We start from the raw sequence: 42,151 nt of genomic DNA on the forward strand, positions 1-42,151 counted from the left end.
CGATAACTTCCACGGGTATTTCATCCCCCGCAATATGTGGCGGCCATCCGGCAATGACTAATTTGCACACAATAGTTTCTTTATGTGCATATACTCTTTTATGGTTGTGGTTTCCCTCTATCATAATTCACTTCCTTTTTTATTTAGTAGTTTTCACGTAAGTTATAGAACCGTTCCACATCGTCTAATAAATAGGTTTTATAGCCGCTAATGTAACGGTCCATTGGGCGCAAACCCTTTCTTTTGTAGGTAGTAGTAAGCACTACCAGCGAACATTGAAAAAGCCGCGCTACCGCCTGACGTTTCAAAAAAACATTTCCGGCAAGGTCTTTGATAACGTCCGCGGGCTTAAACATTTTTACGTCCAGTTTCTTATAAATCGGTTTTTCGTGTTCCATATATACCTACAAATCTTTGCGCCCAGTCCCCCTTTTTAGGGGTAATATGCTAAAATAAAAACGTACGGTACTCCTAGTAAAAGTCCCCGTACGTTTTTGGCTTATATTGCAACAGGTCGCTTATTCCCTGCTGCATTGCAAATTTTTCAACTACGAATTGTTATAAGCGAATTTGTTTATAAGCCAAAGTCCCGTTTATCGGGGTAGATAAGTTTAGCAATGCTAAACAATATCATAGTATATGCTTATTAAACATAATAAATGATGTTTTGTCAAGCATTATTTTGAAAAAATAGGTGTTTTATGACGAGAAAAAAAAGCGAAGACATAGCAAATAAAATTAGAATTTTTATGCTAAAGAATGGAATTTCGCAACGTGATTTAGCAAAAAAAATGAAAGTAGCTCCGCAGACAGTTAGTCGGTTTTTGACTGGCGAAAATTCATTTCGCACTGACACATTAGAAAAAATAAGCGAGGCATTAAATGTGCCCGCAAATTATTTTTTTAGCGAAGTACACGGCTCTGCTATCGGGTCAAACGCGCAAGTCAATTCTTCTGCTGATATACAGAAAGATATTAAATTACTTTCTACACAAGTGGAATTATTAACAACAAAAATGCTGATTATTGAGCAAGAAATAAAAGCTCTTAAAAAGGGGAAAGAGTTATGAGAATAGTTGTTGTTTGTTTATTTATTCTTATTGCAATGGCAAGTTGTCAAAAAATATATGAAGCTAATTTATTAAAAAAACAAGAAATTGAAAAATCTATTGAAAAAGAAGTTTGGGATAATATATTGGAAGTTAACAAAACAACCCAAGATTACAATACGTCCACCACGCCGGAAGAAATGGAAAAAGATATGCGTAAAGTGGTAGATGGTATTGTTAAAACAATGGCACAAGAAATGTTAGCACGGGCAAAGAAAATTCACGTGCCTACGCCAATGCTTCAAGACACTTCTTTTTTGTATTCTAAAGTTAAACTAAATGCTGCTATCAAACAGCAAGATACGGATATTAAGCAGTATAAAAAAGAAATAAATTTAACTATTGATGATATTATAAACGGAAGTAAAGAAGCTATGCTTACTGATTGTGCTAAAAAATATCCAAAAAGCGAATGCGAAAAATTCAAAAAACCTATAGAAGACAGCTTGGCTGGCGCGAAAAATAAGCTAACGGCCAGCATACCATTTTACGTGGACTACATAGAAGAAGAATTAAATGCAATGCGCTTTATTTCTAATCATTATAATAGTTTTACAACGTCGGGCCAGTTCCCGCATTTTACCGATGCTGCCTTGCAAAAGCAATTTATGGCCAAAATACAAGAGGTAGATAGAAAAGGCCGGGCGGTAGCGGACTTACGCAATAATGCCTGGCAGGATGCACACAATAAAGTAAGCAAGATTTAGAGAGTTTTATGCCACCCATAAACAAAATATCCGGCTTCAAAAGAAAAGGCCGCAACGGGCAGCGCTACCGCAAACAAATAAATGGCCGCGTGTATGAAAAGTATTTTACTGGCAATAAAGACCAGCGCGAACAAGCATATAAAAAATGGGTAAAGCAACTGCAAGAAAAACGCGCATCTCGCGCGGAAGACCATTCTATTACATACACGGAATTTAAGGAAAAGTTTTTATCCTATCTGCGGTTAGCAGTAGATAAAGGGACAGGCAAGCCACGTTTCAAAGACCGCACTATAGAAGAATACGAATACTGCTTAATCAATTTTGACAAAGTTATGAAACCTCATTATATGGGGGATATGGAATACTTTACGTTGGCGGAATACCGCCGCCGCATCCGTGCAGTGGCTGACGAAGAAGACGCAAATTACTACGGCGTAAATAAAAAAATGGGTTGTATTATCCGTGCGTTTAAGTGGGGAATGACGGAGGGATATGTCCCCGTTATAAATACGGCCCCGCTGGAAAAGAAATTAGACACGGGAAAAATCGTAGTACATACCATGACCCCGCGGGAAGTGTCTTTACTGCTTAAATATAGCCCGTTAAAATGGCGTGTAGCCATTAAGATAGGTTACTATACGGGCGTGCGCCCGGAAGAAATGATAAACCTACTTAAAAGTAAAATTAATTTTCAAACAGGCGTTACTAAAATATACGAACACGACGCTGATCCGAAGCGAGGCATAACGGCATGGGCGCCAAAACGGAATAAACGTCGCTTGGTATTACTGCCGCCGGACGTATTAGAAGATATTAAAAAATTACAGCCGGAAACATATATAATTTTGCGGGATAACGGTATTCCGTATAACGACACAAATTTTTCAAATTCATTTAAGGCCAACCTCAAACACGTAAATAAAGAAATACTGCGCCACGAACAAGACACGGCGCCAGTGCGCTGCACATATAAAACACTACGTAAGTCAAACATCACCACGCTTATGGATATGGGCCTGGATGAAAAAGACGCTTCGCTTGGGCTTGGGCACGCAGATAAAAAAACCAGTGAAAAGCATTATATCAATGCACTAACCTTGGCAAAACAAAAAGAGCGTGAGCAGTTAGCGCAACTAAAAAAAGTAAAAGGATATATTTTGAAGTTACCGCAAACACTGCAAAAATAGTGTCCCCAGTTCAGGTAAAAACAGTGTCCCCAGTTTGTGTCCCCTGTTTTTGGGAATTAAATACCTTAATTTAAGTTACTACCCATTACTACAAATTAGCAGGTTTTACGACGAAAAACAAAATAAAAATCCCCGCTTTCGGCGGGGATTATATGTTTAGACGGATACGGAGAGGGAGAGATTCGAACTCTCGATACGGTTTCCCGTATGCAGTCTTTCCAGGACTGTGCCTTAAACCACTCGGCCACCTCTCCAAAAAATTCGTCGGAAAGTATATATATTATAGCAAATTCTGTGAAATTTTGAAAAATAGCCACTAAAAAATTATTTCTACTCGTATATTTTTTCCAATGAAAGGCATTGAAAAAATGTAGAATTAGAGTAAACTTATAAAAGGGATGGTGTGGGGAATATAGTACGTACCTATGACCATAGAAACGGGGAGGACACATGCCAAAAAACTTGATCATCTATTATTCGCGCAGAGGGGAAAATTACTTTGGCGGCGAAATCCGTGTCATTGAAAAGGGAAATACGGAACAAGTGGCACAATTTATTCAAGCGGCGGTGGGGGGAGATTTATTTGAAGTGGAAACCGTCAAGCCGTATCCGCCGGCTTATAAGGCATGTATTGAGCAAGCCAAACACGAACTATGCGATGAGGCCCGCCCTGCCCTTAAAAAATATATATCTGATATTTCCGAGTATGACAATATCTTTATTTGCGGACCCTGTTGGTGGGGGAGATTCCCGATGGCCGTTTTCAGTCTGTTGGAAAAATTAGATTTTACCGGCAAGAAAGTAATGGGACTTATGACACATGAAGGTAGCGGACTGGGAAATACGGAGCGGGATTTAAAGAAATTTTGCCCCGGGGCGACTTTCGGACAGGCGCTGGCGGTACATGGTTCTTATGTAAAGAACAGCCAAGAAATGGTTACTGCGTGGGCAAAAGAACAAATCGGTTAATTTTTAATGCACTTGCCCAAGTGTGTTATAAAAAGTAGAGTAGAAGAAATAGCTAACGTGTGCGGATTCATAATTTATATAAATAAGGAGAAAGTATGAAAAAATTCCCCGGTCTTAAAACCGGGGAATTTTTTGCGTGAACTGCTTACAAATTTTGCTCTGCTAAATACTTTTCCAAAATGGCGGCGGCACTTTTTACTTTATCTGCACAGGGTCGTGCGTGATAATAGGCCTGCGTGCGCGGTTGAGGCGCGGGTTGATTGGCACAAGAAAGCCCCAATAATTCACGGCAAATGATAGAGCCGTTTTCTTCTTTGAAACGATTGCATAGCTCTTTTATATGTGCGTAAAACGCTGTTTTGGCCGCGTGGTCGGTAGGATCCTTGGGAGCGTGTTTTAAGGAAAATACCATACACATCGCACTCACCGCACCGCATACTTCGCGCTGACCCCCTAGTCCGCCACCAAAACAGGCGGCTGCGGCTAAGGCCTGCTCTCGACTGAGGCCGACTTCGTCAGCGTACGCGCATAATACGGCCTGCGCGCAATTATGTCCGGACAAAAATAATTCTTTTGCTTGTTCTGCTTTGCTCATGTTCAATAGTATAGCATTTGTGCAGGCATGAGGCCTACATGCAAAAAACGTCGAACAGAAAACTGAGGGAAAATTTCCTAGCAATTAGTGGCTTTGTTGGGCTTGTTGTACCAGCGTGAGAATAAAATCCAAATTTTTTTTAGATAAGTATATGGTGATGTTTATATCTTTTTTAGAGTGCATCCAACTTAACCAGTTGTTGTTCAAATTGTTAGGTTGTACGGGGCCTACTATTAGCGAGTGGCTGAGTGCAAAATCGGATCTAGTAAATGAATAGGAGAAATAATCCAAGCACAAAGCTTTCCCCATCGTGCTTACAATCAATTTATCATAGTATACATCTAACTTTAATGTGTTTTTACATCTTATAGAGCCGATGTTTCCACCTAAAAAACGGAGTTTTTTCAAGGGATTGGGGAAAAGCCGTCGGAGTTCTTTGTAGTCATTGGGTAGAAAACAGGAAACGCTTGCTCTGAGTATATACCAAATTAATACAAAAGAACTGCAGAAAATTAAAAACATCAAAACACTGACAACATACATAGATGTAATTTCTCCTTATTGCAGATTGTAGCATTTTACTCTTCAAGGTTTGTCTTATTTAGTTTTAATCAAAAGTTTACTACGGGGAGGTTAAAACAATGTGGTACAATACCAAACAGGAGGAATTATGGAACAAAACTGTACAAATTGTGTCAATTTTAGAAAAGTAGTGATTATCGGATGCGGATTTGTGGGGTCAGCTTCAGCATTTAGTTTAATGCAAAGCGGCTTGTTTAGAGAAATGGTATTAATAGATGCAGATCCTGCCAAAGCGGAAGGGGAAGCTTTGGATATCAGTCACGGGGTGGCCTTTGCCAAACCGATGAAAATTTATGCCGGTACATACGATGATGTTAAAAATGCTTCGGTGGTGATTATTACTGCCGGTGCGGCGCAAAAACCCGGTGAAACGCGCTTGGATTTAGTTAAGAAAAATATCGCAATTTATAAATCCATTATTCCGCAAATCAAACAACGTGATTTCAAAGGTATTTTGCTCATAGTGTCTAATCCGGTAGATATTTTGACGACGGTAGCGGTTAAACTTAGCGGACTGGCGGAGAATCGTGTGATTGGTTCGGGTACCGTGCTGGATACCGCACGACTCAAATATGAAATCGGGCGACATCTAAACGTGGACAGCCGCAGTGTGCATGCTTTTATTATCGGTGAACACGGTGACAGCGAAATAGCCGCCTTTAGCAGTGCTAATGTATCGGGTATTAAGTTGGACGATTTCTGCGAAATGCGCGGGCACTTTGAACATGCCAAAGCCAGTGCAGAAATTGCCGATCGTGTGAAAAACAGCGCGTATGAGATTATTGCCAAAAAGAAGGCGACCTATTACGGCATAGCGGCGGCAGTAAAGCGTATTTGCGAAGCAATTGTACGTAACGAACGTTCTATTTTACCGGTATCTTCTATGATACACGACGTGTACGGCATTGACGGACTGGCACTGAGTATGCCGGCTATCGTGGGTTCGGAGGGAGTAGAAACGCTTGTGCCGCTCAAACTTAACGAGGACGAAACCAAACGGTTGCAGGCTTCGGCTAAAGTGCTCCAAGACATTTTAGCGCAAAATGAAATATAGATAGGAAAAAATAAGGGCGGCTACTGAGCCGCCCTATCAGATTATTTTTCCCAGAAATCAAATTGTTCGTAATTTTCTGGTAGGCCTACAGAAGAACAAGAAACTGTACCTTCAAAACAGGCACAAGTAGTTAATTTCCCTTTTCTATAATCGTAACCACACTCTATGTTGTAATGATCTTTGTAATCTATCTCTAATGGTCCACCACTAAACCAGATTTTCCAATCACCTAAAGAAGCGACTTCTTGTCCTCCTTCTCCGTATTCTGTATCAAATTTTGTTTGATCTCCAAAGGTACGATATAATACAGTGTTGGAAACTTCAGAAGCGTTTTCTACTTCTGCCTTGCAATTATTGGCTTGCTCTATGTAACAAAGGGAATATTCTTCCATTAATCTTTTGACAGCCGGCTTAATTTGGGCGCGGCGGCTTTTGGCTACCGCTTTTTCATATTGCGGAAGTGCAATGGCAGACAAAATGCCGATGATTAAAACAACTACTAATAATTCTATTAAGGTAAAACCTTTTTTCATAAAACACCTCGTTTTGGGGGTCAGCTTAGATAAAAAGGCCATAAAATAGCGGCGTATTACCTAAGCTATTCCACTAACCTGTGTAATAATCGCCGCCAGCCCGCCCCCGAAGGGGCGGACAGAAACGAGGCGACTATTTGGTGGAGTGGAATATGCCTTGTGCGTGAGCACCTAGCTATGCGTGGGCCGAACCCGCGCTTCCAACAAATAATCCTATTAAATAATCCAAATGTTCTTAACTTTCTTTTTTCTCCTTATTACTATAACTGTTTCCATTATAGCAAAGAAATAGTTTGTGTAGAAAATAGTATAAACGAAAAAATAGTTTGCCAATTCTTATCTAATAAAAGCCCTTACTGAGGAGTAAGGGCTTTTATGTGGAATGATTTATTTGTATTGCTTTTTGAGTGTTTTGTAGGCTTTGATAGCTTTTTCAAAACGTTGTTGTACTTCTGCTAATGTATATAAACCATCCTCATTGGGGGTCAGGCCTTGCAGGTGCAACGGAAATACTGCCGGCGGAGTGTCTAAAGATAGCATCGAGCGCTGACGTAACTGATCCGTTGTTTGATAGACTAGGTTAATCGATACATATTCTTTGCCGTCTTTTCCAAGCCATTTATTGAATAACACTTTAGAACCGATAGGGGTCGTTTTCTGTATGCTGTTAGGTACGGAATAGGGTTCTACTTCCAAGGCCGTCAGTACGCTGGCTAAATTGGAGTCGTGTCCGCACAAAAAGGTAAATTTGCGTTTGTTATTCTTTAACTCTTTGTGCATCACTTTCAGCAACGGGTGGGCCACATTAACCGCTATAGCCGGTGCCGTAAACAACACGTCTCCGTAGAAATCTTTAATGCGGGCAATCTGATCCCATTGCTTTTCAGTCAACGTACGGCCGAAAGCCGCAGTACGGGGATTGGGCTCTTCGTAGTATTGCAAGATGAGCGCATCGCTGGCTTTTTCGGCCAGTTTCAAAGAGCCGCGCATGGCGGGTTCTTTATGTAAGTTGAGTATGATTTCCGTATCATTGGTGCCAAAATGGGTAAGCTCATTATTTTTTACCATGTCGGATTTCGATAAATCCAACACTTTTTCCAACAGAGCCATCTCTTGGGCCACTTGTTCTCCGATGCCTTGCAAACCTTTTTCTCCGCCCATAGCGGCAATTTGTTGTAAGGCCAATGCGCGGAATTGATCGCTGACAAAAATTAAACGTGGCTCAAAAACAGGGTCCATGCGGCTGGGAGCATATTTGTGTTTGATGCGTACATTGGCCACCGGTAACATACCGCTGGAAAAATACTGCGCGGTGGCAATGGTGCGTTGCATGGAATTAGCATAAAAAAGTACTTCGCCGGAGCGAGGAATGTAATTTTCCGTGATCAGTCCTTGGCTGACTAACCATTTGCGGAAATACTGCCCCATGAGAGTTTCTAATTCTCCTCCGAGTAAGGAGAGTTCGCTGGGGCCGGAGGACCAGTTAAACCAACTGTGTGGTGTTAAACGCGCTAGCGCGGAACCATATCCCGATAGTGGGGATCGAATATTATGACGGCTGAGGACCAATACTTGTTTTAGCGTGTATTGATCTTGATGCTGTAATGGTTGCTGTGCGTAAGTAAATACACTGCCCAATAACAGGGAAACAACGACGGCTATAAAGCCTTTTTTTAGCATAATTACCTCCTGGGGAAATAACAACTTCTTTTATTTTAACACATATTTGTTGCCAATAGTGAAGAATGATGTCTGAGAATTAGGTTGTTTTGTATAATATATACAGGTGAATATGCCGGTTTTGAGCGGCATAGGGTACCATTTTGTGAAATATAAGGAATTAATATGAAAAAACATATAGCTTTATTAGCCGTATTGGCCCTTGCGTGGCCAGCCGCGGCCTTTGATCCGCTCGGCGCACATAAAATAAGCGCTCCGACAGGCTGCATAGATAAGGATGTAGCCACAGAGGAATTGACTTTAGATGATTTGATACAAATTGGCATTTGTACCAATCCGTCCTTAAGTGCTAGTTACATGGGGGTAAAAGCCTCGGAATCGGGATTGGGAGCCGCTCGTTCTGAATATTTGCCGTCTATTAATTTAACCGGTACGGGTAACATCACCGGCGAAAAAGTAGAGCATGGTCATTATATACAAGGAGAGCCATATAGCGGAAAAGCCGAAGCCTCTTGGTTGTTATTTGATTTCGGCGGTCGCGAAGCGCGGCAAAATAGCACTCGTTCTTATGTTGAGGCGGCCCGTTACGGGTATGATGCTTCCGTGCAACAAATGGTACTTTCCGTTCAGACCGCATACTTAAATTTATTAGCTGCGCAAGAAAGTTTGATCAGTGCCAAAGCCAGTTTGGAAACCTATAAACATTCTTATGAAGAAGCCGAAAAACGATATAAATTAGGGATGGTATCGTTGAGTGATAAACTGCAATCTAAAACCAGCTATGAACAATCTGTTTTGACGGTTGTCCTAGCCGAAAATAACATTAAACAGCAATCGGGTAATTTGGCTGTTTTGATTAATTTATCTCCAGATACTGTTATTCATTTGGCAAAACCGGTTTATAAAGACCAAATTATTGAAATTGAAAACGATAATGTAGAAGAACTTATGAAAATGGCCTTGCAGAATCGTCCGGAGCTGCGGGCACAAGAGCGCAAACAACAAGCTGCTAAATCGGATTTAACTACTTCCAAAACTAATTTACTACCGCGTATTAGTGCAAATGCCTCGGTGGAATATAATGACAACTGGAAACATAGCTTTCCTTATAATACGAACAATTCTGCCGGTCTTTTGGTGACGATGCCTTTGTTTGCGGGATTTTCTAATATGTATAAAATTCAACAAGCATCTTATGCTTATGAGCAACAACAACGCACCACGGATAATTTGAAATTGCAAGTCCAAAATGAAGTATGGCAAGCATATCAAAATTATAAAACAGCTATTCGTTCGTATGAAATCAGTCAAACGGTATTAGAAAGTGCTGAAGAAAACCACCGCGTGGCGTTCCGCTATTATGAACTGGGTAAAGAAGATATTATCAATTTACTTAACGCAGTGTCTCGGTTGGCGGATGCCCGTCAGACGAAAATTACTTCGTTTTACGCAGTATTATTAAGCAAAGCCAATTTATATAGGAGTATCGGAAAATAATTATGAAAAAAGAGACGATTATTACTTGTAGTAAATATGCCCTAGTGTTGCTATTGGGGGGAGTGTTAGGTTTTATCATAAAAGGTAAATTAGCCGGTGGCGGTCAAATGAATATGGGTGGTGCAGCGCCAGCTAGTGTGCTGACACAAACCATGAAAAAGCGCACCGTTGCATTGGGAAAAAATTTTATTGCTAAGGTGGAAGCAATTAACGCTTCGGATGTTATTCCACAAGTATCTGGATATATTGATAAGGTGCTGTTTGAGGAAGGATCTTTTGTAAAAGAAGGAGATGTTTTATTTGTCATCGACCAAGCCCGTTATAAAGCGGCTGTTACTGCTGCGGAAGCGGATTTAGAAAAGGCAAAAGCTACGGAGAAACAGCAAGCTAGCCATTTCAAACGGGAACAATCCTTGTATAAGGAAAAAATGCTTTCTCAGGCAGATTTGGAAGTGGCAGAAAGCAATTATACCAATGCCCAGGCCAATGTGAAGGCTGCTCAAGCCAGCTTGGATTTAGCGAGATTAAATTTAGAATATACGGAAGTCAAATCTCCCATCAGCGGATATATCGGTAAAGCCCTGATGACCAAGGGAAATTATACCAATGCCGCGGTCAGCAAATTAGCTCGTGTGATTCAAATGGATCCGGTGCGGGTAGTTTTCTCCATTACCGATAAAGAACGTTTATCCGGTATGGATCAATTGACCACGCATCAGCCGGACATCCAAGTGGCCTTGCCTAACGGGGAAACGATTGATTTACCATCGGCAAATGTATTTTCCGATAATGAAATTAATGCTCAAACGGCTACCATGGCTGTCTATGCACAAGCTGACAATGCCCAAAATAAACTTATTCCCGGTAACTATGTGAATGTAACAGTTAGTTTGGATAAGTTCCGTCCCATGATTTTAGTGCCGCAAACCTCTGTCTCGCAGGACGCGGTGGGGCAATATGTGATGACGGTAGATGATAATGATACTATTGTACAGAAATATATTGCTCTTGGGGATGTAGTCGGTACCAATTATGTAGTCGTTTCCGGCTTAGAAGACGGGGACAGGGTTGTTACCATTGGTCAACAAAAATTGCAAAACGGGCAGAAAGTGACAGTCAGCCAAGTGGAAGCTGAGTCCGATCAGAAGGAGTAAATAAAGTATGTTTTCGAATTTCTTCATCCGCAGACCTCGCTTTGCACTCGTTATTTCATTACTACTCTGTTTGGCGGGGGGGATTGCTATCAAATCCCTACCCATTGCCTTGTATCCGGAAATTACGCCACCACAAATTGTGGTCTTGGCTACTTATCCGGGCGCGAGTGCCGAAGTAATAGCTAAAACAGTAGGGATTCCACTGGAAGCACAAGTTAACGGGGTAGAAGATATGTTGTATATGAGTTCGGACTCTGCCGATGGCTCATATATGCTTTCTGTTACGTTCAAAACCGGTGTGGACCCGGATATCGCACAGGTGAAAGTGCAGAACCGCGTTTCTCAAGCCACTCCGCTGTTGCCTACAGAAGTAACTCGCCAAGGGATTCGCGTATTACGCCGCTCGTCCAACATTTTGGGACTAGTATCCTTTACCGATAAAAGCGGCCGGATGAGCGATTTGGAAATGAGTGATTACCTCAACAACAATGTGCAGAAAAATATTTCTCGTATAGACGGTGTTGGAGAGGCGCGTGTGTTCGGGGCTAATAAAAGTATGCGCGTGTGGCTAGACTCTGATAAAATGGCTGCACTAAACATTTCCATCGCAGACGTTAAAGCTGCCATTGCCAGCCAAAATTATCAGCCTTCTTTAGGTAAAATAGGTGCGCAGCCCAATGACGGAACAGTGCTTACGATTTATGCGTTACAAACCGATGGTCGCTTAAATGATCCGGAAGATTTCAAAAATATCATTATCCGCACGGATGATCAGGGCGGTATTGTGCGTTTGTCCGAAATTGCGCGCGTGGGAGAAGGGAAAGAAACCTATGGTTTGGGAGGTTCTTTTGACGGAATAATTTCCAACCCAATCATGATAAACCTATCTTCTGGAGCCAATGCTATTGAAACTATGGAATTAGTTAAAGCCGAGCTCAAACGTTTGTCGCAGTTTTTCCCGGAAGGGCTTACCTATGATTTTGCGTTTGACACTACTGATTTTATTAATGCCTCTATCGATGAAGTAGTGTTGACGCTGTTTATTACGTTCCTGTTGGTGGTCATTGTTTGTTATGTATTTTTACAAGACTGGCGCGCTACCTTAGTACCTGCGGCTACGATTCCGGTTTCTTTGCTCGGTACCTTTGCCGTGATGTTGGCACTGGGTTATTCCATTAACCTGTTCACCTTGTTTGCCTTGGTATTGGCTATCGGTCTAGTAGTGGATGATGCTATTTGTGTGGTGGAACGTGTCATTTATTTGATGAATAAAGAAAACCAACCGCCGATTGATGCCACCACGCAAGCCATGAGCGAATTGTCCGGTGCGCTAATCGCTACCACGCTGGTTATTTTGGCCATTTTTGTGCCAATCACGTTTATGGGCGGTATTACTGGGGAAATTTATAAACAATTTGCAATCACTATTTCCACAGCGGTATGTTTTTCTACCTTAAATGCCCTGTCCTTATCTCCGGCTATTTGTGCTACCATGCTACATAAAATTCCGGAAACAAAAATTACGGTGTTGCGTTGGTTCAATTTAGCCGTACAACGTGGTGCTAGAGGATACAAAAATATGGTTAGTTCCATTGCCCGAAAACTGGCAGTAATTGCGCTGTTGTTTGTGGCAATTGTAGCGGCGAATATATTGTTTATCAAGGTATCTCAAACCTCCTTTATTCCGTTGGAAGACCAGGGTATTATCATATTAGATATGCAGTTGCCGGAAGGTTCCACTTTTGCCCGTACAAAAGAATTAATGGATCGTTTGATTAAGCAAGTAAAAGAAACCGAAGGGGTGAAACATATTGCCACTGTGCTCGGTTATAGTTTAACGTCCGGCAGCGGAGAAAACGTGGGTATCGGATTTATATCGTTACAACCCTGGGGTACCCGCCCGACACCGGGATTGTGGGGAATGGTCAAGAAATTATTGGGTGGCAAACCCAAGGATTTATCACAAGGAGCAATAGCCCAGCGCCTGATGGGGCAATTGAGCCAAATTCCGGAAGCCAATGTGATGATTATGGAAATGCCTTCTATTCCGGGATTAGGTACTTCCAGCGGTTTGGCTTTGATGATACAGTCCTTAAATGATTTTGATTATCAAAAATTAGCTAATACCGCTAATGGAGTAGGCTATCAAATGATGATGGATCCGACGATGGCTATGGCCTATTCTACTTTCCGCGCCAATACACCTAACATTTACTTAGATGTGAACCGCGCCAAAGCCGAATCCATGAAAGTGCCGGTGTCTAGTGTGTTCTCCGTCTTGGAAAATTACTTGGGTTCCTCTTATGTAGGGGATGTGAACTTCGGCACGCAAGTAAACAAAGTTATTTTACAATCTGAAAGTAAATACCGCATGACGCCGGAAAATATTAACAAAATGTATGTGGTCAATGCCTATGGGGAACAAGTTCCGTTAATGGCATTGGTGGACTTAAAGTATATTTTGTCTCCGCGTCAAATTACGCGCTATAACCAGTATCCGGCTGCCAAGATCATGGCCAGCCCAAGTGCCGGTTCGAGCACCGGGGCGGCGATGGACCGTACGGAGCAAATTTTGCAAAACTTACCTCCGGGTTATGCTTATGAATGGACGGATGTGAGCTATCAGGAAAAGAAAAACCGCGGACAGCTGACTATATTGATTTTATTGGCGGTCTTGTTTGCCTATTTGTTCTTGGTAGCACAATACGAGAGTATGACCATTCCTATACCGGTGTTGATGTCTGTAATTGCGGCGGTATTTGGTGGATTATTGGGTTTGTGGATTACAGACTTGCCTTTGAGTATTTATGCACAACTTGGACTAGTATTGTTGGTTGGTTTGGCCGCCAAAAATGCGATTCTGATTGTGGAATTTGCCAAGGATGAACGTGCTCACGGAAGTAGTGTAGAAGATGCTGCCTTAAACGGACTTACACAGCGTTTCCGTCCGGTGCTGATGACCGCTTTCACTTTCATTTTGGGTATGTTGCCCATGGTTATGGCCACAGGAGCAGGTGCAGCCAGCCGCCGCGCGTTGGGGGTGCCTGTGTTTTACGGAATGCTTGTCGGTACATTAGCCGGATTGTTCTTAATTCCGTTGTTCTATATCCTGATCCAAACAGGGGTAGATAAATGGAAGAATCGCAAGAAACAGAAATCTGCTTAACGATACATCAAAAAGCCTCCCATTCGGGAGGCTTTTTTACCCGTAAATTCTCAAAGACAAATTTATCTGTTTATGGTATTAAAAAAATGTACTATACGAGGATCACATCGAATATCTCGCACCGTAATCGGTTTTTTAAAAGTAACTCCGCTCAAAGTGCGGCAACGACTTAAGGCCACATAGGTTTGACCGGTTGCAAATGCACCGCTGCCCATATCCACATAAATACCGTCAAAAGTTAATCCTTGACTCTTGTGTATGGTGATAGCCCACGCCAGTTTAAGCGGATATTGCTTAAAAAATCCCTTTACTTTCGGTTCGAGTTTTTGGGTAAGCGGATTGAATTCGTAGCGGATATCTTCCCACACGTGGGGTTCTACTTGGTAGATATTTCCTTTCAGTTCTACTTTGATAAAATCGGGTCCCAAATCATATATGGTACCAATGTCTCCATTGACCCAAAAAGAATCTTTTTGATTGGTCAGCATCATGATTTTGGCCCCGCGTTTTAAGTGCAGATTTTCTTCTGCGGGAACATTTTTTTTCTTAAATGTTTCGTCTATTACAGCCGGATAAATAAATTCTTCGCCTGTCAGTTGTGCCAAGTGTGCCCGGTTGCGCCACGCGGCCCCGGCATTGGTAGTGGAAAGGATGATGCTATGCTCCAAGTCAGAAGGCTCTTTTGAAGTGATACGGGTATTTAGAAAATGATCGAGTTCTGCTTGGGTAATGTGGTTTGAACGTATTTTGTTGAGTAGCAGTGCAAAATTTCGGTCGTCCTGTTGGCGGAAAATGCGGGTTAATTCAAATACTTCTAAATGGATGTTGCGTAAAACATGGGCATCAAAAAAATAGGGGCTTCGATATTGCGCCTGGAAATAATCAAAGAGGCCGTCTGCCGGAGATTCTTCTACGGGGGGTAATTGAAATAAATCCCCAAACAAAATAATCTGTTTGCCCCCAAATGGAACATCGCTATGTGTGGAAATACGCAAAATATAATCCATCGCATCGAGCAAATCAGCCCGAAGCATAGAAGCTTCATCAATGATGAGGGTATCGATAGCTTCTACTATGCGGCGCGGCAATTTCTTTAGATTATCCGTATCTAATAAATTGCTTGGTTTGAGATGAAAAAAGGAATGAACGGTCTGGCCTCGGACGTTTACTGCGGCAATACCGGTAGTAGCCAGTACGACGGCATTTTTGGGAGTGTGCTGAGCAAAATAACGCAGCAAGGTTGTTTTACCGGTACCGGCTTTTCCTGTAATAAAGACAAACGGAGCCCGTGTCACCGGCGCTTCCAGCAGTGCCAGGGCATCTTTCCACTCATCTGTAAATTCTATTTGTTTGTCCGGAAAAGATTCGTGCATGTAGTTATTATACTAATTCAAACAAAACAGCCGCCCTTGTTGGGCGGCTGTTTGATTAGAGAATTCATTAGAACAAATACGGTGCCAGCAGAAACGATAAAATCATCTCTACTGAATAACTGGTTACGTTGATGGCAAAACTAAGATTTAAGGCATCGCGGACAGTCAGGCGTTTTCGGTTACATAGCCATAAAAAGCCCGTTTCAAACAATAAGCACGCTATCCAAATTACCCACGGTTGTGGCATCCACGGTCCTAATACTCGCCAGGACAGCGGCAGGGTAAGCAAGTTAGCCGCCAGTACCGAATATAAAATGCGGTAGCTTTTGCGCGTGTAGTATAAATAGGCCCAAGCGGCCACCAACTCCAGCACAATAATAATAATGAAAGAGGTCCACGCATCGGCACGCAATAAATCATGGCTCATCGGTTCGCTAGGTGCTAATTCTACTTGTAAATCTTTATCTCGCACAATTACGTGAAAATTGCTACGTAGTCTTTGCGGAGTGGCAAATACATTACTGGTACGTTTTATTCCGTCGGAAAAATCTAATACCAGTTTTTGATAGGGGGCATATTCATAGGCGATAGAAAAACAATTATGGGCTTGGCAGTATAATCTTTGTAGTCCATACGTGCCCAATGGAGCACTTTGCAGACATTGATTATCCTGACATTGAATTTGCTCACTGGTTTGCGGCAAGACCGTCGGTTGGTTTTGCGGAGAGGAATAGATAAATGTAAAATCCATTTCCGGTTTAGGCGCTACGCCGGCCCACAAAGGAGCAAATACGACTAAACAACAGACAAAAATAAAAAGTTTTTTCATAGCTCAGTCCTCTATATTTGCTATTATAACATTATCTTACTTGGAAGGGGAATGTATGATTTTTACCAATACACAACTAAATCGATATGCAGACGTCATGGTGTGGGCGATGGAGAATGCCCGCCGCGGCGGTAAATTCAAAAAATATGATACGGTGTTAATCCGTTGCGAAGTGGGGGCTATGCCGTTAGCACAGGCCGTGTATAGTCGTCTACTAGAAAAACGCTATCATCCGATGGTGCGTTTTATTACGCCGGAAGGATTTCAACAGGCTTTTTATTCATTAGCCGATGCCAAACAACTGGCTTATATTGCACCGGGAGAAGAAGCGTTCCAAAACTCTCTAAACGGGATGATTGCTTTGCGTGCGCCCGAAGATTTGATGGCCCTTAAAAACGTAAATCCTGCCCGCATCGGTCAAGCTGCCGTGGCGCGTAAAAAATTGCGTGAAATTTTGGACCGCACCGAACAAGCCGGTCAATTTTCGTGGACATTGTGCAATTACCCGACGCAGGAATTAGCCGATAAAGCAGGGTTAAGTTTGAAAGAATATGCCGCTCAAATGGTCAAGGCATGTTTTTTGAACGAAAAAGATCCGGTGGCAAAATGGAAAGAGGTGATGAAACAAATTGAGCAAACCGGCAAATGGCTCAACAGTTTGAAGATAGACCGTTTGCACGTGCAAAGTGTGCATATGGATTTTGAGGTGCTGATGGGGGAAAAACGCAAATTTATCTCCGGAGGCGGCAACAATATCCCGTCTTTTGAAATTTTTACTTCACCGGACTGGCGCGGTACGCGCGGTGTGTATTTTGCAGATTTGTCCTCTTATCGTAGCGGTAATTATGTCAAAGGCGTTCGTCTGGAATTTAAGGAAGGGCGCGTGGTAAAAGCCACTGCCGAAAAAGGCCAAGATTTCTTACGCAAAATGTTAGCGATGGATCGCGGGGCGTCCCAAATCGGGGAGTTTTCACTCACGGACCGTCGGTTTTCTAAAATTGACAAATTCATGGCCGATATTTTGTTTGACGAAAATTTCGGCGGCAAACACGGTAATTGCCACGTGGCCGTCGGGTCCAGTTATGCCGATACCTTTGCCGGAGATGTGCGCAAACTGGACAAAAAACTCAAAGAAAAGTTGGGCTATAATGAATCTGCTTTGCATTGGGATTTGATTAATACGGAAGATAAAACCGTACACGCCACCGTCAAAGGCGGCAAAAAAATCCTAATTTACCAAAAAGGCCAGTTCTGTCTGTAAGAGTGAATATAGGATCTAAAAAAACCCCGCTCACAAGAGCGGGGTTTTGATTTATTAGCACTTCGGCGCTGAATTTGGGCACCAGGTACCTTCACAACATCCTCCATCGTACGTAACATCCCCATAAGCAGAGCCGCAAGTTCCATAAGCATTCGCGATACATTTGCTACCTTCTTTAAAGGTAGCTCCATGGCAGGAATAACCACCATCTCCAATACAGATACTTCCAGAAGAAAATGTGCCGGAGCAAGCATGCGCACTTTTAGCGGTACAAACAGATCCATTTGCAAAAGTTCCCGTACACGATTCATAACCTCCGGTACAAATAGCTGCATCAAAATTACCATTTTGACAGCTATAATATCCGTGTTCAATACCGGTAATACAACTGCTTCCCGGAGCAAATTCAGAATCATTACAACCTTTATCTCTTGTTGTCTGACAAAGTCCGTCAGTCTTTACGCTAACATGATTGCAATTATTCGCTCCATAATGCTCGTCTCCCAAACAGGTGCCGCCTTCTTCTATTACAAGTTTGTTCTCTTCTATCCCGCTTGTATGTTGATATCCACAAAATCCATTACTATACGGCATACCATTGGCTTTGCAACGGTCTTCTTCTGTTCTAAAACATTTGGTGTTCTTGTTGGACCAGGTGCGGCTGACATGATCACACGTGGCTTTGTCGATTTCTTGGTCTAGTAAATAGGCCGTATAGCCGTCTGCACTGGTTAAATCTTGGCCGTTTAGCAGTTTGCTACATAATCTTTTCGCGCGTTCATCCCCTGTTTTAGCTTCACAATGTAACTGCCCGGCAAACATTGGACTTTTGTCTAAATAACTAGCTAGACGCACATTGTCTAATTTACTGTTCGTAACCCGTATCACATTGGGGTCAGCCGTATTATTGGGCGTTACTAAGGCAAATGTTAAATCACTATTATTCATCGTAACATCTAAATTAGCCATATTATCCGTATACGCACCATTGGTCATTTTAACGGCTTCTTCGGCATCTTTAATGGCTTTGGCACCCGGTAACATGGTGCTCCAATGGCTTTTATCCACCGCCCCTTGATACATGGGTATAGCAATAGCCGATAAAATACCGATAATCAGTACGACCACTAGTAGTTCTATCAGCGTGAAGGCCTGTTTATTTTTTTGCATACGATTCTCCTTTTGTTTCTGTTTTTGGAGAATGCACACAAAAAAACGGCTGTTACAGCGGACTCCTGACACGGTATCCAACTATAACAGCCGTAGTCTGCCGCGCCCGAAGGCGTGGCAAACACTCGGCACAAAACAAACGGGTAATTAGTCCGTTTGCCTTGTGCCTTATATCGGCTGTTTTTGGCGTGTCAGGATTGCTGGTGCAAACCCCGTACTCTGCGTACGGTTCCAAAAACAGATTCAAATTGTATATACTACTATTTCTATTCTACCAGTTTTCCAATCAAATTACCATAAAAAAACCCTCGCTTGTGCGAGGGGGTTAGTCAAAAAATATTTTTATTTCTTTTTATATTTGTTTACTAAATCCATTCCTAGTTTAACGGCTCTAAACAAACCATTATCTAAGACGGAAGATACATTGTCAATCAATTGAAATGTACTGTTTGTTTTGTCCACTTTTTCGGCAGTGGTAATGGCTAAATACTCTACTGATTCAGCGGTTTTCTGGATTTGCATTAACGTGCGGGCCGCATAAATAACCAGCACCACAAAAGCTACAACCGCAATTAATGTCATGATTTGATAAAAGTCCATAACCCCTCCTGTTTTTCTTTATTTAACCAGTTTAGAAGGAACAGGTCAAGGGGGAAAATAAAATTTTTTTGAGGCAGGAAAATGAACTTTAAAATTTCTCGAAGAGAAAATAAAAAAACACAAAATTTCGTCTTTAAAAAAATAAAAAATATTATTCGTTTCCCATTAAAAAATAAGAACTTTTTGAAAACTCTTTGCAAGCTAAAATTTTTTATGTAAAATTTATTTTACCGCGCAACTCTGTTTTGTGCAAAACTACTTTAAGGAAGAAACCCATGGAAAACGCAGAAGTTATTAAGCATATCGTCAAACGTGACGGTAACATTCAGCATTTTGATTCAAAAAAAATTAGCACCGCTATCGCGAAAGCAGCCGAAGTAACCGGCGAGTTTGATGCAGAAACCGCCAAAAAACTAACGATTCGTGTTATCAATATTATTCAACAGTTGTACGCCGATACCACCCCCAACGTGGAAAATGTGCAGGATATTGTAGAAGATGTGCTGTTAACCTCCAATTATCACAAAACGGCTAAAGCATACATTTTGTACCGCGACCAACATGCGCGCATCCGTGAAATTTCTTCCAAATTTAATGTAGATTTAGTGGACCAGTACTTGAAACAATTAGACTGGCAGGTCAACGAAAACAGCAACATGGGTTACTCGTTGCAAGGGCTCAACAACTATATTTCTTCCGAAGTAAGCAAAATCTATTGGCTCAATAAAATTTATCCGGAAAAAGTGAAACGGATGCACTTGGAAGGAGATATCCACTTGCACGATTTGGGCTTGTTGGGCGCCTATTGTGTGGGATGGGATTTGCAAGATTTGCTTTTAAGCGGTTTTACCGGTGTAGTGGGTAAAGCAGAAAGTAAACCGGCTAAGCATTTCCGCACCGCTTTGGGACAGGTAGTCAATTTCTTCTACACCTTGCAAGGGGAAAGTGCCGGCGCTCAGGCGTTTTCTAACTTTGATACGCTGCTCGCTCCGTTTATCTATTATGATAAACTCACCTATGAAGAAGTTAAACAGGCTTTGCAAGAATTTTTATTTAACGTCAACGTGCCGACCCGCGTAGGTTTCCAAACGCCGTTTACGAACTTAACCTTGGACCTCAATGTGCCGTCTTATTACAAAGACCAACCGGTCATCATCGGCGGCAAACTGATGGATAAAACTTACAAGGAATTCCAAAATGAAATGGATTTACTCAACCGCGCGTTCTGTGAGGTAATGCTCGCCGGTGATGCCAAGGGCCGCGTGTTTACGTTCCCTATCCCGACGTATAACATCACCAAAGATTTTGACTGGAACAACGAAAAACTCACCCCGCTGTGGGAAATGACCGCTAAGTATGGTATCCCGTATTTTGCGAACTTTATTAACTCGGATATGAACCCCGAAGATGCCCGTTCTATGTGCTGCCGTCTGCGTATTGATAACCGGGAACTTCGCAAACGCGGCGGCGGGTTATTTGGCTCAGCTCCGCTGACGGGTTCTATCGGCGTGGTGACGATTAACTTGCCCCGCTTGGGATATCTTTCCAAAAACGAAGATGAATTCTTCGCCAATCTATTAGACCGTATGCAAACGGCTAAAGAAAGTTTGGAAATTAAACGTAAAGTCATTGAACGCTTTACGGCGGCCAATTTATATCCGTATATGAGTTTCTATTTGCGCAGCGTAAAAGAACGCTTCGGTAAATACTGGATGAACCATTTCTCGACCATCGGGTTAGTCGGTTTGAATGAAGCGGCCGTTAACTTGCTTGGGGAAGATATCGGAACGGAAAAAGGAAAAGCCTTTGCTGAAAAAGTGTTGCTCTTTATGCGGGAACATTTGGTCAAATTCCAAGAAGAAACCGGTAACAATTACAACTTGGAAGCCACCCCGGCTGAAGGTACTTCCTATCGCTTGGCAAAATTGGATAAAGAACATTATCCGGACATTATTTGTGCAGACGAAGCTATGTATAAAGAAGGTCATCAGCCTTTTTATACCAACTCTTCTCAACTGCCGGTCAATTATACCGATGATGTGTTTGAAATGTTAGACTTGCAAAACACCATTCAATCTAAGTATACTGGTGGTACTGTACAGCATATTTTTACAGGCGAACGTATTAAAAACTTGGACGCCATGAAACAGTTTATTAAAACTGTTTGCGAAAGATACACTTTACCGTATTTTTCCATCACGCCGACGTTTAGCGTCTGCCCCAAATGCGGTTACATTGAGGGAGAACATTTTGAATGTCCCAAATGTAAATCGGCACGTATGCAGGAGCTGGAACGTCAGGTACGCTTGCTCGAAGAACAGCTTTATAGTAAATAATTACACCTAATACCTTTTTAGGGTTACGCGCTAACCCTAAAAAGCAGTTCGGTTTGTGCGCAAAATTGATACAAAAATTGATACAATAGTTGTAGTAAAACCGAACCAGCCGTATCGTTAAGATGCAACCATAAACTAAGGAGAAAACCCATGACTGCAGAAGAAAGAAAAATTGTTGAAAATAAAATCACCGAGATCAAAGAAGAAATGAAAGATGTACACGGTTCCAAATGTGAAGTGTATTCCCGCGTAGTGGGGTATCTCCGTCCGGTACAAAACTGGAATAAAGGTAAAAAAGAAGAATTCGGCATGCGCAAAACGATGCATGTAGAATGTGGTTGCGATAAATAAGTCGTAAGAGTTTTTTGTATGAAAATTGGAGGGTTGATCAAGTTCACGTTGATTGACTACCCGGGCGTAGTATCAGCTATTGTGTTCACACAGGGCTGTAATTTCCGCTGCAGGTATTGTCATAATCCGGAACTGGTCTACCCTTCTTTATTTCAAGAAGGCATGCCGCAAGAAGAAGTAATGTCTTTTCTGCGCCGACGGCAAGGCACTTTGCAAGGCTTAGTAGTTACCGGCGGCGAACCTACCTTACAACCCGATTTACTCGATTTTTTGTCTGAAGTAAAAAAATTAGGTTATCGTATTAAATTAGATACCAACGGGTATCGGCCGGATGTGTTGCAACAGGCCTTGGAGCAAAAGTTGGTGGATTATATTGCCATGGATTTGAAAGCGCCGCTGGCTAAATATACGCAGATTACCGGCGTACCTACCGATGAACAAGTATTGCGCCGCAGTATGGAAATGATTAAAAATTCCGGGCTGCCTCACGAGTTTCGCACTACTTACGATAAAGAAGTATTAACAGACGCAGATATCGAACAATTAAAAACAGAAACGCAGGGACATCCCTATCGTGTGCAAGAATGTTTGCCCGTTCCTAAAGAAAAAAATATCCTCAAAGTACAACATACTGAAATTTAATAAACCCCGCTTTTCGGCGGGGTTTTAGTTTTAATTCATCAGCCAAATACCGGTGTTAAGTAACCACGCAAAACATAGCCACGCCAAATAAGGAATAAGTAACCAGACTGCGGCGCGTGAAATCGGCCTTGCAGCCCGCATGAGCCACAGGGTCATTGCAATCATCGCCAGTACTAATATCATCGCTCCCATGATGTGATGCAGGCCGAAAAACAAGGGCGTCCACGCCGCATTAAGCACCAGTTGCGCGATTATGAGCCAGGTGGCTTTTCGCACGGGCGTATTAAACTCCCTGCGCGTGATGTAAAAGGCCGCTAGGGCCAGCAGTATATACAGTACCGCCCAGACCATGCCAAACAGCCAGTCCGGCGGAGAGAAAAATGGATGGTTTAGACTGTGGTACCAATCCATATTTTGGCGTACAATGCGCACACCCATCCACATAGGCACTTGCCACACCAAGATCCATAAGACTAATTTTGCCAGTTGCATAATTCCTCCTTTTGTTAAGGTCGTACCAGTATAAAGGAAAACGGATTTTTCTACAAGTGCAAAAAGTAATTAGTTGTTTCTTTTTTGCTCATTTTACCGTCGGAAAGAAAAAGTATTGTAAAAAAAGCTTGACATCGTTTTTTTTTTTGTAGCATTTAAAATAAACGAACCAAAAAAGGAGGTAGTTTATGTTTGTAAAAAATAACAGAGCTTTTACGCTCATTGAGTTGTTAGTAGTTGTTTTAATCATCGGCATTTTGTCTGCCATTGCTTTGCCGCAATACCAAAAAGCGGTAGAAAAATCTCGCGCCGCCGAAGCTCTTACCAACATGCGCACTATTGTGAATAATGTGGAAATGGTAATTTTGGAAACAGGAATGAACGATGGGAATATTTATCTGAACACAGACAATTGGTCTGTTCAATTGAGCGGTAGCCAATGGAATAATGGATATTATGTGACAAAATATTTCATATATTCCCTAGAGGATGCGTCAGGTATATATGCCTTTCGTTGTAACGGTGTTTGTACAAGTGCAGAAGATGTTAATAATGTGGACTATGAGTTATGGCAAGATTATCCTTCTCAAAATAATGGGGTCAGTAATATCTCTTGTACCGGTTACACCGATTTAGGTACTTCCGTTTGTAAGGCTTTAGGCTATTAATAGCCACTTTTTTCTATCCGTATGCCCTCTAAAAATGCTAAAATAAGTATATATTTTTGGCAGTGAGGGAATATGGATACCAAACTGATTACAGACATTACTAATTGGCTTAAAACCACCGATTTAGCAGAATTTTGTTATCATCATAATCACAATTGTATTGAAATCAAGACGCGTGAGGCGTTGCCGGCTCCGTTAGAGTGCACTTGCCACTTGACGGCCGTTACAGCGCCGGCTTTGGGCTTTTATCATGCCGCCGCAAAGGGTAAGAGCTTACCCCTAAAAGAAGGCCAACCCGTTAAACAAGGGGACCGATTGGGCCTAGTGGAAACCGTGGCCAAAAAGCATGCCATTACCGCTCCGGTGGACGGTACCTTGCGTATTATCTCTGCCGAGGAAGGCAAGCCCGTAGAATACGGCCAGCCCCTATTTTTTATTGAACCGTAACGCTTATGCCCAAAGTTAACATCACTCCCTTCAAAAAAGTATTGATTGCCAACCGTGGCGAAATTGCCTTACGTGTTATCCGCACGCTCAAAGAAATGGGTATTGCCTCGGTGGCTGTTTATTCCGAAGCAGATCGCAACAGTTTGCACGTGCGTATGGCCGACGAGGCTGTTTGTATTGGGGCGGCGCCGGCTTCCATGAGCTATTTGAACATAGATGCTATTGTAACCGCCGGAAAAATTACCGGTGCCGATGCGGTGCATCCCGGGTACGGTTTCTTGTCTGAAAATGCAGATTTTGCAGAGGCCGTTACCAAAGCGGGTATGACGTTTATCGGGCCGACTGCGCAAGCCATTAAAATGCTGGGCGTCAAAAGTACCGCCCGTGAAATTGCCGTCAAAGGCGGAGTGCCTATAACCCCCGGTTCGAACGGCATCGTGGGCAAAAATTTTCGTGAGGTGGCTAAAAAAATCGGCTATCCGATTATGATTAAAGCAACGCTCGGCGGTGGCGGAAAAGGGATGCGCGCTTGCCTGCAAGAGAAAGATTTAGAGCGCATGATGAAAACCGCTCAAGCCGAAGCAAAAGCCAACTTTGGCGATGACCGCGTCTATTTTGAGAAGCTCGTCTTAAATCCGCGTCATATTGAGGTGCAAGTGGCGGCCGATAATTACGGCAATGCGGTTGCCTTTGCCGAGCGTGATTGCAGTATGCAACGTCGCCACCAAAAATTGTTGGAAGAATCTCCGTCTCCGTTTGTTACGCCTGCTGTGCGTAAGAAATTACAAGAGGCCGCCGTTAAACTGGTGAAAGCGGCCAAATATCGCGGCGTAGGAACGGTAGAATTTTTAATGGCGCCCAATAAAGAATTTTATTTTATGGAAGTCAATACGCGCTTGCAGGTGGAACATCCCGTCACGGAAGCCGTGTGCGGACAAGATTTGGTTAAAATGCAAATTGAAATTGCTCAAGGCCAGCCCCTGACGCTTTCTCAAACCGAAGCGGGTGTGGTGCGTTGTCACGCGGTGGAACATCGTATTAATGCCGAAGACAGCGACCAAAATTTTGCCCCCTGCCCGGGAGTGCTGGAAGAGTGGATTCCGGCCGGCGGTTTGGGTGTGCGCGTGGATAGCCATATGTATGCCGGGTACACGATTCCCAGCTATTATGACAGTTTGATTGCCAAATTAATTGTAACGGCTCCCACCCGTAAGGCACTGTTAGAACGCAGCCGCCGCGCGTTGGGGGAATTTGTAATTGGCGGTGTGAAAACCACCATCCCGTTCCATCAAAAAATCTTGGCCCAGGCCGATTTTATTGCCGGTAATACCGATACAGGGTTAATTGAACGTATGTTAGCGGCGGAGAAAAAAGATGAAAGCCAAAAATAAAATTTTCAGCCGCCGCGCGCTTGGCTTGTGGCTTGCCAAGCAACGTAAAGCGGGTAAAAAAATCGTTTTTACCAACGGTTGTTTTGATATTTTACACGCCGGACACGTGAGCGTGTTGGAATTTTCGCGCGCCAAAGGAGATGTGCTGGTGGTGGGTGTAAATAGCGACGCGTCCGTCAAACGTTTGAAAGGGCCGACCCGTCCGGTCAATAAAGAAGCGGACCGCGCGTTGGTGCTGGCAGCCTTACAATCTGTAGATGCTGTTTGTGTATTTCCGGAAGATACGCCATATAATTTGATTAAACTTGTTCAGCCGGATGTGCTGGTCAAAGGCGGCGATTATAAGCCCAGTGAAATTGTGGGTCGCGAATTTGCAAAAAAAGTGGTGCGTTTTGCCTTGTTAAAAGGGCGTTCCACTACTAACATTATTAAAAAAGTTCAACAGTAGGAAAGGAAAATAAAATGTCTGATATTTTTGAAAAATGCAGAAATTATAAAGATGCTAAACTAGCCATGAAATTGGGTATTTACGGATATTTTCAGCCGATTGAGTCTGCTCAAGGGCCGGAAATAATGTTAAACGGGAAAAAGTTTATTATGGCCGGTTCCAATAACTATTTGGGTTTGGCTAATGATCCTGAAATGAAAAAAGCCGCCTCCGAAGCGGCTGCCAAGTACGGTACAGGTTGCGCCGGCTCACGCTTTTTGAACGGAAATACTATTTTTCACGAAGAGTTGGAAAAACGCTTGGCGCGTTTCAAACGCCGAGAAGCGGCCCTGATCTTTTCTGCCGGATATCAGATGAACTTGGGCGTGGTTTCCTGCCTGCTAAAAAAAGGTGATTATGCCATTGTAGATAAACTGGACCATGCCAGCATTTTAGACGGAGTTAAAATGTCCGATGCCGAAATGGTGCGCTTTAAACACAATGACATGGAAGATTTAGAGCGCGTACTGGCTAAATTGCCCGAAGAGGCCGGCAAACTGATTATCGTAGACGGTGTATTTAGCATGGAAGGCGACATTTGCCCGTTGCCGGAAATTGTCAAATTGGCCAAAAAATACGGAGCGCGCATTATTGTAGATGATGCACATGCTACCGGTATTTTGGGTAAAACCGGCCGCGGTACGTGCGAGCATTTCGGACTGGAAAACGGGGAAGTAGATTTAGTGGTGGGCACTTGCTCTAAAACCTTTGCTACCGTCGGCGGTTTTGTGGTGGGCGATGCCGATATTATTCATTACATCCGCCACAATGCCCGCAGCCAAATTTTCTCTGCGGCCTTGCCGCCTGCGTCTGTAGCGTCTATTAATAAAGCGTTGGAGCTTATTGAAAACGATACTTCCCGCCGCGATAATTTATTCCGCATGACGGATAATTTGAAAAAAGGTCTACGCGAACTGGGTTATGATTTAGGCCATAGCACTACGCCGGTTATTCCGGTGCATGTGGGTAGCAATGAAAACTGCTTTAAGATGTGGCGCGCCTTGCATGAATTGGGTATTTTCTCTAACCCGGTCATCAGCCCGGCTGTGCCGCCAGGCCATGCTTTGATGCGCTTGACCTTAATGGCCACCCATACCGACGAACACGTCAAACAAATCATTGATGCGTTTGCCAAAGCTGGCCGCGCAGTAGGAATTATTAAATAAATTAAACCCCGCTTCGGCGGGGTTTTTTACAGGAGCGTATATGGCGATCACTGTTTTGGATGCAGAAAATAAGCTGAAAGAATTTATACAATTTCCGTTTGATTTGTATGAGAAAGACCCTTATTGGGTGGGGGAACTGAAAGCCGATACGCGCAAATTATTGGACCTTAAAGATAGCTTTTGGAGCCGCGCGCGCCGCAAATTGTTATTGGCTTATAAAGACGGGAAAATCGTCGGACGTTTGTGTGCGCTGGTTAATGATGCGTACAATGAATTTCACCACGAAAATATAGGTTTCTTTGGCTTTTTTGATTGTGTCAATGACGCGGAAGTGTCGCACGCTCTTTTTGCGGAAGGAGAAAAATGGTTGCGTGCACAAGGGGTAACCGCCGTGCGCGGGCCTGCCAATCCGTCGTCTAATCATCCCTACGGACTTTTGGTGGAAGGTTTTGACAGTATGCCTGCCATTATGATGCCGTACAATTATCCCTACTATGCCGAGCTGATTGAAAAAGAAGGTTTTAGTAAAGCGAAAGATTTATTGGCTTTTGAGCGTACACGCGACGATAAATTCAGCCCGTTATTTGAAAAAATTGCCGCGCGCGCCATGCGTGGTAAAGGATTAACCTTGCGCCGTCTTGATTTGAAAAATCTGAAAAAAGAAGCCGTCATAATCCGCGATATTTACAATAAATCTTGGGCGGAAAATTGGGGGCATACGCCTATTTCCGAAGCGGAAATACAGGAAATGGTGGACGAACTACAATGGGTCTTGCGCGTGGAAGGCACGTGTGTGGCAGAAGTGGACGGTGTGCCGGCCGGATTTTATATTGCAATCCCTAATATGAATCATGTGTTGAAAATTTTGCGCGGAACTTTGTGTAATCCGTTGCGCACCTTGCGTGCGTGGCGCGCGTGGGGAAAAATACGCGATGCGCGGCTGATTATGCTAGGCGTGGACCCGGCGCATCGTAAACGCGGACTGGATGTAGTGCTGATTAATCACATCGTCAAATACGGCGTAGCGATATGGGATAAAGCGGAGTTGTCGTGGGTGCTTGAGGACAATGAGGGAATGCTACACGGCATTAAAGAGGCCGGCTGTTATCCGATTAAACGCTACCGCGTGTATGAGAAAAAGATTGTGTAACTTGTCGTCGTGCTACGGTAAAGAATAAAAGCGGGTCCAACTATCATCAAAAATTAATTTTCCATTAAACAATTTTGTACAATAGTCTCCTTTTCCGAATGCGGAAGAGAAAATAAAGGGAGTCGCGGCGGGTCTTTCCATACATACAATGGTGTGATTATGAGGTTTCAGTTGTGTTTCTGGTCTATCAAGAAAGTAGACGAAACCTGTTCCTTGATATTTTCCGCTTATACGAGCCATAAAAATACTTTTGCCAGGATATTTTTCTAATTGAACAGACCAGTCTTTATTAGATCCCGTATCATCATAATTAGATGTGAGAAAACTTGTATTTTCTGTCCATGGAATTTGTATGCTTAAATCACTAAATGATTTTGCATATTCTCCATTTTCTAAATAATATATTTCATCTGCTTCGCCTAATGATTTAAGTAAAGTTAATCCTTCCGTAGCTTTTGCTTTTTCTACGGCTTTTGTATATTGCGGTAAAGCTATCGCGGTAAGTATACCGATAATTAGCACCACAACTAATAATTCAATAAGGGTAAAACCTTGTCTTTGTTTCATACTATTCTCCTTTTCTGTCTTTGGAAAATAGTGCATAAAAAACGGCCGTTATTTTTTGAGCCGAAGAAGTGACCCAAAGCATAACAGCCGTGGTCTGCTATTCTCCGAAGAGAATAGCAAACACTCGGCACCACACTGCTAATGGATCAGATTAGCCGTGTAGTGCCTAAAACGACTGTCTTTGGACTTCTTCGTGCCTTTGGTCTCCCAAAAGCTCTCCGTATTCTACATACGGTTCCAAAAACAGATTAAATTGTGTACGTCTATTGTACTACTTTTTATTCTAGCAAATCTTTTTGATACGCTGTTACTCTATAACGTGCCGTTTTTATTAATTTGGCTGCACAACTCCTTTTCCATATCGGGTGTTTTGGAATAAGAAGTACATTTGATTTTGCTCGGATCCGATCGGGGAATATACATGTAATACCCCGTAGTCGTTCCTCTCCAAACGCCATTATCCGCTCGTTGTGCTAAGGCCAAAATTTCTAATCCGGATCCGGTGGGCGAATAAATAAAATCTTTCGTAGCGATACGGGTATTGTTTACAATCTGTGTGGTGAGCTGTCCCGGAATTTGTATGTCTAGTTTTTCTATCTCATCTGCGGTTGCATACACTCCGTTAGACACATAATAGACTTGATTGGCATTGGCAATAGCGCGCAGATTAACAGCTGCTTCAGCCATTTTAGCCCGTTCTACGGATTTGCGGTACTGTGGCAAGGCAATGGCTGACAAAATACCGATAATCAGTACGACCACCAATAATTCAATGAGAGTAAATCCTTTTTGTTTGTTCATTAATTATCCTTTGGTTACCCGTTCCCATGTGGCCATAAAATCATCCGGCACGGGCGCTTCAAAACGCATTTTCCGTCCGGTTAGCGGATGCTTAAATTCTAATTTGCGCGCGTGTAACATTAGGCGCTCTGCCGTTGCACCTTTATACAGCCAGTCGCCTAACACCGGAAAACCAAGCCAACTTAAATGCACACGCAACTGATTGGTGCGCCCCGTGCGAGGGTACAGTTCAATATAGGTAAATCCGTTTTTACGCTCTAATACTTTATATTCGGTAATGGCCTCGCGCCCGACGTCGGAAGCCTTGATTTTACCGCCCGCCACGCGCCCAATAGGCACTTCAATGCGTCCAGTGTCGTCGGGTACTAAACCGCACGCAATAGAGTGATACGTTTTGTGCACTTCGCGGTTAGAAAATAAATCGGTCATCGCTTGCTGAAAAGCCTCATTTTTAGCCAGTAACATGACTCCGCTTGTCTCACGGTCCAAGCGGTGTACTAACCCCGCGCGCGGAGTATTTTTATCAAATCCTTTAGGCGGATTTGCCAGTATCAGTGAAACTAAAGTCTCTTCTACCGCAAAGGCTGCTTCGGGGTTTGTTTCCCAAATGGGGCTTTGCGGATGCACAAGCATACCGGCGGGTTTATTGATTACAAAATAATCTTTACCTTCCGCAATAATTAAATCGGCCAGTTTATTTTGGTGGGCGGCGGCATCGGGCATTTGTACAATTACCTCGTTCCCTTCTTCTAAAGGATAAGAGGGCTTAACGGTTTTTCCGTTGACGGTAATTTTACCGTCTTTAATCATTTTTTGGATAATGGAACGGGAAAAATCGGGCAGTTCGTCGGTTACAAACACGTCTAAGCGTTTGGAATATCCGCTAAAGGTAAACGTTTTATTAGTGGGCATGAGAAGCTCCTTTTTTCAAAAAATACAGGGCAATCAGCGCACATACCGCAGTGCCTAGAGAAATAAGCTGGGAGGGGGAAAGTCCCCAGAAAAATCCGCCCCGATAGTCCCCGCGGAAAAATTCCACCCCAAAGCGCAAACACGCATATCCGAGCAGATATGCAATTAAAATAGTGCCGTTTTTGTGTGGTTTTTTGTACAAGCGTTGCAAGATGAAAAATAAAATCAAATTGAGAACTACTTCATACAGTTGTGTGGGATGCAAATGAACGCCTAGATATTCGTGGGCCACTAAACTGTGCGGATTAGTAAACGCTACGCCCCACGGTAAATCGGTCGGTTTTCCATGGCAACAGCCAGCCAAAAAACAGCCGATACGTCCAATGGCGTGCCCCAGAGGCAGGGCAACAATATAAAAATCAGCGGTTTGTAAAACCGGCAATTTTTTCTTTTTCAGATAGTATAATAAAGTCCCCACCGCCGCAATAGCTCCGCCGAAAAATACAAATCCGTAGCGGAACCCTTGGATGGCATTTTTCAGGCGATCTGCAAACGTGGTCCCTAAATCTGGCCAAGACAGTATGAGATATAGCAACTTAGATCCCAACAAGGCACTGACAAACGCAATAAAAATGATATTCCAAAAAGTATCTTTATCTAGCTCAATAGAATGCAGGCGTTTGTATAAATACCAAGACGAAATCAGATAAGCCAGCGCGGTCATTAGCCCATAACTGGCCAGTTCAAATGATCCGATATGAAATAAAATAGGATGCATTAAGAAATCACCTTCTCGTCTTTGATAGCACTGCGCATAAATGGATTGTGCAAACGTTCGGCTCCTATATAAGAGGAACATTTTCCGCCGTAGCTATGGCCTGCAAAAATACGGGTATCTTCCGGTAGTTTAGACAGCAAAAGCAAACTTTTGCGCATTTGCCGCGCATCGGAAGAGGGCAAATCCACTCGTCCGCACGCTCCCGGAAAGAGGGTGTCTCCCGTGAAGATAGTGTCCCCTATTTGTATGCATACTCCGCCGGCAGTATGGCCCGGTGTGGGGATAATATGTACAGAAAATGGGCCGAGCTTTAACTGTTGCTCTCCACAGAAAGGTTGCAATAACTCTTCCGGTAGTCCACTTAGCAGCACATCGTTTTCTTCTATATAAGCCCGCAAATTGTGAGCACGCAAAAGCGATTGACAGTCTTTTACATGATCGAAATGCCCATGCGTAAAAAGAACTGCTTGCAGATGTAATTTTTTATCCTTCAACACCTGCTCAATAGCAGTCATATCCCAAGCCGGATCAATAAGCAATGCCTCTTGGTCTTGGCTGATTAAATAAGTGCAATTGGCCATAGGGCCCAGTTCTAAGACGTCAATTTCCATAATTATTTATTCTTAAAACGATATTCCGTTTCACCCGGTAAAGACATATTATATTGCACACGGGCCAAGTACTCCATATAAGCCGGATCTTGTTTTTCCAATAATTCCAGCTTGGCCTGTAATACTTCATATTCTTTGTCTAAACGGGCACTGTATTTTTGCAAACGTTTGTATTCCAGTTTGTTGTGCACGATGTCTCGTACGCTACTGCCTAAAAACCAAACAACAGCCGCCGTTGCTATTCCGGTCCAGAGTAGCAATTTACGGTTGCGGATTACCAAATCTTTAAGTTCGTTCATAATTGAAAGGCTTTTTGCCGTGCATAAACTGCTTTTTTACCCAATTCCTGTTCGATTTGTAATAGGCGATTATATTTGGCAGTTCTTTCGGATCGGCAAGGTGCTCCTGTTTTAATGGCACCGGCATTGGTGGCTACGGCCAAATCTGCGATAAACGTATCTTCTGTTTCGCCGGAACGATGCGAGATGATACAACTATATCCCGCCCGTTGTGCCATGGCAATGACGTCTATCGTTTCCGATACGGTGCCGATTTGATTTAATTTAATCAAAATAGCGTTGGCCGCTTTTTGTTCAATTCCCATTTGCAAGCGAGAAGGATTGGTTACAAATAAATCATCTCCGACCAGTCGGATTTTGGAGCCGAGGGTCTGCGTAATTTGTTGCCAACCGGCCCAATCGTCCTCTTGCAAGGGATCTTCGATAGAAATCAGCGGATATTTTTGGCACCAGCCGGCATACAACTTAGTTAGTTGCGTAGCGGTATAATTTTTCTTTTCAAAATAGTAATGACCTTTTTGATAAAATTCGCTGGCTGCACAATCCATGGCCAAAGACATGCGAGCGTGACCGGCTTGTTGGCACGCTTTCACCAGCGTTTTTAATACGTCCTCATGTCTAGCCATTTTGGGAGCAAAACCGCCCTCGTCTCCTACCGCAATTACTTGTCCGTCTTTTTTCAAAATCGCTTTGAGTGTGTGATAGGTTTCACTGGCGGCTTGTAACGCTTGGGAAAAAGTTTGTGCGTGCGCCGGCACAATCATAAATTCTTGGACGTCTAATCCGGAATCGGCGTGTTTGCCACCGTTAATAATGTTTAACATGGGCGTAGGCAATAAATACGTCTTGGATTTGATGCCGTAACAAGTCCGGATATGTTCGTACAAAGGTTTTTTAGCACTTTGCGCACCGGCGCGTAAGACGGCCATAGATACTGCCAACATCGCATTGGCACCCAAGTTGTTTTTATTTTCTGTGCCGTCTAAAGCTAACATGGTATCATCTATAAGTCTGATATCATCCGCTTCTAAACCAGTAATTTTTTTGGCAATTTTTTTGACGTTAGCAACGGCCTGCAAAACACCTTTTCCCAAATAGCGTTTATTACCGTCACGCAATTCTAAGGCTTCGTGGGAACCGGTGCTGGCACCGCTGGGCACCATCGCAGTAGCGCGGCTTGCGTCCGATAATAATACATCCACCGCCACGGTTGGAAAACCGCGTGAATCAAGCACTTCATAAGCAATTATCTTTTTAATGCTAGCCATATCTACTCCCCCGTAGTATAGTTAAATAATGCTTTCAATAATTTTTTTACCCTCTTTAATTAAGGTTACGGGCAATTTCGGATCCGGTGCTTCGGCATAAAGACGGATACGTCGTTCCGTACTAGACGGACGAATCGCCAGCCAACTGCCCCCTTTGAGGATAAATTTAAACCCGTCGGTAGAGTCAATACGCCATACCGAGGTTTTATTGATGTTGAGGGGAGGTTTGAGGTCCAACCGTTCCATGATGCGGTTGATTTCCGTTTCCGTTTTGGAAATACTCACTTTTTGCTCATACATGGGGCGATATTTCTTATAAAATTCTTTGCGCAGTTGTTTGAGCGTTTTCTTTTCTACGGCAATCATATCAATGGTAAGAAAACATGCTAACAGTCCGTCTTTGTCCGGAATATGATTGGCCATGGCAATGCCGCCGGATTCTTCCAATCCCATCATATACTGACCGGTACGCATAAGTTCAATAATATACTTAAAACCCACGGGGGTCTCGCGTAACATCAGTCCGTGCATTTTGGCTACTTGGTCAAACAGCGTAGAGGTAATTACGCTACGTACGACGCGGCCTTTAATCTTTTTATTTTTAACTAAATGGTGCAAAAGCATGGGGCCGATTTCATTGGGAGATACCCACTCTCCGTCCGAATCAATCAAGCCAAATTTATCGCAATCCGGGTTGCAGGCAATCCCGAGATGCATTTTTTTACTCAGCACTAATTTGCGCAAAGATTCCAAACTGACAGGTCCTGCATTGGGCGCTTTTCCGCCAAAGAGTACATCCGAATCCTCGTGAATGGCTTCTACGCTAACACCATATTTTTCCAAAACTTTGCGGAAATAATGTTGAGCGGTGCCAAAGAGCGGGTCAAGCGCGATTTTCAATTTTGCTTTTTTAAGTGCTTTGCCATCTAAGATTTTTTCCATGTGGGCCATGTATTCTTTTTTAAGGGTATTGGTAGGCACCACAGCTGTATTGAGATGGTCAAACTCTGTAGAAGAGGCTTTAAGCTGTTGGGAAGTAGAAGAGGGGGTGCGTTTTTCAATATCTTCTACGATTTCATTGTTGGCGATACCGCCATAGTAAGCTACCCATTTAACCCCACAAACATGATAATCCGCTTCACTACCGGTAATAATCAGTCCGCCCACGGCAGCTTCCTTTAATACGTTCCATTCTACGGCGGGGGTAGGAAGTGGCTCATCTGCCATTTTGACGCTAATACCGCTGGCCAAAAAGGCGTTGGCGGCTACGTAGGCAAATTGCTTGGATAAGAAGCGCGTATCATATCCAATAATAATCAACGGTTTTTTAGGTTTTTTGCCGAGTTCTTGACAATGCTTTTGATAGCCGCTTCCCTCAAAACCATAAAATGAGTTTTCCAATACATGATCAGAAATCCCAAACGCTAAGCGTTGGACGGCCTGAGCCGTCATTCCTTCGGCAATTATGCCGCGGAAACCGGATGTGCTAAATTTAATCTCTTCGCTCATAAGTGCACATATTATACTAAAACGGGGGGAAATTTTCACTCTTTTTATATGGTACGTGAAGCAAGAGTATGAGCGCGGAGCTAAAAATGTTAAAATAACCTTATACTGAGGATTTTATGCATTTTGAATATGTAAAAGAATTTATTAAGAATGCCGGGTTACCTAATTTCCGTATCGCACAGGTAAAAGATGCGGTATATAAGAATGGTATTTCTTCTTGGCAAGAGGCGACGGCCTTGCCCGTTGCCCTGCGAGAACAGTTGGAAAAAGAGCGGCCCATTTTAAGTTTTACCGTTAAGAAAATGGTCTTTTCGGAAAAAGACCGCGTGGCTAAAGCTTTGTTGAAATTAAAAGATGGGTTACTGATAGAAACCGTTTTACTCAAACCGCATGAAGGGTGGAGCGTATGTGTTTCTACGCAAGTAGGCTGTGCGATGCGTTGTAGTTTTTGCAGTACGGGTAAGATGGGCTTTAAGCGGGATTTAACCGACGAAGAAATTGCGGACCAGGTACTCATGTGGTTTCAGTATGTCAAGAAGGAAAAACTTGGGGAACGCATTTCCCACGTAGTATTTATGGGAATGGGCGAGCCGTTGGTAAACTATTTGAATGTAGTAAAAGCGGTGCAGAATTTAACTAATCCGGATTTTTTGAATATTGGTGCGCGGCACATTTCTATTTCCACCTCGGGGATTGCTGATAAACTCCATAAACTGGCCACAGATTTGCCGCAAGTAAATTTGGCTATTTCTTTGCATAATGCAGACAATGACGAACGGACGAAATTAATGCCGGTCAACCGCCGCTATGATTTAGATGAGTTGCGTCTGGCGTTGGACGAATATCTGGCACTAACCGGCCGGCAGGTGTTTTTGGAATATGCGGTTATTGATGGCGTAAATAACCGACCGGAACATATCCGTAAGTTAGGCAAATGGATTCGGGATAGTAAATTTAGTTATTTGTTGCATGTTAATTTAATTGCTTGTAATTTAGGACGCGGTGACAAGACGGAAGACCGCGTTGTGCAGGAAATGGCAGATGCACTCAAGGCGATGGGTATCGGCGTAACAATCCGCAAAAGTATGGGGAACGATATCAGTGCTGCCTGCGGACAACTCGCCTCTAAAAACTAGGAGAAAAAATATGAAAAAAATAGCATTTTTATGTATGTTATGTGTGGAATTAAGCGCGTGCGCTTCATTGATGCAAAGCAATACCGATTGGATTGCGATAGGCCCGGCTTTTCCGGCTAAAAAAACACCGGCTGAAATTGAAATTTTTACAGACAAAAAGGACATTACACACCCCTATGGTAATTTGGGCCTTTTGCGTGTTAAAAACTTAACGCCCAATAGAGATTCGTTGAAACGCGGAGTGCAAGAAGCTCGTAAAATTGCGGCTTCTAAAGGCGGCGATGCTATTTTTATCGGTCAATACAATAATGCGGAAGACGGCATTGCAAATCCTACGGTTACTTTGATCGTCTATGTATTAAAGTACGGGGATAACCTGACGGAAGGCGATTACAAGGCCATGGAAGATTTTGAAATAGAGGGCGCGTTAAATAACAGCGTATCGTTCTAATTTATGTCATCTAAAAAAGCAATTGTATTATTCTCAGGCGGCCTGGATAGCACGACGTGTTTATACTGGGCCCTGGATAAAGGTTATACGTGCGAAACCTTGACGCTTTCTTATGGGCAACGGCATGAACGGGAAGTGCGTTCTGCGCGCACCATTGCAAATCGTTTGGGTGTGAAACAACATGAGGTGTCTTTGAATTTACCTTGGCTGGCGGCCAGTTCGCTGGTGGATACCAAGCAAACTATTCCCGACCATCCGCTATCTGAAATTACCAACGGACAAATTCCTTCCACGTACGTTCCGGGAAGAAATTTGATGTTTTTATCTATGGCGGCGTCTTTAGCCGATGTAGTACAAGCAGATGCAATTGTGGCCGGGCCCAATGCAATTGATTTTTCCGGTTATCCGGATTGTACGCCGGATTTTTTTCAAGCGGCCGGCAAAGCGATTGAACTGGGCACCGCATGGGGTGTACGACATGGAATAGAGGTGTTGGCCCCGCTGATGAAATTGAGTAAAACCGATATTGTTAAACTGGGAGCATCTTTGGGCGTACCTTTTGAATTGACTTGGAGTTGCTACAACGGCGGGGAAAAACCGTGCGGTTATTGTGACTCTTGCAAACTACGCGCACGAGGTTTTGCGGAAGCCGGTGTGAAAGACGGTTCGGTGGAGAGTTAATATGAAAAAATGTTTTGCAATTTGTTGTCTGTTACTCTGTGCGGGTTTTATTTGGGCCCAAGATGATACGTCGGCTCAACGCCCTTTGGCTTTAGCGGTGCGTCCTTCTGCAGAACAACGAAAATTATTCAAGCAACGTAACAAAGAAATCCGCCGCCTGACCAAACAATACCGTCGGGCCAGTGAAGAAGAAAAACCGTCTATTAAAAAACAACTGGCACAGCTTGTGTCTACCGCCACTGACGAAGGTTTGGCCTGGACAAAAGAGCGAATTGCGGCGGAAAAAGCAAATTTAGATATTTGGGAACAAAAGCTGGCTCAACAAGAAGAAAAGTTAGAAGAGATAAAAGCCCGTCGTGTTGACGAGATTTTAAGCGGGGAAGCCGAAAGGCGTTATAAACTAGCCCGCAAACGCTGGAAAAAAGAAATGAAAGCCGTCCGAAAATCTATGAAATAACTTGTTTTTATGAAATAAAACTCCCTGGGTTACTACAGTCCGGGGAGTTTTATTTTGTTGTTAAAGGTTGTCATCCTGAGGGGTTTTTGCTCAGGATCTGCGCCTTATTTGTTGTTATAAATCGGCCTTGAAGCGTAGTAAAAAAGAATCTGCAAATGGGGTAGTCTGTTTGATATGTATGAGTAAAGCGAGTTTATCAAACAGTCGTTTGCAGATTCTTTTTTGCTTCTTGGCCGAGAGTCTTTTTGGATACTTTTTCTTCGGGAAGAAAAAGTATTAGTAAAAAAAGCTTGACTCGTTTTTTTTTTTTGCTACGATTTCTTAGAACGCCGCTGTTTTCAAGGCACTTGCTTGTGAAAGATTGCATTACGGGCGTTTTAAGATTATTAAACAGGAGAATAAAAATGTCAAAGAAAGCCTTTACTTTAATTGAATTACTAGTCGTAGTTCTTATTATCGGAGTGTTAAGTGCTATTGCTATTCCAATGTATCAAGGAGCAGTGGACAAGAGTCATTGGAGCACGATGCTCCCGGGAGCCAAAGCGATAAAAGACGCGGAAGAAGCATTTAAGATGTCCAATGACGGATATACCGGTGAAATGGGAAATCTTGATGTGACTATGGAGAACAACGATTTAACATTTAACTTAATTACTCCTAATAATACCTCGGACCCCAATGTAATCAGAGTGACGAATAGCAAACTGCCCAATGTACGCCTAGCCAGTTATTTAGATGATAATCCCAAATTTGCGGGACAATTACACTGCGAAGCGCTTGCTGGGGACGAGCGCGCAAACCGGCTATGCGGTGGTTTGTTACAAGGGCAAGAGCTAACGTCAGCTGACGGATATGTGGGATATCTTTTAGACCAAGAGATAGACCAAGGAACTTGTCAAAATGCCAGTCGCTCTTGGAGTACCAGTAAAACAAAGTGCTATAAAGATACTGCCACGCGTTGTACAGATTTGGGATCAGAGATAGTTACGAGTATGAATGACCAGTGTGGTTATGTTGGAAGTACAGGGGGGAAACAGATAGGAGAAGAAGAAATTTGTTTAGGAAATAGCGGATATACTCCTTGTATAAATACTACTATTAATCAGGGAGGAATATGTGAAGCAAGTGGGGGTACAAGGGCCTGTTATAGTGCAAAAATTAATTCAGGCGGTATTTGTCATGCTACCAATGATGCACAGACAGGTTGTGAAAGTGTGGTTGTAAATCCTGGTGGTATTTGTATCGGAGATAGCGTAAATTCTTGCGGTTTATCATGGTATGCTGCCAATACGGGAAAGATTGACGGTGGAATTTGCGTAGGAAATGGAGTTTCTTCTTGTACGTCGGGGAGTGGGCCTACGTTTATCAATGGGGCTATTTGTTATGCAAATAATTCACACACTTGCGGACACAATTGGTATTCGCCAGATGCTTCTGTTTTCTATGACGATACTTCTTGTTGTTGTGGTAATTTCTGCGGAAATGCTCCTTCCTGTGCCAGTCGAGGGAAAACCTGTGACCCGCAGTATTTGAAATAAATTATTGCAAAACTTTAATTTGGCGGGCGCGGGCATCTAGGGGGGAAACGGTTTCCTGTGTGGTATCTGCTCTCCATACCCCGCAACTGAGAGTTCTGTTTTCCAACTGATCGGCCGAGGCTCCGCTTTGCACCTTGGCATAACAAGCCACCCGGTAAGTGCCGTCGGCCAGCGGAGCGGCTTGGTAGATGCGTTGGCTTACCAGAAAAATATATCCCTTTTTACGATATTCCTGATTGACTTGATAGAAATAGCGGTCTATCTTAGTTTCTTGGGCGCGTTGTACTAAATTTTTTGCCCGCTGTAAGGCCGCCTCTGAAGGGAATTCTGCGGTCGTATCTTCTTCAATCTGCTGGTCACTTAACCATGCATTTCGCCGCGCCTGTAATTGACGGGCCTGACTTTCTATTTGAGCCAAGCGGGCGGGGTTTTCTACCGTTTTGTGTTTTAATTTTACCGTTCCGTTGGCACTGATTGCCCCCCGCGGTGAAACATGTACCGCGGTGGTATTAAGTAAATTGGAATGAGTAATTTGTAAGGTGATTTTTTCCGGTGTATAACGCTCGGCCCGTCCGTAAAAGCGTAAATTTTTCTCAAAATCTTTGTTGAAATCCCACACTATTTCAGACTGATCACTACGCCAACAACAGCTGTGTATGCAGGCTTTTTGTCCGTCTAAAGCTGCTTCCGCTTCGGCCGGTACAAAATGCACCTTGAACTGGTAGCATGAGTCGTATTGTTTTCCTTCAAAGTTCGTTTTCTTGGCAGGAATTTCCAACCAGGATTTGTTGGTGCTAACACCGGAATTGTTTAGCGGTGCATAGCAACCGGATAAGAATAGGATTGCCAAGAAAAGAAATTTTTTCATACACTTTATTATAGTAACTTTTTTACGCTGAAACTACAGGAGATAAATATGTTGAGCAATTGGATTGCGGCTTGGTTAATGCCCGTTTCTTTTCTGTCTGATAAAATACGCGTTGTCGTGGCGGAATGTATCGCTATTCTCGGCTTGGTGTTGCTGACTTATTTGGTGGCTAGAATTTTGAAATGGATAGCGCATTTTTTCTTGGGATGGTCCTTTATTCATAATCGGTGGCCGCGCTTAACAGAAGCCTTGCGCGCTTCTTATGTGCTGGATGCATTGGGGTTCACTCTTTCGGCGGTAATCGCCTTTCACTCTTATCCGTTTTTTATGCCGCTGGAAGGGGCCGTTTTACACGGCATTATAGGGCGCATAGTAGGAATTTACGGCATCATTTGTGTAATGGGGCTTTTGATTTCTTCGGTCAATGTGGTCGATTATTTATACGGCAAAAACCCCAAAGTGCCTTTGCGCGGCGTGTTTCAAGCGGCAAAAATCATCATCGTTTTACTGGCGGTACTGGTCATTATTTCCATCATCACCAGCAAAAGACCCATGTACGTGATTACCGGTTTGTCCGCGGCGGCAGCGGTGTTTATGCTGATTTTCAAAGACCCGATTTTAGGGTTTGCCGCCGGCATTCAGTTGGCCAGTAATAAACTACTCAAAATAGGAGATTGGATTACCATGCCGTCCCACGGGGCCGACGGCACGGTGGTAGATATTACCTTGACAACCGTGCGAGTGCAAAATTTTGATAATACAATCGTCAATTTACCCGCGTATGATTTGGTATCGCGTCCGTTTCAAAACTGGAACGGTATGTTGCAAAGTGGTGCCCGCCGAATTCAACGTGCGCTGTATATTGACGTAGAAGCCATTCAATTTTTAGATCAAGCCATGTTGGAGCGCTTATCTAAAATTAAATTACTGGAGACATATTTGAAAAATAAAATGACCGAAATTCGTGCCTTTAACGAGCAACGTAATGTGAAGGAAAGTGTGCTCAACGGCCGTCATTTGACCAATATCGGTACGTTCCGCCAGTATGCCGTGGAATATTTGCGCAGTTTGCCTACGATAGATCGTACACAAACGTGCATGGTGCGCCAATTGGCGGCGGGCTCGCAGGGGCTTCCGTTAGAGATTTATTGTTTTGCGGCTACGACTGAATGGGTAAAATATGAAGGAATTCAGAGCGATATTTTTGATCATTTATATTCCGTAATGCCGGAATTTGGGCTCTATCCTTTCCAACAACCTACCGGCAGAGATGTATCCAAGGCATTCGGAAAAGAAACAACTGGTAAATAGATCTTTATCCGCAGAAAAGGCACGTCTTTGGACGTGCCTTTTTTGTGCTAAGGCGGGCTTTCTTCCTTCTTGGTCGTTTTTTCGTCGACAAATAAAAAAGACTTGACAATCGTTTTTTTTTTTTGATAGCATCTTAAAAGCGGGGATAGTATCCCCTGATGTTTGTTGTGTAAAACACGCATTTTGAGGTTGTTTTATTGAAAAGAATAGAGCTGTAGAAAAGAATCTAAAAAGGAGAAACTATGAAAAAAGGTTTCACGTTAATTGAATTATTAATAGTTGTGTTAATTATCGGTGTGTTAACTGCAATTGCTTTGCCGCAGTACCAAACCGCCACCGATAAAAGCCGGTACGCTACTTTGATGCCG

Annotated in this window: 42 protein-coding genes, 1 tRNA gene and 2 pseudogenes; 25 read left to right on the top strand and 20 right to left on the bottom strand. The window is 43.1% G+C overall.

Going from position 1 to position 42,151, the window contains the following annotated elements; all coding sequences use genetic code 11:
* Positions 1-143: 143 nt before the first annotated feature.
* Positions 144-398, bottom strand: a complete 255-nt coding sequence (locus IKN49_03870; GenBank protein ID MBR3632181.1) for a hypothetical protein — start codon at positions 396-398, stop codon at positions 144-146.
* Positions 399-701: 303 nt separating this feature from the next.
* Between IKN49_03870 and IKN49_03875 the strand changes: the two genes are divergently transcribed.
* The 3 genes from IKN49_03875 to IKN49_03885 are packed head-to-tail and all read left to right on the top strand — an operon-like array spanning position 702 to position 3,003.
* Positions 702-1,070, top strand: a complete 369-nt coding sequence (locus IKN49_03875) for a helix-turn-helix domain-containing protein (protein MBR3632182.1) — start codon at positions 702-704, stop codon at positions 1,068-1,070.
* Complete coding sequence (locus tag IKN49_03880; GenBank protein MBR3632183.1) at positions 1,067-1,816, top strand: hypothetical protein; 750 nt, start codon at positions 1,067-1,069, stop codon at positions 1,814-1,816. Before IKN49_03875 ends, IKN49_03880 begins: the two co-directional genes overlap by 4 nt.
* 8 nt (positions 1,817-1,824) lie before the next feature.
* The gene (locus tag IKN49_03885; protein ID MBR3632184.1) at positions 1,825-3,003 is read left to right on the top strand and encodes a site-specific integrase; all 1,179 of its coding nucleotides are present in this window, start codon (positions 1,825-1,827) and stop codon (positions 3,001-3,003) included.
* A gap of 167 nt (positions 3,004-3,170) precedes the next feature.
* Here IKN49_03885 and IKN49_03890 read toward each other — a convergent pair.
* Positions 3,171-3,257, bottom strand: a tRNA-Ser gene (locus IKN49_03890).
* Between the two features lie 196 nt (positions 3,258-3,453).
* On the opposite strand from IKN49_03890, the gene IKN49_03895 reads away from it, so the two are divergent.
* Positions 3,454-3,972 carry an NAD(P)H-dependent oxidoreductase gene (locus tag IKN49_03895; protein MBR3632185.1) on the top strand — a complete coding sequence of 173 codons (519 nt, stop codon included), beginning with the start codon at positions 3,454-3,456 and terminating at the stop codon, positions 3,970-3,972.
* A gap of 145 nt (positions 3,973-4,117) precedes the next feature.
* Here IKN49_03895 and IKN49_03900 read toward each other — a convergent pair whose 3' ends face one another.
* Together IKN49_03900 and IKN49_03905 are read right to left on the bottom strand one after the other, a co-directional pair.
* Complete coding sequence (locus IKN49_03900) at positions 4,118-4,567, bottom strand: C_GCAxxG_C_C family protein (protein ID MBR3632186.1); 450 nt, start codon at positions 4,565-4,567, stop codon at positions 4,118-4,120.
* Between the two features lie 84 nt (positions 4,568-4,651).
* Positions 4,652-4,975 (bottom strand): hypothetical protein, encoded by a 324-nt coding sequence (locus IKN49_03905; protein MBR3632187.1) that lies wholly within the window; start codon positions 4,973-4,975, stop codon positions 4,652-4,654.
* Positions 4,976-5,237: 262 nt separating this feature from the next.
* Here IKN49_03905 and IKN49_03910 point away from each other — a divergent pair, with 262 nt between their 5' ends.
* Complete coding sequence (locus IKN49_03910; GenBank protein MBR3632188.1) at positions 5,238-6,203, top strand: L-lactate dehydrogenase; 966 nt, start codon at positions 5,238-5,240, stop codon at positions 6,201-6,203.
* Between the two features lie 446 nt (positions 6,204-6,649).
* On the opposite strand, the pseudogene IKN49_03915 reads toward IKN49_03910, so the two are convergent.
* Together IKN49_03915 and IKN49_03920 are read right to left on the bottom strand one after the other, a co-directional pair.
* Positions 6,650-6,736: pseudogene (locus IKN49_03915) on the bottom strand (prepilin-type N-terminal cleavage/methylation domain-containing protein).
* Between the two features lie 387 nt (positions 6,737-7,123).
* Positions 7,124-8,416, bottom strand: a complete 1,293-nt coding sequence (locus IKN49_03920) for a histidine-type phosphatase (GenBank protein MBR3632189.1) — start codon at positions 8,414-8,416, stop codon at positions 7,124-7,126.
* A 165-nt stretch (positions 8,417-8,581) separates the two neighbouring features.
* Between IKN49_03920 and IKN49_03925 the strand changes: the two genes are divergently transcribed.
* Genes IKN49_03925 through IKN49_03935 form a run of 3 tightly spaced genes read left to right on the top strand, consistent with a single transcriptional unit; the run spans position 8,582 to position 14,233 of the window.
* Complete coding sequence (locus tag IKN49_03925) at positions 8,582-9,913, top strand: TolC family protein (GenBank protein MBR3632190.1); 1,332 nt, start codon at positions 8,582-8,584, stop codon at positions 9,911-9,913.
* A 2-nt stretch (positions 9,914-9,915) separates the two neighbouring features.
* Positions 9,916-11,067, top strand: a complete 1,152-nt coding sequence (locus IKN49_03930; protein MBR3632191.1) for an efflux RND transporter periplasmic adaptor subunit — start codon at positions 9,916-9,918, stop codon at positions 11,065-11,067.
* Positions 11,068-11,074: 7 nt separating this feature from the next.
* Entirely contained in the window at positions 11,075-14,233 is a 3,159-nt protein-coding gene (locus IKN49_03935) for an efflux RND transporter permease subunit (GenBank protein ID MBR3632192.1), read from the top strand.
* A 62-nt stretch (positions 14,234-14,295) separates the two neighbouring features.
* On the opposite strand, the gene IKN49_03940 is transcribed toward IKN49_03935, so the two are convergent.
* Both IKN49_03940 and IKN49_03945 read right to left on the bottom strand, forming a co-directional pair.
* Entirely contained in the window at positions 14,296-15,606 is a 1,311-nt protein-coding gene (locus tag IKN49_03940; protein MBR3632193.1) for an AAA family ATPase, read from the bottom strand.
* Between the two features lie 67 nt (positions 15,607-15,673).
* Positions 15,674-16,435 carry a hypothetical protein gene (locus IKN49_03945; GenBank protein MBR3632194.1) on the bottom strand — a complete coding sequence of 254 codons (762 nt, stop codon included), beginning with the start codon at positions 16,433-16,435 and terminating at the stop codon, positions 15,674-15,676.
* A gap of 58 nt (positions 16,436-16,493) precedes the next feature.
* On the opposite strand from IKN49_03945, the gene IKN49_03950 reads away from it, so the two are divergent.
* On the top strand, positions 16,494-17,696 hold the full coding sequence (locus IKN49_03950) for an aminopeptidase (GenBank protein ID MBR3632195.1): 1,203 nt from the start codon (positions 16,494-16,496) through the stop codon (positions 17,694-17,696).
* A gap of 54 nt (positions 17,697-17,750) precedes the next feature.
* Here the strand turns inward: IKN49_03950 and IKN49_03955 are convergent, their stop codons facing one another.
* Positions 17,751-18,866, bottom strand: coding sequence for a pilin (locus tag IKN49_03955; GenBank protein ID MBR3632196.1), 1,116 nt, complete (start codon positions 18,864-18,866; stop codon positions 17,751-17,753).
* Between the two features lie 342 nt (positions 18,867-19,208).
* Complete coding sequence (locus IKN49_03960; protein MBR3632197.1) at positions 19,209-19,466, bottom strand: hypothetical protein; 258 nt, start codon at positions 19,464-19,466, stop codon at positions 19,209-19,211.
* A gap of 275 nt (positions 19,467-19,741) precedes the next feature.
* Here IKN49_03960 and IKN49_03965 point away from each other — a divergent pair, with 275 nt between their 5' ends.
* From IKN49_03965 to IKN49_03975, 3 genes are all read left to right on the top strand, one after another.
* On the top strand, positions 19,742-21,802 hold the full coding sequence (locus IKN49_03965) for a ribonucleoside triphosphate reductase (GenBank protein ID MBR3632198.1): 2,061 nt from the start codon (positions 19,742-19,744) through the stop codon (positions 21,800-21,802).
* A gap of 150 nt (positions 21,803-21,952) precedes the next feature.
* Positions 21,953-22,153, top strand: a complete 201-nt coding sequence (locus IKN49_03970; protein MBR3632199.1) for a hypothetical protein — start codon at positions 21,953-21,955, stop codon at positions 22,151-22,153.
* Between the two features lie 18 nt (positions 22,154-22,171).
* A complete protein-coding gene (locus tag IKN49_03975; protein MBR3632200.1) occupies positions 22,172-22,795 on the top strand; it encodes an anaerobic ribonucleoside-triphosphate reductase activating protein in 624 nt (207 codons plus the stop codon).
* A gap of 30 nt (positions 22,796-22,825) precedes the next feature.
* On the opposite strand, the gene IKN49_03980 is transcribed toward IKN49_03975, so the two are convergent.
* Positions 22,826-23,287 (bottom strand): tryptophan-rich sensory protein, encoded by a 462-nt coding sequence (locus IKN49_03980; protein MBR3632201.1) that lies wholly within the window; start codon positions 23,285-23,287, stop codon positions 22,826-22,828.
* A 188-nt stretch (positions 23,288-23,475) separates the two neighbouring features.
* Between IKN49_03980 and IKN49_03985 the strand changes: the two are divergent.
* The 6 genes and pseudogenes from IKN49_03985 to IKN49_04010 all read left to right on the top strand — a co-directional run bounded on the left by IKN49_03985 (position 23,476) and on the right by IKN49_04010 (position 28,596).
* A pseudogene (locus tag IKN49_03985) lies at positions 23,476-23,607 on the top strand (prepilin-type N-terminal cleavage/methylation domain-containing protein).
* A 420-nt stretch (positions 23,608-24,027) separates the two neighbouring features.
* A complete protein-coding gene (locus IKN49_03990; protein MBR3632202.1) occupies positions 24,028-24,402 on the top strand; it encodes an acetyl-CoA carboxylase biotin carboxyl carrier protein subunit in 375 nt (124 codons plus the stop codon).
* A gap of 5 nt (positions 24,403-24,407) precedes the next feature.
* Entirely contained in the window at positions 24,408-25,793 is a 1,386-nt protein-coding gene (accC, locus tag IKN49_03995) for an acetyl-CoA carboxylase biotin carboxylase subunit (GenBank protein ID MBR3632203.1), read from the top strand.
* Positions 25,777-26,241: a D-glycero-beta-D-manno-heptose 1-phosphate adenylyltransferase gene (gene rfaE2 / locus IKN49_04000; protein ID MBR3632204.1), complete on the top strand. Its 465-nt coding sequence runs from the start codon at positions 25,777-25,779 to the stop codon at positions 26,239-26,241. Before accC ends, rfaE2 begins: the two co-directional genes overlap by 17 nt.
* Positions 26,242-26,255: 14 nt before the next feature.
* On the top strand, positions 26,256-27,446 hold the full coding sequence (locus IKN49_04005) for a pyridoxal phosphate-dependent aminotransferase family protein (protein ID MBR3632205.1): 1,191 nt from the start codon (positions 26,256-26,258) through the stop codon (positions 27,444-27,446).
* 40 nt (positions 27,447-27,486) lie between these two features.
* A complete protein-coding gene (locus IKN49_04010; GenBank protein MBR3632206.1) occupies positions 27,487-28,596 on the top strand; it encodes a GNAT family N-acetyltransferase in 1,110 nt (369 codons plus the stop codon).
* Between the two features lie 12 nt (positions 28,597-28,608).
* On the opposite strand, the gene IKN49_04015 is transcribed toward IKN49_04010, so the two are convergent.
* The 8 genes from IKN49_04015 to IKN49_04050 all read right to left on the bottom strand — a co-directional run bounded on the left by IKN49_04015 (position 28,609) and on the right by IKN49_04050 (position 35,341).
* Positions 28,609-29,163: a prepilin-type N-terminal cleavage/methylation domain-containing protein gene (locus tag IKN49_04015; GenBank protein MBR3632207.1), complete on the bottom strand. Its 555-nt coding sequence runs from the start codon at positions 29,161-29,163 to the stop codon at positions 28,609-28,611.
* A gap of 312 nt (positions 29,164-29,475) precedes the next feature.
* Complete coding sequence (locus tag IKN49_04020) at positions 29,476-29,964, bottom strand: prepilin-type N-terminal cleavage/methylation domain-containing protein (protein MBR3632208.1); 489 nt, start codon at positions 29,962-29,964, stop codon at positions 29,476-29,478.
* A 3-nt stretch (positions 29,965-29,967) separates the two neighbouring features.
* On the bottom strand, positions 29,968-30,876 hold the full coding sequence (locus IKN49_04025) for an RluA family pseudouridine synthase (GenBank protein MBR3632209.1): 909 nt from the start codon (positions 30,874-30,876) through the stop codon (positions 29,968-29,970).
* Complete coding sequence (gene lgt, locus IKN49_04030) at positions 30,866-31,654, bottom strand: prolipoprotein diacylglyceryl transferase (GenBank protein MBR3632210.1); 789 nt, start codon at positions 31,652-31,654, stop codon at positions 30,866-30,868. Before lgt ends, IKN49_04025 begins: the two co-directional genes overlap by 11 nt.
* Complete coding sequence (locus tag IKN49_04035) at positions 31,654-32,265, bottom strand: MBL fold metallo-hydrolase (protein ID MBR3632211.1); 612 nt, start codon at positions 32,263-32,265, stop codon at positions 31,654-31,656. The genes lgt and IKN49_04035 overlap by 1 nt, the downstream gene beginning before the upstream one ends.
* Positions 32,266-32,267: 2 nt before the next feature.
* Positions 32,268-32,564 (bottom strand): septum formation initiator family protein, encoded by a 297-nt coding sequence (locus IKN49_04040; GenBank protein ID MBR3632212.1) that lies wholly within the window; start codon positions 32,562-32,564, stop codon positions 32,268-32,270.
* On the bottom strand, positions 32,561-33,832 hold the full coding sequence (eno, locus tag IKN49_04045; protein MBR3632213.1) for a phosphopyruvate hydratase: 1,272 nt from the start codon (positions 33,830-33,832) through the stop codon (positions 32,561-32,563). Before eno ends, IKN49_04040 begins: the two co-directional genes overlap by 4 nt.
* A 21-nt stretch (positions 33,833-33,853) precedes the next feature.
* Positions 33,854-35,341 (bottom strand): hypothetical protein, encoded by a 1,488-nt coding sequence (locus tag IKN49_04050; protein MBR3632214.1) that lies wholly within the window; start codon positions 35,339-35,341, stop codon positions 33,854-33,856.
* Between the two features lie 116 nt (positions 35,342-35,457).
* On the opposite strand from IKN49_04050, the gene rlmN reads away from it, so the two are divergent.
* The 5 genes from rlmN (at position 35,458) to IKN49_04075 (ending at position 39,604) form a co-directional block, all read left to right on the top strand.
* Positions 35,458-36,477 carry a 23S rRNA (adenine(2503)-C(2))-methyltransferase RlmN gene (gene rlmN, locus IKN49_04055; GenBank protein MBR3632215.1) on the top strand — a complete coding sequence of 340 codons (1,020 nt, stop codon included), beginning with the start codon at positions 35,458-35,460 and terminating at the stop codon, positions 36,475-36,477.
* Positions 36,478-36,487: 10 nt separating this feature from the next.
* Positions 36,488-36,928 (top strand): hypothetical protein, encoded by a 441-nt coding sequence (locus tag IKN49_04060; GenBank protein MBR3632216.1) that lies wholly within the window; start codon positions 36,488-36,490, stop codon positions 36,926-36,928.
* Between the two features lie 3 nt (positions 36,929-36,931).
* Entirely contained in the window at positions 36,932-37,609 is a 678-nt protein-coding gene (gene queC / locus IKN49_04065) for a 7-cyano-7-deazaguanine synthase QueC (protein ID MBR3632217.1), read from the top strand.
* 1 nt (position 37,610) lies between these two features.
* Positions 37,611-38,066, top strand: a complete 456-nt coding sequence (locus tag IKN49_04070; protein ID MBR3632218.1) for a hypothetical protein — start codon at positions 37,611-37,613, stop codon at positions 38,064-38,066.
* Between the two features lie 404 nt (positions 38,067-38,470).
* The gene (locus IKN49_04075) at positions 38,471-39,604 is read left to right on the top strand and encodes a pilin (GenBank protein MBR3632219.1); all 1,134 of its coding nucleotides are present in this window, start codon (positions 38,471-38,473) and stop codon (positions 39,602-39,604) included.
* 1 nt (position 39,605) lies between these two features.
* Here IKN49_04075 and IKN49_04080 read toward each other — a convergent pair whose 3' ends face one another.
* Positions 39,606-40,472 carry a hypothetical protein gene (locus tag IKN49_04080; GenBank protein MBR3632220.1) on the bottom strand — a complete coding sequence of 289 codons (867 nt, stop codon included), beginning with the start codon at positions 40,470-40,472 and terminating at the stop codon, positions 39,606-39,608.
* Between the two features lie 48 nt (positions 40,473-40,520).
* Here IKN49_04080 and IKN49_04085 point away from each other — a divergent pair, with 48 nt between their 5' ends.
* Both IKN49_04085 and IKN49_04090 read left to right on the top strand, forming a co-directional pair.
* Positions 40,521-41,783, top strand: a complete 1,263-nt coding sequence (locus IKN49_04085) for a mechanosensitive ion channel (GenBank protein ID MBR3632221.1) — start codon at positions 40,521-40,523, stop codon at positions 41,781-41,783.
* A 242-nt stretch (positions 41,784-42,025) separates the two neighbouring features.
* On the top strand, positions 42,026-42,151 hold a 126-nt coding region (locus IKN49_04090), incomplete at its 3' end, for a prepilin-type N-terminal cleavage/methylation domain-containing protein (protein ID MBR3632222.1).

The sequence above is a fragment of the Elusimicrobiaceae bacterium genome (genome assembly GCA_017528825.1).
Classification (GTDB): Bacteria; Elusimicrobiota; Elusimicrobia; order Elusimicrobiales; family Elusimicrobiaceae; genus Avelusimicrobium.

What these genes read in the sequence shown, in the direction of transcription:
- IKN49_03870 (MBR3632181.1), bottom strand. Translation starts at nt 398, where the DNA reads ATGGAACACGAAAAACCGATTTATAAGAAACTGGACGTAAAAATGTTT.
- IKN49_03875 (MBR3632182.1), top strand. Translation starts at nt 702, where the DNA reads ATGACGAGAAAAAAAAGCGAAGACATAGCAAATAAAATTAGAATTTTT.
- IKN49_03880 (MBR3632183.1), top strand. Translation starts at nt 1,067, where the DNA reads ATGAGAATAGTTGTTGTTTGTTTATTTATTCTTATTGCAATGGCAAGT.
- IKN49_03885 (MBR3632184.1), top strand. Translation starts at nt 1,825, where the DNA reads ATGCCACCCATAAACAAAATATCCGGCTTCAAAAGAAAAGGCCGCAAC.
- IKN49_03895 (MBR3632185.1), top strand. Translation starts at nt 3,454, where the DNA reads ATGCCAAAAAACTTGATCATCTATTATTCGCGCAGAGGGGAAAATTAC.
- IKN49_03900 (MBR3632186.1), bottom strand. Translation starts at nt 4,567, where the DNA reads ATGAGCAAAGCAGAACAAGCAAAAGAATTATTTTTGTCCGGACATAAT.
- IKN49_03910 (MBR3632188.1), top strand. Translation starts at nt 5,238, where the DNA reads ATGGAACAAAACTGTACAAATTGTGTCAATTTTAGAAAAGTAGTGATT.
- IKN49_03920 (MBR3632189.1), bottom strand. Translation starts at nt 8,416, where the DNA reads ATGCTAAAAAAAGGCTTTATAGCCGTCGTTGTTTCCCTGTTATTGGGC.
- IKN49_03925 (MBR3632190.1), top strand. Translation starts at nt 8,582, where the DNA reads ATGAAAAAACATATAGCTTTATTAGCCGTATTGGCCCTTGCGTGGCCA.
- IKN49_03930 (MBR3632191.1), top strand. Translation starts at nt 9,916, where the DNA reads ATGAAAAAAGAGACGATTATTACTTGTAGTAAATATGCCCTAGTGTTG.
- IKN49_03935 (MBR3632192.1), top strand. Translation starts at nt 11,075, where the DNA reads ATGTTTTCGAATTTCTTCATCCGCAGACCTCGCTTTGCACTCGTTATT.
- IKN49_03940 (MBR3632193.1), bottom strand. Translation starts at nt 15,606, where the DNA reads ATGCACGAATCTTTTCCGGACAAACAAATAGAATTTACAGATGAGTGG.
- IKN49_03945 (MBR3632194.1), bottom strand. Translation starts at nt 16,435, where the DNA reads ATGAAAAAACTTTTTATTTTTGTCTGTTGTTTAGTCGTATTTGCTCCT.
- IKN49_03955 (MBR3632196.1), bottom strand. Translation starts at nt 18,866, where the DNA reads ATGCAAAAAAATAAACAGGCCTTCACGCTGATAGAACTACTAGTGGTC.
- IKN49_03960 (MBR3632197.1), bottom strand. Translation starts at nt 19,466, where the DNA reads ATGGACTTTTATCAAATCATGACATTAATTGCGGTTGTAGCTTTTGTG.
- IKN49_03965 (MBR3632198.1), top strand. Translation starts at nt 19,742, where the DNA reads ATGGAAAACGCAGAAGTTATTAAGCATATCGTCAAACGTGACGGTAAC.
- IKN49_03970 (MBR3632199.1), top strand. Translation starts at nt 21,953, where the DNA reads ATGACTGCAGAAGAAAGAAAAATTGTTGAAAATAAAATCACCGAGATC.
- IKN49_03975 (MBR3632200.1), top strand. Translation starts at nt 22,172, where the DNA reads ATGAAAATTGGAGGGTTGATCAAGTTCACGTTGATTGACTACCCGGGC.
- IKN49_03980 (MBR3632201.1), bottom strand. Translation starts at nt 23,287, where the DNA reads ATGCAACTGGCAAAATTAGTCTTATGGATCTTGGTGTGGCAAGTGCCT.
- IKN49_03990 (MBR3632202.1), top strand. Translation starts at nt 24,028, where the DNA reads ATGGATACCAAACTGATTACAGACATTACTAATTGGCTTAAAACCACC.
- accC (MBR3632203.1), top strand. Translation starts at nt 24,408, where the DNA reads ATGCCCAAAGTTAACATCACTCCCTTCAAAAAAGTATTGATTGCCAAC.
- rfaE2 (MBR3632204.1), top strand. Translation starts at nt 25,777, where the DNA reads ATGAAAGCCAAAAATAAAATTTTCAGCCGCCGCGCGCTTGGCTTGTGG.
- IKN49_04005 (MBR3632205.1), top strand. Translation starts at nt 26,256, where the DNA reads ATGTCTGATATTTTTGAAAAATGCAGAAATTATAAAGATGCTAAACTA.
- IKN49_04010 (MBR3632206.1), top strand. Translation starts at nt 27,487, where the DNA reads ATGGCGATCACTGTTTTGGATGCAGAAAATAAGCTGAAAGAATTTATA.
- IKN49_04015 (MBR3632207.1), bottom strand. Translation starts at nt 29,163, where the DNA reads ATGAAACAAAGACAAGGTTTTACCCTTATTGAATTATTAGTTGTGGTG.
- IKN49_04020 (MBR3632208.1), bottom strand. Translation starts at nt 29,964, where the DNA reads ATGAACAAACAAAAAGGATTTACTCTCATTGAATTATTGGTGGTCGTA.
- IKN49_04025 (MBR3632209.1), bottom strand. Translation starts at nt 30,876, where the DNA reads ATGCCCACTAATAAAACGTTTACCTTTAGCGGATATTCCAAACGCTTA.
- lgt (MBR3632210.1), bottom strand. Translation starts at nt 31,654, where the DNA reads ATGCATCCTATTTTATTTCATATCGGATCATTTGAACTGGCCAGTTAT.
- IKN49_04035 (MBR3632211.1), bottom strand. Translation starts at nt 32,265, where the DNA reads ATGGAAATTGACGTCTTAGAACTGGGCCCTATGGCCAATTGCACTTAT.
- IKN49_04040 (MBR3632212.1), bottom strand. Translation starts at nt 32,564, where the DNA reads ATGAACGAACTTAAAGATTTGGTAATCCGCAACCGTAAATTGCTACTC.
- eno (MBR3632213.1), bottom strand. Translation starts at nt 33,832, where the DNA reads ATGGCTAGCATTAAAAAGATAATTGCTTATGAAGTGCTTGATTCACGC.
- IKN49_04050 (MBR3632214.1), bottom strand. Translation starts at nt 35,341, where the DNA reads ATGAGCGAAGAGATTAAATTTAGCACATCCGGTTTCCGCGGCATAATT.
- rlmN (MBR3632215.1), top strand. Translation starts at nt 35,458, where the DNA reads ATGCATTTTGAATATGTAAAAGAATTTATTAAGAATGCCGGGTTACCT.
- IKN49_04060 (MBR3632216.1), top strand. Translation starts at nt 36,488, where the DNA reads ATGAAAAAAATAGCATTTTTATGTATGTTATGTGTGGAATTAAGCGCG.
- queC (MBR3632217.1), top strand. Translation starts at nt 36,932, where the DNA reads ATGTCATCTAAAAAAGCAATTGTATTATTCTCAGGCGGCCTGGATAGC.
- IKN49_04070 (MBR3632218.1), top strand. Translation starts at nt 37,611, where the DNA reads ATGAAAAAATGTTTTGCAATTTGTTGTCTGTTACTCTGTGCGGGTTTT.
- IKN49_04075 (MBR3632219.1), top strand. Translation starts at nt 38,471, where the DNA reads ATGTCAAAGAAAGCCTTTACTTTAATTGAATTACTAGTCGTAGTTCTT.
- IKN49_04080 (MBR3632220.1), bottom strand. Translation starts at nt 40,472, where the DNA reads ATGAAAAAATTTCTTTTCTTGGCAATCCTATTCTTATCCGGTTGCTAT.
- IKN49_04085 (MBR3632221.1), top strand. Translation starts at nt 40,521, where the DNA reads ATGTTGAGCAATTGGATTGCGGCTTGGTTAATGCCCGTTTCTTTTCTG.